The following is a 57671-nucleotide window of genomic DNA, read 5'->3' as shown; positions in this document are numbered from 1 at the left end:
GCGGTTCAATCAGGTGTAATTGGAAACCGGTATTTGCACACAGGCGGATGATGTTGCCAGTATTTGGCGGGATTTCAGGTTCAAATAAGACAATGTTCAGCATAAATCGGCCCCCGGAAAACAGGGGCCGAAGCATACCAAATTATTGGCGAGCGGAGTACAGCGGCAACCACAACGTCAGGCGCAAACCGCCCAACGGGCTGTCATCGGCTTTCACCCAACCGCGATGTTGCTGAATGGCGGTTTCAACAATCGCTAAGCCCAAACCGGTTCCGCCAGATTCGCGATCGCGTGCTTCATCGGTGCGGTAGAACGGACGGAAAATCTGCTCACGATCTTCAGGGCTGACGCCTGGGCCATCGTCATCGACATGGATGGTGATACCTTCGATATCTACCGAGAAGCTGACGCTGATGTGTGAATTTGAATAGCGCAGCGCGTTACGCACGATATTCTCCAGCGCACTCTCCAGCGCATGCGGATTACCGTACAGCGGCCAAGGCCCCGGCGGATAAGGCACATCCATCAGTTTACCCATCTGCTCGGCTTCAAACTTGGCGTCTTCCAGCACCCCATTCCACAGCTGATTGGCTTTCATCGCTTCGCTAACCAGCGCGTTGTTGTGCTGCGTTCGTGACAACACCAGCAAATCGTTGATCATGCCATCCAGACGCTGCGCTTCTGTTTCGATGCGCTGTAGCTCTTTGCCTTCACCATTACGACGACGTAGTAAAGCTGTTGCCAGCTGCAAACGGGTTAATGGCGTACGCAATTCATGACTGATATCGGATAGCAGGCGCTGTTGCGCTGTCATCATGCGTTCGAGCGCGCTCACCATTTGGTTGAAACTCGAACCCGCAGCGAGGAATTCCTGCGGACCTGATTCCAGTTCTGGATGTTGGCGCAAGTTGCCGCTCGCCACTTCATCCGCCGCATGTTTTAGTTTGCGAGCGGGGCGCGCCAGGCTCCACGCCAGCCACAACAGTAGGGGAGAACTGATCAACATGGTGACAATCAGCAACAACAAAGGCCGATCGAACAGCAAATTGACGAAGTCGAGCTGCGAACTGGTTGCGGGTCGAATCAGGTAGAGTTGATAGTTATCTTCACCATCGCGTACCGCGAAAGGGCCAACCATTTCAACGCGACCATACTTTTTCTTCTGCGGATGATCAGCATTATCAGACTGGCCGATAAAATTGCGGATGATCTGCATTTCATTGTGCTGTGCGCCAATCACGCGGCCTTCGCTAGTCACCAGTAACAAGCGTTGACCCGGCGGCGCCCATTTGTCGATGGAGCGGAACAAACGGCGCCACCACATCAGGTCGTTCGGCGGATCCTGCGATAATTCCGCTTCAACATGCTGTTCAATCATGGTGCCTTGACGCTGTTCACTTTCCAGCAACGCGGTCATCTGGCGTGAATCGAGTTTCGGCACCATTAAAACAAGCATCAACACCAACGCTAGCGTAAGCCAGAAGATGGCGAAGATGCGGGTGGTTAAACTTCCAATCATGATGCCGAAACCATCAGATAGCCGCGTCCGCGCAGGGTTTTAAACCACGGATGACCATCACGACGTTCCGGCAATTTACGACGCAGGTTAGAAATGTGCATATCAATAGCGCGGTCAAACGGCGTTAAACGCTTGCCCAACACTTCCTGGCTGAGATGCTCACGCGAAACCACCTGACCGAGATGCTGAGCCAGCAAATAGAGCAGGGTGAATTCGGTGCCGGTGAGATCCAGCGTTTCACTGTCAAAACTGGCTTCCTGACGACCTGGATTCAGGCGCAGGCAATCCACTTCCAGCGTTGGTGAGCTATTGTCGTGCTGTTGTTGCTGCTCGCTCCAGTTGGAACGGCGCAAAATGGCACGAATACGCGCCACCAGTTCGCGATCGTTAAAAGGTTTAGGCAGATAGTCGTCCGCGCCCAGTTCAAGGCCCAAAACGCGATCCAGTTCGCTGCCGCGCGCGGTTAGCATAATGACCGGAGTTTGATGCTGTTGGCGTAGTTCTTTCAAAGTATCGATACCGTTCTTCTTCGGCATCATCACATCAAGCAATAACAAGTCTACGGTGTTGTCCAGCAGGTTAAGCGCTTGCTCACCATCGCTTGCCACAATCACCTCAAAACCTTCCATCTCAAGCAGTTCTTTAAGCAGCGAAGTTAATTCGCGGTCGTCATCAACCAACAGGATTTTATTCATTTTTTATTGCCCTCCGCAGGCAAAATACCGTGTTCCTTGACTTGCAATCCAACGCTTTACGTAGTTTTACACCCCCTGACGGATGTTTGCAGCCACCGCCGTACACTGGCTCTCGTTGAATCGCAAACGGAACGAACTGGGAGTTAACGATGCGCTACTTAACCGCCGTCGTCATTGCCTCAGCGATGGTTCTCAGTCAGGCCAACGCCGAAGCAGCTGACAAGACGACGATTGACGAGATGCATCCGAACAGCGGATTGACGACAGGCAGTATGACGCAAAATCCGCAAAGCTACATGTTCGATGGTATTGAGCTCACTGAGCAACAGCGGCAACAGATGCGAGACCTGATGCAGCAAGCGCGACACGAGCGTCCAACCATCAGCGTTCAAGATATAGAAACTATGCATGACCTTGTCATTGCAGACAAATTTAACGAATCGGCTATTCGACAGCAGGCAGAAAAGCAAGCCCGCGCAGCGATAGAACAGCAAGTCGAAATGGCTCGGGTTCGTAACCAGATGTACCACCTGCTAACGCCTGCACAGCAAGCGACATTGCAGAAGAATTATGAGCGCCGAATCGCTGAAGTTCGTCGCCTCTCAGGATTGCAGCCATCATCACCGCTGCAAGCAGTGAGTAGTACCAGCAGTAACCAGTAACATAGTATCCCTGTTTTCCTTGCCATAGACACCATCCCTGTCTTCCCCCGCATGATGCGGGGGTTTTTTTTGCCTGTCATTTCTCTCTCACATCATTACCTTAGAATTCAATCACGCAGCGCACATTAGCCGGTGATAAACTTTAGCCATTCTGCAAATCATAAGGCCGCATCTAAGAGGTGCGAGAGCCGACGAGGCAAGGCATGGATTCTTCCTATGCAAAATTAGTTAACCGGGCGGCATTGTCGGCCACCACGCTGGCGACTTCATTGTTAATCGTCAAGATTTTCGCTTGGTGGCATACCGGATCGGTTAGTATGTTGGCGGCGTTAGTGGATTCTTTGGTGGATATCGCCGCATCGCTCACTAACTTGTTAGTGGTGCGTTATTCGCTGCAGCCAGCCGATGACGATCACACCTTTGGACATGGCAAAGCCGAGTCGCTAGCGGCGCTGGCGCAGAGCATGTTTATCTCGGGTTCGGCGCTGTTTCTGTTTCTCACCGGTTTTCAACATCTGGCCTCACCCAACACGCTGCATGCGCCATTGGTCGGCATCGTCGTCACGGTGATTGCCTTGTTTTCAACGCTGATTTTGGTGGCATTCCAGCGCTGGGTGGTGCGTCGCACGCGTAGCCAGGCGATTCGTGCCGACATGCTGCACTATCAATCCGATGTGGTGATGAACGGGGCAATATTAGTCGCGCTGGGCTTAAGCAGCTATGGTTTTGTACGAGCGGATGCGTTATTCGCGTTGGGCATTGGCGTGTACATCCTCTACAACGCGTTGCGCATGGGTTATGAGGCGGTACAGTCGCTGCTGGATCGCGCGTTACCGGAAGCGGAAAAGCAGGCGATTATCGATGTGGTAACCCATTGGCCCGGCGTACGCGGTGCACATGCGTTACGCACGCGTCAATCTGGCCCAACGCGCTTTATCCAATTGCATTTAGAGATGGACGATCACTTGCCGTTGGTGCAGGCGCATCAGGTGGCCGATCAAATAGAACAGGCGATCCTGCAAAAGTTTCCCGGCTCGGACGTGATCATCCATCAGGATCCCTGTTCTGTTGTACCAGGAAATCAACAAGGTTTTTCCAGTTTTAGCGTATAAAAATCATGTTGTTGCACATAAAAAATGACGGAACGCTAACAACTCTGTAAAAAAATAGCGAAAACTTGTCTGACCTGAATCAATTCAGCAGCATGCCTTTGATATACTATTCTGCAACTATTAAGCCATGCGATCGCGAGCGGGTCCCTAGCCGGGCACATGGCAGGAATAATCCTTAGTTTTGAACAATCCAGAGGTTGTCATGATCAAAAAAATCGGAGTACTGACCAGCGGCGGCGACGCCCCAGGCATGAACGCAGCCATTCGCGGAGTTGTACGTTCCGCGCTGAGTGAAGGACTTGAAGTTTTTGGTATCTACGACGGCTATCTGGGCTTGTACGAAGATCGCATGATCAACCTCGACCGCTACAGCGTGTCAGACATGATCAACCGTGGCGGCACCTTCCTCGGTTCCGCGCGTTTCCCAGAATTCCGTAACGATGAGGTGCGTCAAACCGCGATTGATAACATGAAAAAGCGCGGCATTGATGCGCTGGTGGTCATCGGCGGTGACGGTTCTTACATGGGTGCCAAGCGCCTGACTGAAATGGGTTTCCCGTGCATCGGCTTACCGGGCACCATCGATAACGACGTGGCGGGCACCGATTACACCATCGGTTATTTCACCGCGCTGGAAACTGTGGTTGAAGCGATTGACCGCCTGCGTGACACCTCATCTTCCCACCAACGTATCTCCATTGTTGAAGTGATGGGCCGTTACTGCGGCGATTTAACCCTGGCGGCGGCGATTGCTGGTGGATGTGAGTTCATCGTATTGCCAGAGATTCCATATACCCGCGAAGAGCTGGTGGCTGAAATCAAAGCGGGCATCGCCAAAGGTAAAAAGCACGCTATCGTGGCGATCACTGAGCACATCTGTGATATCGACGATCTGGCGCACTTTATCGAAGCCGAAACCAAACGCGAAACACGCGCGACCGTACTTGGCCATATTCAGCGTGGCGGCGCGCCTTGCGCTTATGACCGTATTCTGGCGTCACGCATGGGTTCTTACTCAATCGAGCTGCTGCTGCAAGGTTACGGCGGTCGTTGCGTCGGTATTCAGAATGAGAAGATGGTGCATCACGACATCATCGATGCGATTGAAAACATGAAGCGTCCATTCAAACGCGATTGGTTGGATACCGCGAAAAAACTCTACTAATCCTGCCACATCAAGGCGCGACGCAAATCGCGCCTTTTTCATCTCTGTATATATTCCACCAAGTTATAACAGCTTATTTTTAATTCTTTAATTCATGGATAAGTTTGTGTCAGTCTTGTTCTATAACGACCTCGGGAGAGCAAGCAATGAACAAGTGGAGTATTGGTGTCACCCTGTTACTGGCTTCAACCAGTGTTCTGGCAAAGGATATTCAGCTGCTAAACGTCTCTTACGATCCTACTCGTGAGCTGTACGAGCAGTACAACAAAGCGTTTAGCGCCCACTACAAACAAGAAACCGGCGACAACGTGGTGATTCGCCAGTCGCACGGCGGTTCAGGTAAACAAGCGACCTCAGTGATCAATGGCATTCGTGCTGATGTGGTTACGCTGGCGCTGCAATCCGATGTGGATGCTATTGCTGACCGAGGTCGTATCAATAAAGATTGGATCAAACGCCTGCCGGATAACTCTGCGCCGTACACGTCGACCATCGTATTCCTGGTGCGCAAAGGCAACCCGAAAGGCATTCATGATTGGCCGGATCTGATTAAACCGGGCGTTTCTGTTATCACGCCAAACCCAAAAACCTCAGGCGGAGCACGCTGGAACTATCTGGCGGCATGGGGTTGGGCGCTGGATCAAAACGGTGGCGATCAGGCCAAAGCGCAGGCTTACGTCAAATCGCTGTTTAAAAACGTCGAAGTGCAGGATTCCGGTGCACGCGGCGCCACCAATACTTTCGTTGAACGCGGCATTGGCGACGTGCTGATTGCGTGGGAAAACGAAGCCTATCTGGCGGTTGATAAGCTGGGTAAAGACAAGTTTGAAATCGTCACGCCAAGCGAGTCGATTTTGGCGGAGCCAACGGTTTCCGTGGTGGATAAAGTGGTGGATGAGCAGGGCACGCGGAAAGTGGCCGAAGATTATCTCAAGTACCTTTATTCACCTGAAGGTCAAACCATCGCCGCCGAGAACTTCTACCGTCCGCGTGACGAAGCGGTAGCGAAGAAATTCGCCAGCACCTTCGCGCCAGTGAAGCTGTTCACCATCGACAGCAAGTTTGGTGGCTGGACGCAAGCGCAGAAAACCCACTTCGCTGATGGCGGCAGCTATGACCAGGTGATGAAGCCGTAATCACTTTAATGCTGGCGGTCCCTTTGGACCGCCTCTAGAACCGTAGGGTCGCCATTCATGGTGACCTTTTTTATTCCTGCGTTGCCAACCGTCGCCCTGCGCGCTGTGCCACCAATGGCAGCAGCGCTTGCCGCACCAGATAACCATCCGGATCGAGTCCCCAACCTAACTCCGCGGCAGCATCGACAATCGCTTTATCCCACTCAATTCTTTTGCGTCCGTCGCCAGCCGTGGTGATCACCACTTCGCATTCACCATTCTGCGCCTGATAACGCCGCCAGCTATTTGCAGGTACGGAAACCACCGAGCGTTCCGGCGCGTTAATCGTCACTTCCTCGCCATCACGATTAAACGTCACTTGCAGCGAGCCTTTGAACACCATCAATACCTGAACCTGCTCGCAGCGATGCGCGCCCATTTCGCCGTTGGCGGGCAGCGCCAGCCATTCCACTGAGAAGCCATGGGGTACAATGATCGGCGGATTGACCTGGCGATCCTGACTGATGCCATAGCCAATCACCGGCGCCATACGCGCGCCGTGTCCCGGCAACATCCCATCCAGCAAAGCATGATCGCACCACGCACGCTGCTCGCCGGTTACGGCAAATTGCGCCATTTGCTCTGGCGTGTAATGTGCCAGTTTCGCCATTTCTGCTTGCGGCAACGGCAGCATGCGCTCCGCAACTGGCGGAATCGCGGCACCGGCTGAGGTATCGATCAGCATGTTATTCGGGCTGAGATAGAGTCCATACTCTGCTGCCGCCGCCATCACTTCTGGATGCCAGATAATGCCGCCGGTGTTATCGCCGCCGAGCACGGTAAATACCCAGCCATCGGTATTGGTAGCGGAGACATTGGTGAAGCCACGGAAAATCCACGTTGGCAGGCTGACAATCGCGGGTGCTTCCAGCTCCAGCGCATTTTCGCCTTGGTTGCCCCAACGAAAACGCCAGCGACCTTCGTGGATCAGGAACACTTCGGCAGTGAAATGCAGATGCAGATTGTTGGTCACGCCTTTCGGCATCGCCGCCGCGCCAATATTGAAGCCGTGCGCTTCAGGAATGTTGATCACCTGCTCAGACGATTGCGTCACACCCGGCCCGATAAACGAGTAGTTTTGCTTGAGATGCGATCCCGGCAGTTTGCAGTCGATAAACGCCAGATTGCACGAAACCATATCTTCTGGCGCGATCAGGCGGGTGCGTGCCGCAGCGGCAGTTAACGTTTGCTGTTTCATTTTCTTCTCCTTAATAACCCGAACCGGAACGCGCAGGCAGCGCTTCGCCGCGCGCGCTGGCAACGGCGTGGCGTGCGGCATGAGTTAATTGCATGACATCATTGGCGGGTGTGACCAATTGGAAACCTTGCGCCACACGTTGCGCGGCGGCTTCTCCGCTGGTGCAGAAAATCCCCGCCAGCTTGTGGCAGGCGCGCGTGCGGCTCAGCACGCGTTCAATGGCATTGAGCATTTCAGGATGCTGCGATTCGGCGCTGGCCTGGCCGGTCAGCGTTAAAGACAGATCATTGGGGCCGATAAATACGCCGTCCAGGCCATCGACATCAAGAATCGCATCCAGATTGGCTAACCCGGCGCGGGTTTCAATCATCGCCAGCGTCAAGATTTGTTGATTGGCATGCTGCGGATAATCTTTGCCGCCATACAACAAGGCGCGCGCCGGGCCGAACGATCGCGAACCTTGCGGCGCATAGCGACAAGCATCCACAAAACGCTGCGCTTCTTCGGCGTCGTTGATCATCGGGCAGATAATGCCGTACGCCCCGGCATCCAGCATGCGCATGATCTGTGCCGGTTCATTGTGCGAGACACGCACCAGCGGCGTAGCGGGTGTTGATGATAGCGCCTGCAACATGCTCAACGCGGCAGCAAAATCAATCAGGCCGTGTTGCAAATCTACGGTTACTGCGTCGTAACCTTGGTGACCGGCAATCTCAGCGCTGTAGCTGCTGGGAATCGCCAGCCAGCCGTTAATGATCGGTTCACGGCGTTGTTTCAGTGGGTTGATACGCATTGTTCGCTCTCCTTTATCCAGGTTTGCAGCGCGCTGGCGCAGGCTTGCGGCTGTTCCAGCGGCAGAAAGTGTCCGCATTGCTCAAGCGTGATGTGGCGTGCAGTCGGCGCTGCTTTCGCCAGCAGGTGATGATGTTCGGGGGTACAAATGACGTCGCTGTCGCCGTTGAGAATCAGCAGCGGCGCATGCAGCGCGGGTAAGGTGTGGCGCAGATCGCGACGTTGAATGGCGATGGCGGTTTGCTGACGAAAGCGTTCAAGGCTGTTGCGCATCGCCATCGCGCACAACGTATGAAACAGGTCGCTGTCCGCCAGCCGCGATGCATGCACATAGCGCGGCCACAGCTGCTCAATGACGGGCGTCATGCCGTGTTCTTCGGCTTGTGCCAGCAACGCAATGCGTCCGGCGGCATTGGTCGGCGCATCGGCCAGAGGATTGACCGCCATCAGCGTCAATCCCGCTATACGCTGCGGCGCTTGGGCTTGCATCTCCAGCGTCACCAAGGCGCCGAGCGAAAATCCAGCCAGTAAAAAGCGCGGAGGCAGCTTGTTTAGCAACTGCGCCGCCAGCTGCTCAGCGCTCTCCGCACCGCCGATTTCTGGAATGATGACGGGTTGCTGCGGCAGCAAACGACAAATCGGTTGCCACAGCGCGGCATCACACAGCGTGCCGCCGAGCAGGACTAATGGAATCGACATACTTAGCCCTCCGCCGCCGGACGCGCATTGACCATCTGCATCACATGCCGCACCAGCAGCAGCGACAGCAGCGAAATCACGCCAATCACCATGAAACCTTGCTGCATCGCGAAGTAATACTTGATGTAGCCAACCAGCACCGGGCCAAAGAAAATCCCGGCAGAGTAGATGCTTTGATACAAGCCAACGCGGGTGGATTGTTGCCAGGCGGGTGTGCGGGTCACGATTAGCGAATTGAGCACCGTGGAGATCATGCCGAAGGCGCAGCCCGCTAGCGCTTGCAAGCCGTACAATAGCCAGATGTTCGGCGCGTAAGGCATGGCAATTGCCACCGCACCTTGCAGCAAGCCGCCAATAATCGCGGTATTACGCAAGCCGAGTACGCGATAGAAGAAGGGCGCACACAGCGCGGTGGCTAGCGCATAAAAAAACAGATGAATGCCGCTCAAGGTCGCCAATGATGCCGCCGCCATGCCGAAACCTTCCGCCAGCAGCGGCGTTAAGGTATCGCGGGTGGCAAACGGCACCATCATCACCAACGCGCACAGCCCGCCGAGATACCACACCGACGGATCGCGCAGTTGCACGCGCACCGCCGAAAGCCGCTGTTCGGTTGGCATCGCTTGCGGACGTTCTTCGCGGATGAAAAAGGTCAGCAGCAGCGCCAACAGTGCGGCGCTGGAGGCGACTAAAAAGCTCGATTCCGCCCCAAAATGACGGGCGATAAATCCCGCCACTGAAATGCCAATAAAGGTGCCAACCGGCGAAGTGACACTCAGCATCGCCACCGCAGCGGCGGCTTCCAGTGGTGGGAAATAGGCCACGAACATCACGTTGTAAACCACCCACGTCGCGCTGGTCACGCCATCGGCCAGTTTGGCGATAAACAGCGTTTCCGGCGTCGGCCATACATACACCACCGGCCAGGCCAGCAGGGTAAACAGCAAACCAATCTGGATAATGCGTTTCCGGCTGCGAAAGCGATCCGACAAGATGCCGGTGGGAAAACGCAGCAACATGGAGGCCAAACCGGTGGCACCGATGATGATACCCATCACGCGCGCTTCCACATTCAGCGAAGTAATGTAGGGCGCAAGAAACGGATCAAAGGCGTGAATGCTGATAAAAAACAGCAGGCTAATAATGAAAAACAACAGCACATCGCGACGCAGTAATGCTTTCATGGTTATTCCTCAATAAGCCGTCCAACCGCCATCGACTTTCAGCGCGCTGCCGGTAATTAACGCGGCGGCGGGCGACGCCAGAAACACCACTGGCCCCATCACATCCTCCAACGTGCCAAGGCGGCCAAGCTGAATGCGGCGCAGCGTTTGCTGGCGGAAGGCTTCATCCGCCAGCGAAGCTTGCGACAGTTCGGTTTCGATAAATGTCGGACATAGCGTGTTAACGCGGATGCCATCGCGCCCCAGTTCCAGCGCCATGGCACGCGTTAACCCTTCCAGTGCCGCTTTTGATGCGCAATAGACGCTGCGCTGCGGGCCACCGACGTGTGCCATCTGCGAGGAGAGATGAATGATGCTGCCGCCGTGCTGCGCGGCTTGCATGCCCGCCACAACCAGCTGCGACAGAAAGAAGGTGGCACGCAGATTCACCTCCATCACCGCATCGAAATTGGCTTCACTCACTTGCGAAAACGGCTGGTGGCGCGCCAATCCCGCGCTGTTAACCAGCACATGAAAGCTCGGCAACTCGTCTAAGGTTTGACGCACCAGCGCGGTGTTACACACGTCGAGCGGCAGTGGATGCAGCGTTAATCCAGCTTCGGCGGCTTGCTGCACCGCGCTGGCGAGGCGATCGCCATCGCGCGCGGCAATCCACACTTGCGCACCGGCTTGTGCCAGCGCGACAGCGGCAGCAAAGCCGATGCCGCGCGAACCGCCGGTCACCAGCGCGCGATGTCCATCCAGGCGGAAAGAGGGCGTATTCGGCACCATATGCACCTCCTTATTTCGCACCAACTGGCGCGGGCGCGGCGTACGGCACCGTTTGCTGCCCGTAGCGACGCACGCGAATGTTGGCTTGTTCGGCATGACCGGCAAAGCCTTCCAACAGCGCGAGGCGTGAACAGTAGGCACCGATTTCCGCTGAGGCGACGTCGCTGGTCACGCGTTGGAAGGTGCAGGTTTTCATGAATTTCCCCACCCACAAACCGCCGGTATAGCGTGATGCGCCCAGCGTCGGCAGCGTGTGATTGGTGCCGATCACCTTGTCGCCAAACGCCACATTGGTACGCGGGCCGAGGAACAGCGCGCCGTAATTACGCATGTTTTGCTGATACCAATCATCACGATCGGTCATCACCTGCACATGCTCAGAGGCGATACGGTTGGCTTCCGCCAGCATTTCTTCGTGATTGGCACACAGAATGATTTCGCCGTAATCGTGCCAGGCTTTTTGCGCCACGTCGGCGGTTGGCAGTTGCAGCAGAAGCTGGTGGATAAAGCGTTCGGTATCGGCGGCAAGCTGGCGCGAACAGGTGAGTAAAATCGCCGGAGATGTTGGGCCATGTTCCGCCTGGCCGAGCAGATCGGTGGCGCACAGTTCGCCATCCACGCTGTCATCGGCGATCACCAGCGTTTCAGTTGGGCCAGCAAACAGGTCAATGCCAACGCGGCCAAACAGCTGGCGTTTCGCTTCGGCCACCCACGCGTTGCCCGGCCCAACCAGCATATCGACCGGTGCAATGCGTTCGGTACCCATCGCCATCGCACCGACCGCTTGAATGCCGCCCAACGCATAGATCTCGTGCGCACCCGCCATGGATTGTGCTGCGACAATCGCCGCCGCCGGTTGGCCGTGGAACGGCGGTGCGCAGCTGACGATACGATCGCAACCGGCCACTTTGGCGGTGATGATCGACATATGCGCCGACGCCAGCAGCGGATATTTGCCGCCCGGCACATAGCAACCGACGTTGCTGATGGGAATGTTGCGATGGCCGAGAATCACGCCTGGGCGGGTTTCGATTTCCAGATCGCTAAGGCAGCTTTTCTGTGCTTGCGCAAAGTTATAAACCTGCTCTTGCGCGAACTCGATGTCGCGAACGTCCTGCTTGCTCAGCTGCTGCAAACAGGCGTTGATCTCCTGCGGCGATAAGCGGAAATCATCGCGGGCGAAGCCATCGAATTTGATTGAGAGTTCGCGTACGGCTTCGTCACCACGCGCTTCGATCTGTGCCAGCACCGCTTCCACATCGCTGCGTACGCGCTGTTGCTGCTGTTGACGTTCGGCTTTTGCTGCCGCCTGTTTTAACCAGATTGCCATGTTCTTTTCCTCGTAATTGCATCCCGAGAAATAGGTTTGCATACGTATGCAAAAGACGTAAAGCGGCAAAAAAAGAAAAGGTGAAAAGTGAGAAATTACGCAGTTTTTTCAAGTGACAGGCAGCAAAAAGCCCCCGTGAAACGGGGGTTTAGGACTTCGTCGGGTCGCCATTTAAGGTGACCGTTATTAACTCACGCGTTCAGCAACTTCTTCATGGTTTTCAGTGGCACGACGCATATGACGCATCTGCACCCGCTTCGCGGCCAGCGGCGTCAGCAATCCGGCGATCAGACACAATCCGCCAATCACCCAATATCCGGCCGACAAATTCACGTGCTGCAACAGCACGCCCATCAGCACCGGGCCGAAAAACATGCCGCATGAGTAAATGGTTTGGAACAGCCCCATGCGCGTGGTTTGTTCGTTCTCCGTGGTATTCACCACGCTGAGTGACATAAACACCGCGAACGCCATGCCGAAGGAAAATCCAGCTAGACCTTGCCACAGATAAATCAGCCACAGGTTGCTGGTGAACGGCATGAAAACCGACGAGATGATTTGCAGACCAATGCCAACCAGCGCGGTGTTCACTAAGCCAAGTCGCTTATAAAACACCGAACTGCACATCGCCACGGCTATGCCATAAAACAACAAATGGATATTGCTCAGCACCGCCAGCGTGCCCGCTTTGGCACCCAACTGCTGCGCGTAAATCGGTGTGAGCGTGTCGCGCGTGGCGAACGGCACCAGAATCACTACCGTCGCCAGCAAACCAATAAACCAGATGGTGCTGTCGCCAAGCTGACGTTTGGCACTTTCCACGCAGGCTTTGAGATGGGGCGCACGGTGAATATCTTCCCCTTCACGAATGCGCAGGCTGAGCAGCAACGCCAGACAACCGGCGGCCGCAGGGACAAAAAACGCATGCGTATCGCCGAACCACAGCGCGACTGCGCCGCAAATCGCGTTACTGATAAACACGCCAATCGGCCCAGCCAGCGCCAGCAAGGCCACGGCGGCAGGTGCTTCATCACGACGAAAATAGCGAATGAAAATAATGTTGTAGAGCACCCAACTGGCGGCAGCGATGCCACATGCCAGCTTGGCCAGCCAGAACGTCAGCGCAGCGGGGAACATCCACGCCAGCGGCCAGGCGATCACCGGCAACAACAACGCGAACTGCATAAACACTTTGCGATTTTTCATCACGTCGGAGATGACGCTGAGTGGAAAACGGATGCATAACGAGGCCAAACCAGAAGCGCCCATGATCATGCCGATGGTTTGCGGTTCAATGCCCAAGCGCACCATGTACGGTGCCATGAACGCATCGAAGCCGTGAATACAGATAAAAAACATCACGCTCATTAAAAAAAACGCCAACAACTCGGGACGGCTAAACAGTGCTCGAAACATAGTGTTGAACCTCTTTTCAAGCCAGATATGTGACTAAAAACGCGGGTTTCTTCCTGAGTCCGGGTCGATTATTTGGTTTTCTTTGAATACGTATTCAACGGCCGAAGTTACGAAATGATTTCAGGTTTGTAAAGTGCGTGCTTGGCATTGTGAAAAAAAAGTTATTGTCTGTTGCATACGCATGCAAAACTGGTGTAAGAGTAAAAAACACACACCGAAGCAGGTGAGTCTGGCCGGTGAAATTGGCTACAATGCCCGGCAGTCACCCGCGCATCAGTGTGCTAAACAGGAAGATAACGCCATGAAACGTAAGACCTTCGGTCCAGTGACCTCACAACAAGTTGCGCAGCACGCTGGCGTTTCGCAGTCGGCGGTGTCGCGCACCTTCACGCCCGGAGCCAGCATTGCCCCGGCAACGCGTGAAAAGGTGCTGCAATCTGCCCGCGAGTTAGGTTATCGCCCCAACGCGCTGGCACGTTCGCTGAACACCGCACGCTCACGCATTGTCGGCGTGGTGATCTCCTGTTTCGATAACCCGTTCTATCCGCATGTGCTGGAAGCGCTGGGACGTGAGTTGGATGCGCTTAACTACCATTTGCTGCTGTTCGTCAGCGATCGCGACAGCAATGTTGATCGCATCTTCGACCAGATCATGCAGTACCGTGTCGATGGCATTGTGTTGGCATCCGGCGCGTTATCCGATGAATTGTCGGAAGAGTGCCACGGCGCAGGCATCCCAGTGGTGCTGTTCAATCGCACCGCCGAAAGCGGCATGGCATCCAGCGTCAATACCGACAACCGTGCCGCCGCACGACAAATCGCCGAGTTTTTATTGGCAGGCGAACATCAACGTTTTGCCTGTGTAACCGGCGCCGATAACGCTTCGGTGAATCAGTTGCGCTTAGAGGGTTTCCGCGATGCGCTTCAGTCGTGCCAGCATGAGGTTATTGTTGTGTCTGGCGAGAACAGCAGCGAACACACCGCGCAGGTGGCGCGCCAATTGTTCAGTAGTGCTGCGCCACCGGATGCAGTATTTGCGGTTAACGATCACATGGCGCTGACGGTGATGGATGTGGCGCGTTACGAATTCGGCCTGCGCATCCCCCAGGATGTTTCCGTGGTGGGCTATGACGATGTCGGCCCGGCGGGTTGGCCTTCGTATGCGCTGACTTCAATCAGCCAGCCGGTTGAAGTAATGGTACAGCGCACCATTGGATTGCTGATGCAACAAATCGACAGCGCGGTGATGGCGCCGGAGCAAATTGTGATTCCCGGCACCTTGGTGGTGCGGCACTCCGCGCGACGTCCGCGTCATGGCGTAGTGGAAGAGAACGGCCAACTGCTATTTCGTTCTGAGGAGGTTGAGTAATGCGATTGCCGGGTTTCAGTCCCCAGTTTGATTCTATTCAGCAGTTCATCCTGACGCTCACGCATGTGGTGTGGGAGCAAAAGGATATCGGACAACTGGCCGATTTCTACGCCACGCCGGTAGTGTTTCATACACCGGAAAAGCGCCTGACCGAACTGAATGATTTCATGCGTTTAACGCTGGAAGCGTTGCATTGCTTCCCGCAGCGACAAGTGCTGACCGAAGATATTCTCACCGCGCGTGAAGGCGATACCTGTTGGTATGCGTCGCAACGTACGCAAGCGCGCATCCAGCATCTGGGCGACGGCTTCTTTGGCGTGCCGAGCGGTAAAACCGTGTGGGTGCGCACCTTCGCGGATCGCATCTGTCGTGATGGGCTGGTTGAACAAGAGTGGTTGTTGCAGGATCGTGCCGGGATTTTGGCGCAGATTGGCACCAACGTGGCGGATTTTGCGCAACATTTGACGCAAATGCGCCAGCAGCAAAATTTGGAGATGCCTACGCCGGAAGAATTGGAAGCGCGTTGGGCTGGCGGCCCGGATGGCGATGATGCCGAAGGCGCGCTCGCCGGATTAATTGAGCGCTATCTCAGCATGTGGGCGGGCGGCAACAGCGGCGTGGTGCCGGGCGTTTATCATCCCGCCGCTACCTTGCACGGGCCGGGCCACAGCAGCTTTACTGGCGAACAGGAAATTGGCAGCTTCCTGTCGGGTTATCGTGCGTCGTTTGCTGACAGCGAAACTCAATTGCATCACTTAGTGGTGCGCCGCGATGCCAACGAACCGGTGCGCATCAGCCTGCGCTGGTCGTTATTAAGCTGGCACGACGGCTACGGCAAATTTGGTCCGCCATCGCGTAAGCCGGTGTGTATTTCGGGAATTACCCATTTGGAATTACGCGATGGTGTGATTATTCGCGAATATCTTGGTATCGATGAACTCTCTATTCGGCTTCAGCTACTGAGCTGATTAATCAGCACTTTTAAATAACGCATTACGTCACGGTTATTAATTCCCTTAATAACCGACGGCGTTTTGCACCCTAAATTCAGCCGGGTGAATCGGCAGCGCTTCATTGCGGGGACCGCGCTCACCCTAAATTCGTCAAAAGCAGGAGTGTTTATGTCTACAACCGACACGGCTAATAAAGCCACCGCCAGTGAAAAGAGCGCAGAAAAAACCTCAGCCCGCAGCCACGCCGAACCGGTTTTACAGGTTGAGCGTCGTGATTTTGTCGATCTGGTGCCGGAGAATCGGGCGCGGGTGCAGCCAATGCGCGGTTTCGATCCTTGCTATACCGATATCGTCGATTACATCGTGCGTTGTACCCACAAAATTTGGGACGAGCGCGATGTCGGGCTGATCTACAGCCATTACACCCACAACTGCGTGCTGTATAACGCGCTCGGCACCATATACACCCGCGAGCAAGTGGTGCTGGATACGCTGCAACGTTTGGTGGCGTTCCCGGAACGTCGTGGCATGGCGACGCAAGTAATCTGGAACGGTAATGACGTGGACGGTTTCTATACCTCGCATCTGGTCACCGGCAGCGGCCGCCACACACAATCAAGCCAATATGGCAAACCGACCAATCGCACTTTCACCACGCGCACCGTGGCGGACTGCATGATTTTGGAAAACAAGATTTACCGCGAATGGGTGGTGAGCGACAACATGTCGCTGATGCGCCAGTTGGGGCTGGATACCGACCAAATCGCCTACAACATGGCGAAAGAGCAATTTGATAAAGGTTTCCGCCTGACCGAGATTGGCGAAAACCGTCGTCTGCTGGGGCAATATCCACCGGAAAGCGATCCGGATTACACGCTGGCGCACAGCGATACCGAAGCACAGGTGTTGGGCTGGCTGCATGAGATCTACAACAAGCGCATGCTGGGCAAAGTGAAAGAGGTGTACGCCAGCAACGTGCAGTGGCATGGCCCGCTGATGAAAGAGTTGTACGGCCAGGCTTCGGTGATCCATCAAACCCTGGCGCTGATCGGCATGATCCCCGATGGTGCGTGGATGCCGCAGCATATCTGCTCCAACCCGTGTGAAGAGGGCGGCACCAAAGTGGCGGTGCGCTGGGTGATGGAAGGACATCATCTTGGTTATGGCGAGTTGGGCAAACCGACCGGCCAGCGTTTGTTGGTGATGGGCATGAGCCACTATCACGTGGTGAACGGCAAAATCGTTGATGAGTGGGTGGTTTACGATCATCTGGCGATGCTGGCGCAAATCAAGCTGGGCCAGTTGGCGGAGAGCGAAGCATGAGCAAGCAACGCGTGCAGTTTATCAAGCAAGCAGCAGGGGAAGATGCGCAGGCCGATGCCAGTTTGATCGCCACGGTAAGTGAGATTATCAGCAATGTGCGCCAGCACGGTGATGCGGCGTTACGCGATTACTCGAGCAAATTTGATGGCGTGGTGCCGGAACAGTTGGAAGTGTCGGCGGCGGAAATTGAGCAGGCGCTGGCGCAGTTGGCCGATCAAACCCGGCGCGATAGCGAGTTTGCTATTGAGCAGGTGCGTCGCTTTGCTGAAGCGCAACGCGCCACCTTGCAACCGCTGGAAATTGAAACGCTGCCGGGCGTGCACCTTGGACATCGCATCATCCCGATTGAAACCGTGGGCTGTTATGTACCGGGCGGACGCTATCCGATTCTCTCCGCGCCGGTGATGTCGATTGTGCCGGCGGTGGTGGCGGGCTGCGACAACATCATCGCTTGCCTGCCGCCGGGCGCACATCCGGCAATGATCGCCATCTGCCATTTGGCCGGCGCACACCGCATCTTCAAAGTCGGCGGCGCGCAGGCGATTGCGGCGATGGCGTACGGTACCGCGTCGTTACCGGCGGTGGATAAGATTGTTGGGCCGGGCAACGCCTTTGTAAATGAAGCCAAACGTCAGGTGTTTGGCAAAGTGGGTATTGATGCGCTGGCCGGACCGAGTGAGATCTTTATCGTCGCCGATGACAGCGCCGATCCGCGCGTGTTGGCGGCTGATTTGCTGGCACAAGCCGAGCATGATGTGCGCACTCGCGTCGGGCTGGCGACCACCAGTGAGCGCGTGGCCCACGCAACGTTGCATGCCATTGAGGCGCAATTGGCGTCCTTGCCAACGGCGAAAACCGCCGGTGAAGCGTGGCTGCGACAAGGCGAGATTGTGCTGTGCGCCGATGAAGATGCGATGGTGGCGTATACCGATGAAATCGCCACTGAGCATTTGCAGATCCATGCGCGTGATGCGCACGCGTTGGCGGCACGCATCCGCAATTATGGCTCGCTGTTTATCGGGCAAAACGCCAGCGTGGTGTTCTCGGATAAGTGCTGCGGCACCAACCACACGCTGCCCACCATGGCGGCGGCGCGTTATACCGGCGGTTTGTGGGTGGGCGCGTATCTAAAAACCTGCACGCATCAATGGATTGACGATCACGGTATTGCGGCGATTGCTGCGCCTGCGGTGCGGCAAAGTCGTACCGAGGGCATGCAAGCGCATCGCCGTGCGGCGCAGATTCGTTTGCAGCCGGAAAAACTCGACGCCATTCTGCGCGGCGCTGAGGATTAGTCCGTGACTTTCATCACCTGCCAGGCGAGGATGCTGGCAGGTGATGAACAGAGGAAGCTGGCTATGCAGGGCAAGCGTCGTACCCTGAAGTTACTGACCGCATTATTGGTGCTGCTGATTGTCGGATTGATCGCTGGCGCTATCCATTTACAAAAGAATTCCAATGCCTTGTGGCAAATCATCAATGAAAAATGCCTGCCGAATATGGCGGCCAATGGCAAACCCGCGCCTTGTCAGCAGGTCAACCGCGCGCAGGGTTTCGTCACGTTGAAAGATCTCAACGGTCCGTTGCAATATCTGTTGATGCCGATCGAAAAAATCACCGGCATGGAAAGTCCGATTATCCTTGAACCCACCACGCCAAATCTGTTTGCCGATGCCTGGCAGCAGCGTGCTTTGTTGGCACAAAAGCGCGGCGCACCGATTGCGGATAGCGCGCTGTCGCTGGCAATTAATGCGCAATATGGCCGCACACAGAATCAGCTGCATATTCATATCTCCTGCTTACGGCCCGATGTGCGGCAACAATTGGATGCGTTGTCGCCCAAGCTGAATGCGCAGTGGCAGAGCGCAACGCTGCGTAAGCATCGTTATCAGGTGCGCACGCTTTCGGTTGCCGAACTGGCGCAGCAAAGCGCGTTTATCCGCTTGGCGGATGAAATACCGCATGCACGTTCGGAAATGGGAAAATACGGTTTGGCGCTGGCGCAGCTGCCCGATGGACGTTTAGCGCTGTTGGCGCTGGAGCGTAATTGGTTGAAATTGAACAGCGGTTCGGCAGAAGAGTTGCAGGATCATAAATGCGCGATTTTGGCGCAATAAACACTGTGCGTTCATCGAATGTTTCGTAGGGTCGCCATTTATGGTGACCAATAAAAAAGGCGGCTAATCAGCCGCCTTTTCTGCATCTAAAACGCTAACTTACGCGTTTTTCGCTGCTGCTGCCGCTTTAACGATCACAGCGAAAGCGTCGGCTTTCAATGATGCACCGCCAACCAGCGCGCCATCGATATCTGGCTGGGTGAACAGCTCAGCGGCGTTTTTGTCGTTCACAGAACCGCCGTACTGAATGATCACTTGCTGCGCGATAGCCGCATCTTTCTTCGCGATGTGGTCACGAATGAATTTGTGCACCGCTTGTGCCTGTGCTGGAGTGGCTGATTTGCCGGTACCGATCGCCCAAACTGGCTCGTAAGCGATTACCGCGCCTTCGAACGCCGCTGCGCCTTGAGTTTCCAGCACGGCGTCGATCTGACGTGCGCACACTTCTTCGGTTTTGCCTGCTTCGTTTTCTGCGTCGGTTTCACCGATGCACAGCACTGGCACCAAGCCCGCTTCTTTCACTACCGCGAATTTCTTCGCGATGAACTCGTCGCTCTCTTTGTGGTAAGTACGACGCTCAGAGTGGCCGATGATGATGTATTTCGCGCCGACGTCTTTCAGCATGTCTGCGGAAGTTTCGCCAGTGAATGCGCCAGACAGATTAACGTCAACGTTCTGAGCACCCAGAATAATGTGGCTACCGGAAATGGCGTGTTTTGCCTGATCAAGATAGATCGCTGGCGGTGCAATCGCGACGCCGCAACCATCAACACCAGACAGCTCTTTGCGCAGGCCTTCAATCAGCTCTTTAGTGAGCTTTTGGCTGCCATTCAGTTTCCAGTTACCCATAACCAGTGGATGTCGCATTCTTTCCTCCGCATAACGCGATTCATGAAATAGCGCTGCCATCGGGCAGCGATGTCTGCGAGACAGTATAGAGATCAAATCTGTTGCTGGCTTTGCTTTTCGTCATTTTTGCCGGTGCGATCAGGGTGTCGCCAGCGCCAGTTTTATCGGCTCAACCGCGAAGGTTAACCCCTTGTCACCGTTGTCGGCGACCACGAAACGCAGGGCACCTTCGGTGCGGGCAAAATAACGTGCGCCTTTGCCAGCGCTGAGCAGTGAATCGAGCTTTTTACGCCCATCTTCGGCGGATAAGCCAGGAATGAAGAAGCGCAGCAAGGCTGTCATATAATCCATGGCGCGCGCCTGTGCGGCTTTCATATCGGGGCCGGGAACCGGCAGCCAGGTGATTTGCAGCGTTTTGATTTTACCGGTGCCTTGCTCCAGCGCGGTGGAGGCGTACAGCGTTTCGCTGATTTTGCTGGCGGCACGCGTCAGATTGCTTTTATCGTCGCGATTATCAATGGCGCGATATTCCTGCAACGGCGCATCGGGATTGGCGGCATTGTACTTTTCACGGAACTGAGCCACGGTCATATCGAAGGTTGGCGCACCGGCCAGCAGATAGGGCGCAGCGGGCAGATGATCGCTACGATCTAATGCAGGTGCATCCTCCGCCCAGGCGGGAAATGTCAGCGCGAGGCCAAGCAGCAGCGCGGCTGGCAGGTTCTTCATTGCTTCGGCCCTAAATCATTCACTTAGCCCACGATTAGAACGGTTTTTACCGGGGAAAGTCAAAACCCGCACTGGGAAAAATCCCACATTGTCGGTTCCACTCGGTTTACCAGTAATGTTCGCTGGTCATGTGGCCGGGTTTACGTTTGAAATGCTTACGCATCTCACGCGTGTCTTTCAGCAGTTGCTGGGTATCGCGCACCATTTGTGGGTTGCCGCACAGCATGACGTGACTGGTTTCCGCCGTCATCGGTAAACCTACCGCGCGCTCCAGCTCACCGCTTTCAATTAATTGTGGCACACGACCATGCAGCGACCCGGCGATCTCTTCGCGGCTCACCACGGTTTGAATGTGCAACTTACCGGCGTAGCGTTGCTGCAACTGCTGCATTAAGGGCAGAAAACTCAGGTCATCGGCGAAACGCGCGGCATGCACCAGCACGATGTTATCGAAACGCTCCAGATCTTTGCCTTGTTGCAGAATCGATAAATATGGCCCGATGGCGGTGCCGGTTGCCAACATCCACAACGTTTTGCAGTCGGGGATTTCGTCGAGCACAAAGAATCCAGCTGCCTCTTTGGTCACCATCACTTGTTCGCCGGGCTGCAACGCCTGCAAGCGTGGGCTGAGTTTGCCTTCCGGTACGGTGACCAGATAAAACTCCAGCAGCGAATCCTGCGGCGCGTTGACGTAGGAGTAAGCGCGCTGCACGCGTTCGCCATCAATTTCCAGCGCCAGCTTGGCAAATTGGCCGGCGGTAAAGGTATCAATTGGCGCTTCCACGCGCAGGCTGAACAGCGCATCGGTCCAGTTTTTGACTTCTTTTACTTCCGCATTGATCCACTCAGCCATGTCAGCTCCTCAAGTTAATAACTCATCTATATCATTATCATTGCGATCGCTTAAACGGATTACCAGCCTTGCGTCCGGTAAAGGGCTCTCAGCGACAAACCCAGCGCACAGATCAGCAACTGTAGCTTGCGGTTTACAATCTGGTGTCACAGCTTGACGGCTAAGCTTTGACAGCTTTCGCACCGCCTCTCGATTTGTCACGCAATCCTGATATTTTTGCCGCCATAAATCCGAGGTGGCCTTTTTTGTGCTGCTTATTCTTTGTTTCTCAGGCAGACATTTTGTTCCATGTTGATAAGTAAAACGCAAAATCGCTTTCTATTATTCATGCTGATCGTGCTGGTGGCGGTCGGGCAGATGGCACAAACCATCTACGTCCCGGCGATGGCCAATATGGCGGAAACGCTCAACGTGCGCAGCGGCGCGATCCAGCAGGTGATGGCTGCATACTTGATGACTTACGGCGGATCGCAGCTGATCTACGGCCCGCTCTCGGACAGCTTTGGCCGTCGTCCGGTGATTCTTATCGGCATGACGATCTTTACTGTTGGCGCGTTGATCGCCATGTTCGCGCCATCGCTGGATATATTGGTGCTCGGCAGCGCGGTTCAAGGTTTAGGCACCGGCGTGGCGGGCGTGATGGCGCGCACCATGCCACGTGATCTCTACTCTGGCATTGCGTTGCGTCAGGCCAACAGTTTGCTCAACATGGGCATTTTAGTCAGCCCGCTGCTGGCGCCGGTGATTGGCGCGCTGCTGACGCATCTGTTTGGCTGGCACGCCTGTTTCGCCTTCTTGCTGCTGCTGTGCGTTGGCGTTACCGCTTCGATGGCGCGCTGGCTGCCAGAAACGCGCCCGACAGATACTCCTGCCACGCCGTTTCTGCGTCGTTACGCCACGTTATTAAGTGATGGCAACTTCGTGCGCTACTTGCTGCTGCTGATTGGTGCGCTGGCGGGCATTGCGGTATTCGAAGCCAGCTGTGGCGTGCTAATGGGCGGCGTGTTGGGGTTGGATGGGTTAACCGTCAGCATTCTGTTCATCTTGCCGATTCCGGCGGCGTTCTTTGGCGCGTGGTTTGCCGGACGCGAGCAGAAATCCTGGCACACGCTGATGTGGTATGGCGTGAACAGTTGTTTGCTGGCGGGATTGTTGATGTGGGTTCCGGCGTGGTTTGGCGTGATGAACATCTGGACTTTGCTGGTGCCCGCCGCGCTGTTCTTCTTCGGCGCAGGCATGTTGTTCCCGCTGGCAACGTCTGGCGCGATGGAGCCGTATGCGTGGCTGGCCGGTAGCGCCGGTGCGCTGATTGGTGGTTTGCAGAATCTCGGTTCGGGCGTGGTGGCGTGGCTATCTGCGCTGTTGCCGCAGCATGATCAATCCAGCCTGGGCATGTTGATGTTTGTTACTTCGCTGGTGATGTTGCTGTGCTGGTGGCCGCTCTCACGTCATCCGGAGAGCGGCAAGCAGGCGATTACAGGATAAATTGATGCAACGCCGCGTCTTTGCGATCCAGATAGTGGATTGACTGGATGCGGCGAATGGTGCGCGATTTGCCGCGCACCAGCAGCGTTTCCGTCGTTGCGATATTGCCGTTGCGCGTGATGCCTTTCAGCAAATCACCGGTGGTAATGCCAGTGGCAGCAAAGATCACGTTATCGTTGCGCGCCATTTGTTCCAGCTTCAGCACCTGCCCGGCTTCAATGCCCATTTCAGCGCAGCGTTGCAGTTCATTCTCGCCTAAACGACGATTCTCTTCCGTATCACCTTTAACGTGATGACGTGCCAGTAAACGAGCTTGCATGTCGCCGTCCATTGCACGAATCACCGCCGCTGACACCACGCCTTCCGGCGCGCCGCCAATGCCGTACATCACATCCACTTCGCTATCCGGCATGCAGGTCAGAATCGAGGCCGCGACATCGCCATCCGGGAAGCTGAACACGCGCACGCCGAGCTGTTGCAGTTGCGCAATCACCGCATCGTGACGCGGCTTAGCGAGGATTGAAACCGTCAGCTGGCTGAGCGGTTTGCCCAGCGCCAGCGCGATGTTTTTTAGATTGATGTCGAGCGGCAGATTGAGATCGATAGCACCGCGTGCGCCGGGACCAACAATCAGCTTTTCCATATACATATCAGGTGCGTGCAGGAAACTGCCTTTATCACCAACCGCCAGCACCGCCAGCGCATTGGCCTGGCCCATCGCCGTCATGCGCGTGCCTTCAATCGGATCCACGGCGATATCCACCGCATCGCCTTGGCCGGTTCCGACTTTCTCACCGATATACAGCATCGGCGCTTCGTCGATTTCGCCTTCGCCGATCACAATCTGGCCGTCGATATCGATGGTGTTGAGCATAATGCGCATGGCGTGAACGGCAGCGCCGTCGGCCGCATTTTTATCGCCGCGTCCTAACCAGTGATAGCCCGCTAATGCAGCGGCTTCGGTCACACGGGAAAATTCAATCGCGAGTTCTCGTTTCATGGTGGCACCTGATAAAAAACAGGCAGGCAGTTTAACACAGCGGGGGAGAGTGGCAGGGGAAAAACCCGCGGCAGGGCGCCGCGGGTCAGCAGGATGTTACTCTTCGTCTTCCCACGCTTTGGCGCGAGCAACCGCTTTCTTCCAGCCAGCGTAACGCACGTTACGTTCGGTGGTTTCGATGCTTGGACGGAACTCGCGTTCAATCACTGCTTTGGCGCGCACTTCATCCAAATCGCTCCAGAAACCAACCGCCAGACCCGCCAGATACGCGGCACCCAACGCGGTGACTTCACGCACTTCCGGACGCTCAACGCGCGTGCCGAGAATGTCAGACTGGAACTGCATCAGGAAGTTGTTGGCAACCGCACCGCCATCCACGCGCAGTGATTGCAGGCGCGTACCCGCATCGTTCTGCATCGCTTCCAGCACGTCGCGCGTCTGGTATGCGATTGATTCCAGCGTGGCACGGATGATGTGGTTAGCATTGGCACCGCGCGTCAGGCCGAAGATGGCGCCACGTGCATACGGATCCCAATATGGCGCACCCAAACCGGTGAAGGCTGGCACCATGTAGACGCCGTTGGTGTCTTTCACTTTCAGCGCGAAGTACTCAGAATCAGTGGAATCGCTGATCAGCTTCATCTCATCACGCAGCCACTGAATCGACGCACCACCGATGAATACCGCACCTTCCAGCGCATAGTTCACTTCACCGCGTGGACCGCAAGCGATGGTGGTCAGCAGGCCGTGGGTTGAGGTGACCGCTTCGGTACCGGTGTTCATCAGCATGAAGCAGCCGGTGCCGTAGGTGTTTTTCGCCATGCCAGGTTGTACGCACAGCTGGCCATACAGCGCCGCTTGCTGGTCACCGGCGATACCGGCGATGGGAATACGCGTACCGCCTTTACCACCAATGTTGGTTTGGCCGTACACTTCTGAAGAACCTTTCACTTCCGGCAGCATTTCGCGCGGAATATCCAGGATCTCCAGCATGCGATCGTCCCACTCCAGCTTGTGGATGTTGTACATCATGGTACGTGAGGCGTTGGTGTGATCGGTAACATGTACACGTCCTTGCGTCATTTTCCAAATCAGCCAGGTATCAACAGTACCGAACAGCAGCTCGCCGCGTTTTGCACGCTCACGCGCGCCTTCCACGTTGTCGAGAATCCACTTCACTTTGGTACCGGAGAAGTACGGGTTAATCACCAAACCGGTGGTGTGCTGGATGTACTCTTCCAGACCTTCTTTCTTCAGCTTGTTGCAGTAATCGGCGGTGCGTGGATCTTGCCAAACGATGGCGTTGTAAACCGGCTTGCCGGTCTCTTTATCCCACACGATGGCGGTTTCACGCTGGTTGGTGATACCAATCGCCGCGATTTGATCCGAGTTAATGTCGGCATGGGCCAGCACTTCAACTAACGTTGAGCTTTGTGACGCCCAAATATCCATTGGATCATGTTCAACCCAACCCGCTTTCGGGTAGATCTGGGTAAATTCGCGCTGAGAAACCGCAACGATGTTGGCATCATGATCAAGCACGACGGCGCGTGAGCTGGTGGTACCTTGATCGAGTGCAACTATATATTTTTTATCAGTAGTCATTGTGCTTTCCTGATGTGGTATCGATGAAACTTAGGCTTTACGCTGCTGCTGTGCACGCGCAACCGGTTTTTCTGCTGTGTTGGTTTCCGCTACGACATTAACTGGCAGATGGCGGCCAATCAGTGAACGGTAACCGAAGGCTCCGAGGCAAGCACCGACCAGCGGGCCAAAAATCGGAACCAGGAAGTAAGGAATATCTTTGCCGCCGGTGAAGGCTACGTTGCCCCAACCTGCAAGGAACGCGAACAGTTTTGGACCGAAGTCACGCGCCGGGTTAAGGGCGAAGCCGGTCAGTGGACCCATTGAGCCACCAATAATCGCCACCAGCAGACCAATTAACAGCGGTGCTAACGGACCACGCGGTACGCCGTTGCCGTCGTCGGTCAGCGCCATGATTACTGCCATCAGCACTGCGGTAATCACCATCTCAACCAGGAACGCCTGCGGAACGCTGATGTGTGGGTTCGGGTAGGTAGAGAAGATACCGGCCAGATCGATGCTTTCCACACTGCCGCGCACCATCTGGTGAGCTGCTTCATAATCAAAGAACAAATTGTAGTAGAGACCGTAGACCAGCGCGGCAGCGCAGAACGCGCCGGCAACCTGCGCCAGAATATAAGGAATAACTTTACGACCTTCAAAATTGGCGAACAGGCACAGCGCGACGGTGACTGCTGGGTTAAGATGCGCGCCTGAAACACCGGCACTGAGATAGACAGCCATGGATACTGCTAAACCCCAGATGATACAAATTTCCCACTGACCGAATGCCGCACCGGCCAGTTTCAGTGCAGCCACGCAGCCTGCACCAAAAAAGATGATCAAACCGGTGCCGAGGAATTCGGCGATGCATTGACCTTTAAGTGTGTTCGTTGTCTGACTCATAATGGAATTCCTGAAGCGAGGTTAAATTTTATCAGTTGTTGTTCTCATCCATGAGTCGCCCAGCCTTCATTGTAGGGTTGATGTGAATTTATCGTTAACGAGCATAAACGAGAAATAGCGAAATTGAAAATTGTGTGCTGCGTCATAAAAATGCGCGTTTTCGCGTATTTTGCGTTTCTTTAGCTCCGATTTGTCTCGCTACGACCGCTTCAGTTTCGTGAGCGCAGCCACAAATGCGCGAAGGTGCGCATTTTTTTAGGCATAAGCTGAAAAGTGTTACAGACTGACCGCTCAAGCCTTGTGCCGCTGGACTTGCTGGGTTTGGCTACATACAATCGAGTCATCGTGGCTGAGCGCACCATATTAAGGCAAGCGCTCGCCCTATCAACGCCTTGCAAGATTTAGGAGAGGTCAGAAAGATGTCATTTGAAGTGTTCGAGAAACTGGAAGCGAAAGTACAGCAGGCGATTGATACCATCACGCTGCTGCAGATGGAAATTGAAGAGCTGAAAGAGCAAAACAATACGCTGAAGAACGAAGTCAGCCAGGCTTCCGGCAACCAGGATGCGCTGGTGCGTGAAAATCAGCATCTGAAAGAAGAGCAGCACGTTTGGCAGGATCGTCTGCGTGCACTGCTGGGAAAAATGGAAGAGGTTTAAGCGTAATAGCTTGAACCGACGGGTGCCGCGGCACCCGTTTTTGTTGCGGCTTACTCGATGTCGAGTGCGTCTTCAGACAGGATGATGCCAGTATTATCGGCATACAGATGGTCACCAGAGAAGAAGGTTACGCCGCCAAAGTTAACGCGCACGTCACTTTCGCCAATCCCTTCGCCTGCTGCGCCTACCGGAATCGCCGCAATCGCCTGAATGCCGATTTCCAGTTCTTCAAGGTCGTCAACTTGACGCACCGAACCGTAAATCACCAAACCTTCCCACTCATTTTGCGCTGCCAGACTCGCCAGCTGCGCATCGACTAATGCACGACGTACTGAGCCGCCGCCATCAACCAGCAACACGCGACCGCGACCGTTCTCTTCCAGCAAATCGTAGAGTAAGCCGTTGTCTTCGAAACATTTCACTGTGGTGATTTGACCACCGAATGAGCTGCGCCCACCAAAGTTCGAAAAAAGCGGTTCAACAACGTTCACAGCTTCGTGGTAGATGTCACAGAGTTCAGATGTATCGTATTTCATGAGGGTATCGTCTGTTTGCCACAGGAGCGCTAAGTATATCGCTTTCTGGCGATTGTTGGCAAAATCATCAACCGGCAAAAAAAGCGCTGCATCAATATCCTGCGTAAAAAAAAGCCCAGCACAAAGGCTGGGCAGATATTTTGCAGCAGTGCTTACAGAATGAAGCGGCTGAGATCTTCGTCGGCCACCAACTCATCCAGATGCTTACCAACGTACTCGGCGTCGATGGTGATCGACTCGCCGTTACGATCGCTGGCGTCGTAGGAGATATCTTCCATCAGGCGCTCCAGCACGGTATGCAGACGACGCGCACCGATGTTCTCGGTGGTTTCGTTAACCTGCCACGCGGCTTCCGCGATACGGCGCACCGCATCTTCGGTGAACTCGATATTCACGCCTTCAGTGCCCATCAGCGCCTTGTACTGCACGGTAACCGACGCATTTGGCTCAGTTAGGATGCGCTCGAAATCGTTAACGGTTAGCGCTTGCAGCTCAACGCGGATCGGCAGACGACCTTGCAGTTCTGGAATCAGATCGGAAGGGCTGGCAACCTGGAACGCACCGGAAGCGATAAACAGAATGTGGTCAGTTTTCACCATGCCGTGCTTGGTGGAAACCGTGCAACCTTCAACCAGTGGCAGAAGGTCGCGCTGTACGCCTTCGCGTGACACATCTGGGCCGCCGGCATTTTGGCCGCCGCGCTTACAGATTTTGTCGATCTCATCGATGAACACGATGCCGTGTTGCTCAACCGCATCAATCGCGTCCTGCTTCAGCTCTTCAGGATTCACCAGCTTAGCGGCTTCTTCTTCAATCAGCAGCTTCATAGCTTCTTTGATTTTCAGCTTACGCGGCTTCTGCTTCTGTCCACCGAGGTTCTGGAACATCGATTGCAACTGGCTGGTCATCTCTTCCATGCCCGGAGGCGCCATGATTTCAACGCCCGCCGAGGTTGCCGCCAGATCGATCTCAATTTCTTTATCGTCTAGCTGGCCTTCGCGCAGCTTCTTACGGAATGACTGGCGTGCCGCTGAAGGTTCAGCGTTGTGCTCAGCCTGGCCCCAGTTATTTTTCGCCGGTGGGATCAGCACATCGAGAATGCGCTCTTCCGCCATCTCTTCAGCGCGGTATTTGTTCTTCTCGATTGCCTGGCTGCGAACCATTTTGATCGCAGAATCGGTCAGATCGCGAATGATGGAATCGACCTCTTTACCGACGTAACCGACTTCGGTGAATTTGGTCGCTTCCACTTTGATGAATGGCGCATTTGCCAGCTTCGCCAGACGACGGGCGATTTCGGTTTTACCGACGCCGGTTGGGCCAATCATCAGGATGTTTTTCGGCGTGACTTCGTGACGCAGCTCTTCGTCGAGCTGCATGCGGCGCCAGCGGTTACGCAGAGCGATCGCGACCGCCTTCTTTGCGCCGTCTTGGCCGATAATAAAGCGGTTAAGCTCGCTGACAATCTCGCGGGGAGTCATCTCAGACATGATGTTTAGTCCTTAGCCTTAGACGGTAATGCTTCGAAGTTAATATTGTGGTTGGTGTAGATACAGATATCGCCGGCGATGTTCAGCGCCTTCTCAACGATATCGTGCGCACCAATGTCGGTGTTTTCCAGCAACGCGCGTGCCGCTGCCTGGGCGTAAGGCCCACCAGAACCGATAGCAATCAGGTCATTTTCCGGCTGGATAACATCGCCGTTGCCGCTGATGATTAATGAGGAGTTTTCGTCAGCCACCGCCAACAGCGCTTCAAGGCGACGTAGCATGCGATCGGTACGCCAATCTTTGGCCAGTTCGACCGCCGCTTTCACCAGGTGACCTTGGTGCATTTCCAGCTTGCGCTCGAACAATTCAAACAGGGTGAAGGCATCTGCGGTGCCGCCAGCAAAACCGGCGATCACTTTATCGTTGTAAAGACGACGGACTTTTTTAACGTTGCCTTTCATTACGGTATTGCCGAGCGTAGCCTGGCCATCACCGCCAATCACTACCTGGCCGTTGCGTCGTACACTTACTATTGTTGTCACGGGCAGACCCCTTGTTGCAGTAGAAAAGGAACTCCGCGCACTCGGCGCGGAGTATCATGCAACCAGATATGGGGTGGGATTGAGGAGTTTCAACCCCTAATTATTTAAGGTAAGGCGAGAGGAATGCAGCTGCCGTGGCCGGAGCTGTGCAAACGTTTGACGGTGCTATCCGCGCTGCTGCGATCTTTGAACGGCCCAATCACCACGCGATTCCAGCCTCCGCCGGTGGTAATGCGGCTCTCAAATCCTTCAAATGCCAGACCTGCACGCACAGATTCTGCCTGATCGGTGCCTTTAAACGAACCACACTGCACCATCCAGCGTTGCGAAGCAGCTTTCTCTTCAGGCTTCGCTTTGGCCGTTTCCTGCGGTTTTGGCTGCGGCGTCGGTTCACGGGTGATCGGCGCAGCTTGCTGCTGTTGTTGCTGGCGAGCGGCTTGCTGTTGCTGCAACTGCTGTTGGCGCTGCTGCTGTTGCTGACGTTGCAACTGCTGCTGCTGAAGTTGTTGCTGCTGTTGTTGCACCTGCTGACGCTGCAACGTGACCTGACGCTGCGCCGGCGTTTGTTCGTTCCACGGCACTTCATTCAATTGCGTTGGCTGCTGGCGCATATCGGCCTGCATCTGCTCCAGCAACTGGCGCTGTTCATCGGTCAACTGGGTTTGTGACTGCACGTTACCACCCGCGGAAGGTTCGGTCGGCGACGGCACGGTAATTTGGCGATTTTCCAGCTCTTTGATGTACTTCCAGCGCTCTTCCGGCTTCGGCGGCAAGCCGTTTCCGGTGGCTTTATGATTGGGAACCACTTCAATCTCTTCTTTTTTATGGTGCGAGATGAACCATAAACCACCGGCAAAGGTGACCAGCACGGCGACGGCCAATACCATCATGAGTTTTGAAGTGCCTGAGCCGCCTTTGCTTTTCTTGCTGCGGCTGGCCGGTTTTTTGCGACGCGTCCCTGTTGAACGCCCGCGGCCTACATAATCTTTCTGTGCCACTTTCGTTCTGCTACCCTTCAAAAAAATGCCAATGGGCATGTAAATGTGCTGTTAATCGCCCGGCAATGAGTGCGCCATGTTACGCAAGGGCTGGAACTTTGACCAGCAGAGTCTGCCTTCAGAATCCGCTGAAAAAGATGACAGCGAAGGTTATTTTTCGCGTTTTGCTGCCGGTGCAGTGCTGCCGCGCACGCGTAATTCGGCGTCCAGTAGGCGCGAACCGTTGTTAACGCGTTTGCCCTGCAACTCATCCAGCAGCAACAGCATCGCTTCACGACCAATGGCAAAACGCGGCTGCGCCACGGTGGTCAGCGGCGGATCGTAGTATTGCGCCAGTTCGATATCATCAAAGCCGACAACCGACAAATCCTGCGGAATACGCATGCCGAGTTTGCGCGCCTGATTCATCGCACCCAGCGCCATCAAATCGCTGTGGCAGAAAATCGCTTTCGGCGGCTGCGGCAAACTCATCAACTGTTTCAACGCATTAGCGCCCGCTTCAAAGGTAAAATCGCCGTGCACAATCATTGTAGGATCAATGGCGATATTGCTGCGGCGTAGCGCCTGAATATAGCCCTGCAAGCGATATTGGCTCAGCGGGATGTGTTCCGGCCCGGTGATGCAGGCGATTTGGCGATGGCCGAGTTGCAGCAAATGATTCACGGCTTCAAACGCGGCGGTCAGATTATCGATGTGCACGGTTGGCAACGCCATTTCCGGTGCAAATTCGTTGCCCATCACCATTGGCGGCAGATTGCGTTGATCTTCAATCCCGGCTTCAAACGGCAGTTGCGAACCCAACAGCACCATGCCGTCAATTTGGCGTGTCAGCATTAAATTAAGGAAGGTTTTTTCCTGTTGGTTCTGATGCGCGCAATCGCCAATTAACACCAAATAACCTTCACGCGCCGCGGTAACTTCCACGCCACGAATGATCTCACTGAAGAACGGATCGCAGATGTCCGGCACAATCACCAGAATGGTTTGCGTTTCGCCGCGCTTAGCGTTGCGCGCCAAACCGTGCGGTGCGTAACCGACGTCAATGACCGCTTTTTCTACTTTGAGCCGGGTAGCGGCTGAGACTTTTTCTGGATTCATCAACGCACGTGAAACCGTCGCGGTGGAAACGCCGGCTTGCTCGGCCACATCTTTCATGGTGGCGGTGGTTGAGGGTTGCTTCTGGTCCAACGTATAACTCCTGACGCGGTACAGCGCATTGATTTTCAGACATTGCCGGGCTTCAACCGGGACGGCACTATTGTTAACCCAAGGTAGCGCCGGGTTGTTACTTAATTTGCATAAAAATTGTGACTTGTGCGACTTTTTTCGATCTGCCTCGCAGATGTGGCGCGGCTTAGCTCTCGGTGGGATCGATATCCAGCGTCCATTTCACTTTGCGCGCGGCGGGCAAGGTGGAAATCAGCGGCAGCGATCCGCTCAGCAACTGTTGCAGACGTTTGCGCGACGGATGCTGCAATAACAGTTGCCAACGCCAGCGCCCGCTGCGTTTTGGTGCCAACGCCGGAACCGGCCCCATCAACCACATCGCTTCATCTTTTAATGGGCTCGCTTCCAGCAAATTACGCAGTTGAGTCAGGAACTCGGCGGCTTGCTGATTATCCATATCCTCGGCGCGGAACAGCGCGTGGCTGGTCCACGGCGGCAACTGCACCGATTGGCGCTCTAATAAGGTCTGATCGGCAAAGGCGAAATAGCCGCGATGCAGCAAAGTTTGCAGCAGCGGATGTTCGGGATGATGGGTTTGCAGCAACACCTCACCTTGTTTGCCTGCGCGACCGGCGCGGCCCGCGACTTGCGTATACAACTGCGCAAAACGCTCGGCAGCGCGGAAATCAGCCGAGAACAACGCGCCATCGACATCTAATAGCGAGACCAGCGTGACATCCGGGAAATGGTGGCCTTTCGCCAGCATCTGCGTGCCGACCAAAATGCGCGCGCCGCCGCGATGCACATCAGCCAGATGTGCTTCCAGCGCGCCTTTGCGGCTGGTGGTATCACGATCGATGCGTGAAATCGGCACGCCGGGGAATAGCGTGCCGAGCTGCTGCTCCAACTGCTCGGTGCCGACGCCAACCGGCATCAAATGTGTCGAGCCGCAGCTCGGACATTGATTAGGTAGTGGGCGCTGGCTATCGCAATGGTGGCAGCGCAACTGGCGATGATTCTGGTGCAGCGTGTAATAGCTGTCGCAGCGCTGACACTCCGCCAGCCAGCCGCAATCGTGGCACATCAACGCCGGAGAGAAGCCGCGCCGATTGAGGAACAGCAATACCTGATTATCGGCCTGCAAATGCTGGCGCATTTTGCCGAGTAGTGCGGGTGCTAATCCGCCTTTCAGCTGTTGGCCTTTGAGATCGATCAGCTGCTGCAACGCCGGTTTGGCATTACCGGCGCGTTTGGTGAGATTGAGTTGACGATATTTGCCGACGCGCACGTTGTGCAGGGTTTCCAGCGCAGGCGTTGCAGAACCCATCACAATCGGAATGTCCTCTTCGTGGGCGCGAAACACCGCCAGATCGCGCGCCTGATAGCGCCAGCCTTCCTGCTGTTTATAGGAGCTGTCGTGCTCTTCATCAATAATGATCACGCCCGGACGCGCTAATGGCGTGAATAACGCCGAACGCGTGCCGATGACAATCGCGGTTTCGCCACTGCGCGCGCGCAGCCAAACGGCGAGGCGTTCGCTGTCATTTAAGGCTGAATGCAGCACATCGATCGGTGCATCGAAACGTTCGCGAAAGCGGGCGATGGTTTGTGGCGTTAGGCCGATTTCCGGCACCAACACCAACGCTTGTTTGCCGCGCGCCAGCACATTCTCTAGCACGCTAAGATAGACTTCGGTTTTACCTGAACCGGTAATGCCTGCCAGCAGCCACGCAGCATAATGATCGTCTTCGCTGCGCATCGCGCCAACTGCCATCGCCTGATCGGTATTCAAGCGCAGGCGATCACCTTTCACCGCAAAAGTGCTGCGCCAGTCGTGCATCTGCGGCGCATGTTCACGCAAATCGCACAAGCCTTTGGCACGCAATGCTTGCAGCGCGGCGTCAGTAAAATCGTGCTCGCTGACTTGATGACGATACAACGGCCGCTGACGTAGCATCGCCAGCGCTTGCTGTTGTTTTGGCGCACGCTTTAGGCTTTCCATCGCCACTTCGCGGCCCGCTTCATTAATCACCCATTGCCAAAGCGGGGCTTCCTGCGCCGGTTTACCTTGACGCAACAGCACCGGCAGCGCATGACTCAGCACTTCACCCAACGGTGAATGATAATAGTTGGCCGCCCAATGCAGAATGCGCCACAGCGCAGGTGAGAACAGACTTTGCTCGTCGAGCACACTGTCAATTTGCTTGAGCTGGGTGAGCGGCAGATCGCTGGTTTCGCGCGTGCCAACCACAATGCCAATCATTTTACGATTGCCGAACGGCACATTCACGCGCGCACCCGCCACCGGCTGCGGCCCATCAGCGGGCAACAGATAGTCAAACAGGCGAGGCAGCGGAACGGGCAGGGCAACCTGAACAACGGGCATGTGAATCTCTATCCGGTTCTGAATTAAGGAGAAGTAGTGTACACGCTGCTGCGATGAGCGGGTATACACGCGAGCTATTTGCGGGATCTGGTTAATTTCTGTATACTATGCCGCCTTCGATGAGATCGCTCGTCGGAGCATACACTTAATGTTCAACCGCGTGTGGTGCTGTGCAGGCTGAGCCTGGCACGGAGAGCGACACGGCCTTTTATGAGGTTCTCCCATGAAACAAGGTATTCACCCTAAGTACGAAGCAGTAACCATGACTTGCTCTTGCGGTAACGTGATCAACACCCGTTCAACCATGACTTCTGGTCTGAACCTGGACGTGTGCGGCAAATGCCACCCGTTCTACACTGGTAAGCAACGTGTTGCTGATACCGGTGGCCGTGTAGATCGCTTCAACAAGCGTTTCAGCGTGCCAGCAAGCAAGAAATAAGATTTTTAGCGGCTGGATCACTATGATTCGGTAGCAAAAAAAACCCAGCTTCGGCTGGGTTTTTTTGTTTCTGGCTTCAGTATTCCCAGGTATCGGGATCGATGCCCATTTCACGCATTATCTGTTTCGCTTCTTCCGGAATCTCATCGCTACGTTCTTTACGCAGATCGACATCGTTCGGCAGAGGCTGCCCGGTGAAAGCATGCAAAAAGGCTTCACACAGCAGTTCGCTGTTGGTGGCGTGACGCAGATTATTGACCTGACGGCGGGTGCGCTCATCCGTTAAAATCTTCAGCACTTTCAGCGGGATAGAAACTGTGATTTTCTTAACCTGCTCGCTCTTCTTGCCATGTTCAGCGTAAGGGCTGATATATTCGCCGTTCCATTCAGCCATGGGTTACCTTAATCAATAAAAGTTGAATATGGGGAAATCCGTTGATTATGCCCGATTTTTCGATGCCTGACCCCTGAAACTGTAGGTTTTATGCTTGCGCATCGCTTCTTATTGAAAAGCGCGCTGAACACCAGGCGATGACGGACAATTTTAGCGGTTATTGACAGTTTGCTCAATCTATACGCAAAGACATTTAGATGTCCAGATGTATTGACGTCTATGAACTGAATGCTATTCTGTTGCCTCTTATTTATTCTTCAGGAACAGTAAGCACCATGACGCGCAAACAGGCAACCATCGCAGTACGCAGCGGTTTGAATGATGACGAGCAATATGGCTGCGTTGTCCCGCCGATTCATCTCTCCAGTACCTATAACTTCCTCGACTTCAATGAACCGCGTGCGCATGACTATTCGCGTCGCGGCAATCCGACGCGTGATGTAGTGCAACGCGCGCTGGCTGAGCTGGAAGGCGGTGCTGGCGCGGTATTAACCAATACCGGGATGTCGGCGATTCACCTGGTGACCACCGTGTTCCTGAAGCCGGGCGATTTGCTGGTCGCGCCGCACGATTGTTACGGCGGCAGCTATCGCCTGTTCGACAGCCTGAGCAAGCGCGGCGCGTATCGCGTTAAGTTTGTGGATCAAGGTGATAAAGCGGCGCTGGATGCCGCATTAGCCGAGAAACCGAAACTGGTGCTGGTAGAAAGCCCAAGCAATCCTTTACTGCGTGTGGTGGATATCGCCAGCATTTGTGCCGCCGCACGTGCGGCCGGGGCGATTAGCGTGGTGGACAACACCTTCCTCAGCCCGGCATTGCAAAACCCGCTGGCGCTGGGCGCTGATCTGGTGGTGCACTCCTGCACCAAATACCTCAATGGTCACTCCGATGTGGTGGCAGGCGCGGTGATTTCGAAAGATGCGGCGATGGCGACTGAGATGGCATGGTGGGCGAATAATATTGGTGTAACCGGCGCAGCGTTTGATAGCTACCTGCTGCTGCGCGGTTTACGCACGCTGTCACCGCGTATTGCCGCCGCACAACGCAATGCATTGGCGATTGTTGATTACCTGAAGCAACAACCGCTGGTGAAAAAACTGTATCATCCTTCTCTGCCGGAAAACGCCGGTCATGAGTTTGCGAAACGCCAACAGCGCGGCTTTGGCGCAATGCTGAGTTTCGAGATCGATGCCGATGAAGCGCGTCTGCGCCGCTTCCTGAAAGCATTGCAACTGTTCACGCTGGCCGAATCACTCGGCGGCGTTGAGAGTTTGATTTCGCATACCGCAACCATGACGCATGCCGGCATGTCTGCGGAAGCTCGCGCGGCAGCGGGAATTTCGGAAACACTGCTGCGTATTTCTGTTGGGATTGAAGATCACGAAGATTTAATCGCCGATCTGGATAATGCATTCCGGATCGCAGCCGAGGAGTAAGCATGACGAGTTCAGTGGGCGCGGGAACGCCGATTAAGCAGTTGCATAAATTTGGTGGCAGTAGCCTGGCCGACGCACGTTGCTATCAGCGCGTGGCCAGCATCATGGCGGATTACAGTCAGCCAGGCGACTTAATGGTGGTCTCTGCCGCAGGCAGCACCACTAACCAGTTGATTAGCTGGCTCAAGTTAAGCCAAAGCGATCGCTTATCTGCCCATCAGGTGCAACAAGCTTTACGCCGTTTTCACAGCGAGTTGATCGCTTCGCTGTTGCCTGCTGAATATGCCGAAACGCTGACAGCTTCCTTTATACGTGATCTGGAACGTCTGGCGGCGCTGCTCGACGGCACCATCACCGACGCGGTTTACGCAGAAGTGGTGGGGCACGGTGAGATCTGGTCGGCGCGTTTGATGGCGGCGGTATTGAGCCAGCGCGAAATCGAAGCTGCGTGGCTGGATGCGCGTGACTTCTTGCGTGCTGAGCGCGCAGCGCAACCGCAGGTGGATGAAGGTAAATCCTGGCCACTGTTGCAGGCGCTGCTGGCACAACATCCGCATAAGCGTTTGGTGGTGACCGGATTTATCAGTCGCAGCGAAGCCGGTGAAACCGTGCTGCTGGGGCGTAATGGTTCGGACTACTCGGCGACGCAAATCGGTGCGCTGGCAGGCGTGGGTCGCGTCACCATTTGGAGCGACGTGGCGGGCGTGTACAGCGCCGATCCGCGCAAAGTTTCCGATGCCTGTTTGCTGCCGCTGCTGCGTCTGGATGAAGCCAGCGAATTGGCGCGTCTGGCCGCGCCGGTGCTGCACACGCGCACGTTGCAGCCGGTTTCCAACAGCGACATCGATTTACAACTGCGTTGCAGTTATCAACCGGAGCAAGGTTCAACGCGCATTGAGCGCGTGCTGGCTTCCGGCACCGGCGCTCGTATCGTCACCAGCCACGATGATGTGTGTTTGGTGGAGATCAAAATCCCGGAGAATCACGATTTCAAAACCCAGCAGAAAGAGATCGATCTACTGCTGAAGCGCGCGCAGCTGCGTCCATTGGCGATTGGTGTGCACCCGGATCGCCGCCTGCTGCAACTCTGCTACACCTCCGAAGTGGTGAATAGCGCGTTTAACTTGTTGCAGGACGCCGCTTTGCCGGGGCATTTACAACTGCGCGATGGTTTAGCGCTGGTGGCATTGGTGGGTGCAGGCGTGACGCGCAACCCGCTGCACAGCCATCGCTTCTGGCAGCAAATCAAAGATCAGCCGGTCGAGTTCGTTTGGCAATCTGAAGAACACATCAGCATCGTGGCGGTGCTGCGCGTTGGCCCAACGCAACATTTGATTCAGGGACTGCATCAGTCGCTGTTCCGCGCGGAAAAACGCATCGGTTTGATGCTGTTCGGCAAAGGTAATATCGGTTCGCGCTGGCTGGAGCTGTTTGCGCGCGAACAGGAATCGCTGTCGGCGCGTACCGGTTTTGAGTTTGTGCTGGCGGGCGTAGCGGACAGCAGCCGTAGCTTGCTGAGCTACGAAGGCCTTGAAGCCAGCCGCGCGTTAGCCTTCTTCGACGACGAAGCAGTGGAGCGCGATGAAGAGTCGCTGTTCTTGTGGATGCGAGCGCATCCGTTCGACGATTTAGTGGTGCTGGATGTTACTGCCAGCGAGCAGTTGGCGCAGCAATATCACGATTTCGCCAGTCACGGTTTCCACGTGATCAGCGCCAATAAAGTCGCGGGCGCGGCGAGCGGTCAAAACTGGCGTCAGGTGCGCGATGCATTTGCCAAAACCGGTCGTCACTGGCTGTACAACGCCACCGTTGGCGCGGGTTTGCCGGTCAATCATACGGTGCGCGATCTGCGTGAAAGCGGTGACAGCATTCTGGCGATCAGTGGCATCTTCTCTGGCACGCTTTCCTGGCTGTTCCTGCAATTTGATGGCACCGTGCCGTTCAGCGAATTGGTCGATCAAGCCTGGCAACAAGGCTTAACCGAACCCGATCCGCGTGTGGATTTGTCCGGTCAGGATGTGATGCGCAAGCTGGTGATTTTGGCGCGTGAAGCCGGTTACGACATCGAGCCGGATCAGGTGCGGGTGGAATCGCTGGTGCCGTCAGTGTGCGAAGGGGAATCCATCGATCACTTCTTCGAGAATGCTGACGAGCTGAATGAGCAGATGCTGCAACGTTTGGAAGCCGCGCAGGAGATGGGCTTGGTGCTGCGTTACGTGGCGCGTTTCGACGCCAACGGCAAAGCGCGCGTGGGTGTGGAAGCGGTGCGCCCTGAACATCCGCTGGCGTCGTTGCTGCCGTGCGATAACGTGTTCGCCATCGAAAGCCGCTGGTATCGCGATAATCCGTTGGTGATTCGCGGACCGGGCGCGGGACGTGATGTTACCGCGGGCGCGCTGCAATCTGACATTAATCGCCTCGCACAATTGCTGTAATCTTTAGCGGGCGGCCAGATGGTCGCCCCAACTCCCTAATTCCTTCGTCTCCTTCCATTTATAATGAAACGCTTTCACCTGGTTTGAATATTTGTCACGGCTGTTCATTAATTTTAAGTTGACGCTACGCGGAGAATCGTTCATTTTGTGCATCTGGACGTCTAAACGTATGGATGTTCACGAGCCGCAAAATAATCGATATGTGATGACGAGGTAATTAGGATGAGTTTCTTTCACGCCAATCAGCGCGAAGCGTTGAACCAGAGCCTGGCTGAGCTGAACGGGCAAATTAATGTCTCTTTTGAGTTTTTCCCGCCACGTACCAGCGAAATGGAAGAAACCCTGTGGAGCTCGATTGATCGATTGAGCAGCCTGAAACCGAAATTCGTCTCCGTCACTTACGGCGCTAACTCGGGTGAACGCGATCGCACGCATAGCATCATCAAAGGCATTAAAGATCGCACCGGTTTGGAAGCGGCTCCGCATTTGACCTGTATCGATGCCACGCCAGATGAGTTACGTACCATCGCCAAAGATTATTGGGACAGCGGCATTCGTCATATCGTGGCGCTGCGCGGCGATTTACCGCCAGGCAGCGGCAAGCCAGAAATGTACGGTTCCGATCTGGTTGAATTGCTGAAAGGCGTCGGCGATTTCGATATCTCGGTGGCGGCGTACCCTGAAGTGCATCCTGAAGCCAAAAGTGCCCAGGCCGATCTGATTAACCTGAAGCGCAAAGTGGATGCCGGTGCTAACCGCGCTATCACCCAATTCTTCTTCGACGTTGAAAGCTATCTGCGCTTCCGCGATCGCTGCGTGTCAGCTGGTATCGACGTTGAAATTGTGCCGGGCATTCTGCCAGTCTCAAACTTCAAGCAGTTGCAACGTTTTGCCACCATGACCAACGTGCGTGTGCCGGGCTGGATGAGCGCGATGTTTGAAGGTCTGGATAACGATCCGGAAACGCGCAAAATGGTCGGCGCCAGCGTGGCGATGGATATGGTGAAAATCCTGTCACGCGAAGGGGTGAAAGATTTCCATTTCTATACACTGAACCGCGCCGAGCTGAGCTACGCCATTTGTCATACGCTGGGTGTGCGCCCGGCGGTGATTGGTTAATCTTCATCTCAATGGGTGGTCACCATAAATGGCGACCCTACAAATTCCGACAAAAAAGGAGCCAATCGGCTCCTTTTTCACATCATGACATCCGATTAACCGGTGTTACGCATACCTGCCGCAACGCCTGCAATCGTCACCATCAGCGCTTGCTCAACGCGCGGATCTACCGTTTCACCGCGTGCTTCTTGTGCACGTGAACGATGCAGCAGTTCAGCCTGCAACACGTTGAGCGGATCGGTATACACGTTACGCAGCGCGATGGATTCGGCAATCCACGGTTGGTCCGCCATCAAATGCGCATCATTGGCGATGGTTAACACCGCTTTGATATCGGCATCCAGCTGATCGCGCAGCTGTTTACCCAGCGGCCACAGCGATTTATCCACCAGACGCTGATCGTAGTATTCCGCCAGCCACAGGTCGGCTTTCGAGAACACCATCTCCAGCATGCCAAGGCGCGTGGCGAAGAACGGCCATTCGCGGCACATGGTTTCTAATTCATCGCGATGGCCTTCATCCATGGCTTTTTGCAGCGCAGCACCCGCACCTAACCAGGCTGGCAGCATCAGGCGGTTCTGCGTCCAGGCGAAGATCCACGGAATTGCACGCAGCGACTCAACACCGCCGGTTGGGCGACGTTTTGCCGGACGTGATCCGAGCGGCAATTTGCCCAATTCCTGCTCTGGCGTGGCCGAGCGGAAGTACGGCACGAAATCAGGATTTTCACGCACATAACCGCGATACATCGCGCAAGAGTGTGCTGACAAGCCATTCATGATTTCTTGCCATTGCGGTTTTGGTTCTGGCGGCGGCATCAGGTTAGCTTCCAGAATCGCGCCGGTATACAGCGACAGACTGGCGATGGTGACTTCTGGCAAACCGTATTTGAAGCGAATCATCTCGCCTTGTTCAGTCACGCGCAGACCGCCTTTCAGACTGCCCGGCGGTTGTGACAGCAGCGCCGCATGTGCTGGTGCGCCGCCACGACCAATCGAACCGCCGCGTCCATGGAACAGCGTCAGCGTGATGCCCGCGCTTTCGCAGGTTTTGATCAACGCATCCTGTGCCTGATATTGCGCCCAGCTTGCCGCCATCACACCGGCGTCTTTTGCTGAGTCGGAATAGCCAATCATCACCATCTGCTTGCCATTGATGAAGCCGCGATACCAATCAATGCTCAGCAACTGCGTCATCACGTCGTTGGCGTTGTTCAGGTCATCCAGGGTTTCAAACAGCGGCGCGACTGGCATGGCGTAAGGAATACCGGCTTCTTTCAGTAACAGATGCACGGCCAGCACGTCGGACGGCGTTTTCGCCATCGAAATCACGTACGAAGCAATCGACCCCTGCGGCGCTTCGGCGGCTACTTTGCAGGTATCCAGCACTTCGCGGATGTTGTCGCTCGGTTCCCACTGCTGTGGCAGCAATGGACGTTTGGAGTTCAATTCACGGATCAGGAAGGCTTGCTTATCCGCTTCTGACCAGCTTTCGTAATCACCCAAACCGAGATAACGCGTCACTTCAGCAATCGCTTCGGTGTGACGGGTACTTTCCTGGCGAATGTCGATGCGCACCAGCGGCACGCCAAAACACTTCACGCGGCGCAGCGTGTCCAGCAGCTGGCCATTAGCGATGATGCCCATGCCGCACTGTTGCAGTGATTGATAAATCGCAAACAGCGGTTGCCACAGTTGTTCGTTGGAAACCAGCAGATCGGCAGGGCGCGGTGGGCGCTCGCCTTTCAAACGGCGTCCCAGATAAGCTTGCGTCATCATCAGCTGATCGCGAATGCGCTTGAGAATCATGCGATACGGTTCCAATGCTTCCGGATCGCCGCACAATTCGCGTACTTCATCGCTACATTCGGACATCGACAACTCAGACACCAGCACGCCGACATCGCGCAGGAACAGATCGGCGGCTTTCCAGCGGCTCAACTGCATCGCGTGGCGAGTAATCGGAGCAGTGACGTTCGGGTTGCCGTCGCGGTCGCCGCCCATCCACGAGGTGAATTTGATTGGCACGAAATCAACCGGCAGTTTGATGCCGAACGTCTCTTCAACTTGTTCGTTCAGCTCGCGTAGGAAAGCAGGTACGCCTTGCCACAAACTGTTTTCCACCACCGCAAAGCCCCACTTGGCTTCATCAATTGGCGTTGGGCGATATTTACGGATTTCGTCGGTGTGCCACGCTTGTGCCACCAACTGACGCAGACGACGCATCACCTGGGTGCGTTCGTAATCCGAAATATCGCTGTGATCGAGTTGTTGCAGGCAGCTATTCACTTCGCCCAGCATATGGATCAGCGTGCGACGAGTGATTTCCGTTGGATGTGCCGTCAGCACCAGCTCCAGCGACAGTTCTTCTATCGCATTGCGAATCGCCGCTTCGCTAATATCGCCTTGCTGCTTCAGGCGTTCAAACGTGGTTTTCAGCAGTTCCGGATGATTCGGGCCATCGCCGCTGCGTGAAATGGTCTGATACTGCTCTGCCACGTTGGTCAGGTTAAGGAACTGGCTAAAAGCGCGCGCCACCGGCAATAACTCTTCATTGGAGAGATTTTGCAGCGTGGTCAGCAGTTCCTGACGATGAGTGTCATTTCCCGCACGGGATGACTTAGAGAGTTTACGGATGGTCTCCACCTGGTCGAGGATGTTCTCTCCTAGTGCATCCTTAATCGTATCCCCGAGCAGTTTGCCGAGCATACTGACATTACTTCGCATTGCGGAATATTGTTCGTTCATTGGACCCTGACACCCTTATCGTCTTAATAATCTCTATGCCCAACGGGCATAACATCGTCTTTTATCTAGCCACGTATCTTCCTGCACGTCAATTGCCTTAAATCATCGTAAATGTGCTGCTAAATGACGGAAATTCAAAGAATTTGTTTGCAGTGAAGTGAGATAAGTTATTCTTATTATCAAATCCCGAACAATGACAGGGCAATTTGCTGATTTAACAGTGAAATGCCCCATCTGTTGTTCATCAATGACAAAAATGCTGCACCACTTGCGTGATAAGTGCATGTGTCGGCTTGATAAATGCGGTATCAATAAATTCGTCTGGCTGGTGGGCTTGATTGATAGATCCCGGGCCTAAAACCAGCGTTGGGCACAATTGCTGAATAAATGGCGCTTCAGTGCAATAGTTCACCACTTCGGTCGGCACGCCCAGCAGCTTCTCAACCACTTGCACTAATTCGTGATTAGCCGGACATTCATAGCCTGGAATCGGCGGATGCAACTCGCCAACGGTCAAACGTCCTGGCCAGCGCTCGCTCACCGGCGCTAAAGCTTCATTCAGCAAACCATCCAAATCACTCAGCGTTAAGCCCGGCAGCGGACGAATATCCATGTGCAATTCGCAGCAGGCACAAATACGGTTGGCCGCATCGCCACCATGAATATGACCAAAGTTCATGGTTGGATACGGAATGGCAAAGCCATCGTGGTTATAACGCTCCTTCAAGGTGTTACGCAGTTGCATCAGCTGCGTGATGGATTCATGCATCAGCTCAATTGCGTTTACACCGCGCGCGGGATCGCTGGAGTGGCCCGATTGTCCCTGAATACGGATGAAATTCGACAAATGGCCTTTGTGTGCGCGCACTGGTTTGAGCGAAGTCGGTTCACCGATGATGGCGCAATCCGGGCGTAACTGCGTCGATTCAGAGAAATACTTCGCGCCCGCCATGGTGGTTTCTTCATCGGCAGTGGCGAGGATGTAGAGTGGCTTGCTGAGTTTGGTCACGTCAACGTCACGCAGCGCATCCAGAATAAAAGCAAAGAAGCCTTTCATATCGGCGGTGCCCAAGCCGTACAGCTTGTTGTCGTGCTCGGTCAGCGTGAAGGGATCGCGCGTCCAGCGGCCATCATCAAAGGGAACGGTATCGGTGTGACCAGCCAATAACAGACCGCCAGCACCCGATCCGCTGCGCGCCAGCATGTTGAATTTGTGGCGCGTGCCGGGTACCGGTTGCACTTCAACGCTGAAGCCAATATCACGGAACCAGCCGGCCAATAAATTGATTAAAGTTTCATTACTCTGGTCCAGCGCGCTATCGGTTGCGCTGATTGATGGTGTGGCAATCAACTGGCGGTAGAGTTCGATAAAAGGTGGTAATTTTGTCTTCACTGTTGACGGTCCTTGGGTTAGGATGTATCAATATTCATGCATTAATAGTGAATAAAAATACAATAACGTCGTTTGCATGTGAAGCATCAAATCTTCTGCAAACGGCATCCTGGGCAACGGGGCAAGGCCGCGACCCGATACGTGTGACTGTAATAAGGTATACAGCCTGATGTTGAATACGCTGATCGTTGGTGCCAGTGGTTACGCTGGCGTAGAGCTTGCCACCTACCTGAATCGCCATCCGCATATGAACATAACCGCTTTGGCGGTTTCAGCGCAAAGCCCGGATGCTGGAAAGTTATTGTCGGATTTGCATCCGCAGCTGAAAGGCATTGTCGATTTGCCGTTGCAGCCGCTAAGTGATGCCGCTGAATGGGCTGATAAAGTCGATGTGGTGTTCCTCGCAACTGCCCATGAAGTCAGCCACGATCTGGCACCTGAATTCCTCAAAGCCGGCTGTGTGGTGTTTGATCTCTCTGGCGCTTTCCGCGTAAACGACGACGCTTTCTATACCCAATATTACGGCTTCAGCCATCAGCATCAGGCATGGCTGGATAAAGCCGTTTACGGTCTGGCCGAATGGCAACACGACAAAATTAAAGACGCGCAATTGGTGGCGGTACCGGGTTGCTACCCAACCGCAGCGCAGTTGTCGTTGAAACCGCTGATCGCGGCTAATTTGCTTAACGATGCACAATGGCCGGTGATCAATGCCACCAGTGGTGTGAGCGGTGCCGGACGTAAAGCCAGCGTGACCACCAGCTTCTGTGAAGTGAGCTTGCAGCCTTACGGCTTGTTCAATCATCGTCATCATCCCGAAATCGTGGCGCATCTCGGCACGCCGGTGATCTTCACCCCGCATTTAGGCAGCTTCCCGCGCGGAATTTTGTCGACCACCACTTGCCGCCTGAAAGCGGGCGTGACGCAACAAGATGTGGCTGACGCTTTCCATAACGCCTATCACGACAAACCGCTGGTGCGCGTATATGACAAAGGTGTGCCAGCGTTGAAAGCGGTGGTCGGCTTGCCATTCTGCGATATCGGTTTTGCAATGCAAGGCGAGCACCTGATTGTGGTGGCGGCCGAAGATAACCTGCTGAAAGGCGCTTCCTCGCAGGCCGTTCAGTGTTTGAACATTCGTTTCGGCTTCCCCGAAACGTTGTCTTTGATTTAACCGACGGATAACGCAATGAATCCTTTGATCATTAAACTGGGTGGCGTGCTGCTGGATAGCGAAGAAGCGCTGGCCCGTCTGTTTGATGCGCTGCTGGCGTACCGCAATGAATATCAGCGTCCGCTGATCATTGTGCACGGCGGCGGTTGCCTGGTAGACGAGTTGATGAAGAAACTCGCACTGCCGGTGAAAAAGAAGAACGGTTTGCGCGTGACGCCAGCCGATCAGATTGACATTATTACCGGTGCGTTAGCCGGTACCGCCAACAAAACGCTGCTGGCGTGGGCGAAGAAATATGGCATTGGTGCGGTTGGGCTGTGCCTGGGCGATGCCGGTTTAGTGAATGTAGCGCAGTTCGATGAAGAGTTAGGTCACGTTGGCAACGCGACGCCTGGCAACCCGGCGCTGGTGAATACCTTGCTGGCGGCAGGTTATATGCCGGTGATCAGCTCGATTGGTATCACCGATGGCGGCGAACTGATGAACGTCAACGCTGACCAGGCGGCGACGGCGCTGGCAGCGACGATTGGTGCTGATTTGGTGTTGTTATCGGACGTTAGCGGCATTCTCGACGGCAAAGGCCAGCGCATTGCAGAGATGACCGCAGAGAAAGCGGAACAGCTGATCGCGCAGGGTATCATCACCGATGGCATGATCGTGAAAGTGAACGCCGCACTCGATGCCGCGCGTACGCTGGGTCGCCCGGTGGATATCGCCAGCTGGCGTCATGCTGAACAACTGCCAACCCTTTTCAACGGCGTGTCGATTGGCACCCGGATTCTCGCATAATCAAGGATTAAGACATGAGCACGCAAAACATCAAAAAAATCGTTCTGGCCTACTCCGGCGGTCTGGATACTTCAGCCATCATTCCCTGGTTGAAAGAGAACTACGGCGGTTGTGAAGTGGTGGCGTTTGTCGCCAACATTGGTCAGGATCCGGCTGATTTGGAAGGCGTTGAGAAAAAAGCGCTGCAATCAGGTGCATCTGAATGCCACGTGGTTGATCTGCGTGAAGAGTTCATCAGCGATTACATCTATCCAGTGCTGCAAACTGGCGCGCTGTACGAAGGTACTTACCTGCTGGGCACCTCAATGGCGCGTCCAATCATCGCCAAAGCGCAGGTTGAGCTGGCACTGAAAGTTGGCGCAGATGCGCTGTGCCACGGTGCAACCGGTAAAGGTAACGATCAGGTGCGTTTCGAAACCACCTACACCGCGCTGGCACCACAGCTGAAAGTGGTTGCGCCATGGCGTGAGTGGAATCTGCGTTCACGTGAAGCGCTGCTGGATTACCTGAAAGAGCGCAACATCCCAACCACCGCGTCGCTGGAAAAAATTTACAGCCGCGATGAGAACGCCTGGCACATCTCTACCGAAGGCGGCGTGCTGGAAAGTCCAGCGAATGCACCGAACAAAGATTGCTGGGTGTGGACCGTTGATCCGCTGGAAGCGCCAGATCAGCCAGAGAATGTCACCGTGACCGTTGAGAAAGGTCGCGTTGTGGCTGTTAATGGCGAGAAACTGAGCCCGTTCCAGTGCCTGGAAAAACTCAACGTGCTGGGTGCGAAACACGGCGTGGGTCGTATCGACATCGTGGAAAACCGTCTGGTTGGCATTAAATCACGTGGCTGCTACGAAACCCCGGGCGGCACCATCATGGTGAACGCGCTGCGTGCGGTTGAGCAGTTGGTGTTGGATCGCGATAGCTTCAAATGGCGTGAGCAGTTGGGCCATGAAATGTCTTACGTGGTTTACGATGGCCGCTGGTTCGCGCCGCTGCGTAAATCCATCCAGGCCGCTGCCGAATCACTGGCAGAAGAAGTGAACGGCGAAGTGGTATTACAGCTGTATAAAGGCCACGCCACTGCCACGCAGAAAACGTCAGCCAACAGCCTGTACTCTGAAGAGTTCGCCACCTTCGGCGAAGACGAAGTGTACGATCACCGTCATGCGGGCGGCTTTATCCGCTTGTTCTCACTCTCTTCACGTATTCGTGCGTTGAACGAGCAGAAGAAGTAATACCGCGGTAAGCAACATATTTTGCAAGGGCGGCTTCGGGCCGCCTTTTGTTTAACAGATTCAGGAGTAATTCAGATGGCACTTTGGGGCGGACGTTTTTCCCAGGCAGCAGACCAACGGTTCAAGCAGTTCAACGATTCACTGCGTTTTGACTATCGCCTGGCCGAGCAGGACATCACTGGCTCGATTGCCTGGTCAAAAGCACTGGTGACGGTCAACGTGCTGACCAATGATGAGCAGCAACAGCTGGAAAACGCGCTGAATGAACTGCTGGTGGAAGTGCGCGCCAATCCAGAGCAGATTCTGCAAAGCGATGCGGAAGACATTCATAGCTGGGTGGAAGGCAAGCTGATCGATAAAGTCGGCGCGTTGGGCAAGAAACTGCACACTGGCCGTAGCCGTAACGATCAGGTGGCGACGGATTTGAAGCTGTGGTGCAAAGAGCAGGTTGCTGTGCTGCTGGAAGCGACACGCGAGCTGCAATCGGCGCTGGTGACCACCGCTGCTGCCAATCAGGATGCGGTGATGCCGGGTTATACCCACTTGCAACGCGCACAGCCGGTTACCTTCGCACATTGGTGCCTGGCGTATGTGGAAATGCTGGCGCGTGATGAAAGCCGTTTGCAGGATGCGCTGAAGCGTATGGATGTTAGCCCATTGGGCTGCGGCGCGTTGGCCGGTACCGCATATGAGATTGATCGTCAGCAATTGGCGGGCTGGTTAGGTTTCGCCTCTGCGACACGTAACAGCCTCGATACTGTTTCCGACCGCGATCACGTGCTGGAGCTGTTGTCTGATGCCTCGATTGGTATGGTACATCTGTCGCGCTTTGCCGAAGATTTGATCTTCTTCAACACGGGCGAAGCCGGTTTCCTTGAGCTGTCTGACAAAGTGACTTCCGGTTCTTCACTGATGCCGCAGAAGAAAAACCCAGATGCGCTGGAGCTGATTCGTGGCAAATGTGGCCGTGTGCAAGGCGCACTGACCGGCATGATGATGACGCTGAAAGGCTTGCCGCTGGCGTACAACAAAGACATGCAGGAAGACAAAGAAGGGCTGTTCGATGCGCTCGATACCTGGCTTGATTGCCTGCATATGTCGGTGCTGGTGCTGGACGGCATTCAGGTGAAGCGTCCACGTTGCCAGGAAGCGGCCGAGCAAGGTTATGCCAACTCAACCGAACTGGCTGATTATCTGGTGGCGAAAGGCGTTCCATTCCGCGAAGCGCACCACATTGTCGGTGAAACCGTGGTGGAAGCGATCAAACAAGGTGTGGCGCTGGAAGCGTTGAGCCTGGCGCAGTTGCAGCAGTTCAGCGCGGTGATCGAGGATGATGTGTATCCAATTCTGTCGCTGCAATCTTGCCTGGATAAGCGTAACGCGAAAGGCGGCGTATCACCGCAGCAAGTCGCCTTTGCCATCGGCGAAGCGCAAAAGCGTTTGGGTTAATTCCCGCTGGGTTGTCATTCAGGCCGTTAAGCGTTTTTCGGTCACCATAAATGGCGACCCTACAATGATATTGCGTATTTTCGTAGGGTCGTCATTTATGGTGACCTGAAAATTCGCAAAAAAAAAGCGGGCACCTCTACGGTAGCCCGCCAACCTCTAGCTTCGGAATTACATCTTGTTATAGGCACATCATCAAGGGCAGGCCACTCCCGGCCGGCACAGTGATTTGGTGTGAGCAGTTTGCAGGTGCTGCTCCATATCATGTCGATGCGCGCATTATTCCCGTTCACGCCTTGATAGGGCTAATCGTTCATTGCTATTCTATCTATCGCCACGGTCTATCGTGGTCTGGAGGATTTCAATGAATATTCGTGATCTTGAGTATCTGGTTTCGCTTGCGGAGCATCGCCATTTCCGGCGTGCTGCTGACGCTTGCCATGTCAGCCAACCCACCTTAAGTGGACAGATTCGTAAGCTGGAAGATGAACTCGGTGTGATGCTGCTGGAGCGTACCAGCCGTAAGGTGCTGTTTACCCAAGCGGGATTGCTGCTGGTGGATCAGGCGCGAACCGTGCTGCGTGAAGTTAAAGTGCTGAAAGAGATGGCCAGCCAGCAGGGCGAAGCGATGTCTGGGCCGCTGCACATTGGTTTGATTCCAACCACCGGGCCGTATTTGTTGCCACACATCATCCCGATGCTGCATCAAACCTTCCCCAAACTCGAAATGTACCTGCACGAAGCGCAGACGCATCAACTGTTGGCGCAACTCGACAGCGGCAAGCTGGATTGCGCGATTGTCGCGTTAGTGAAAGAGAGCGAAGCGTTTATCGAAGTGCCGCTGTTTGATGAGCCGATGACGCTGGCGGTGTACGCCGATCATCCGTGGCGCGATCGCGATCGTGTGCCGATGTCGGATCTGGCCGGTGAAAAACTGCTTATGCTGGAAGATGGGCATTGCTTGCGCGATCAGGCTATGGGCTTCTGTTTTGAAGCTGGCGCAGATGAAGACACCCATTTCCGTGCGACCAGCTTAGAAACGCTGCGCAACATGGTGGCTGCCGGCAGTGGCATTACGTTATTGCCTGCGCTTTCGGTACCGAATGAACGTATTCGTGATGGCGTCTGTTATCTGCCGTGCTACAAGCCGGTGCCGCAGCGCACCATCGCGTTGGTGTATCGCCCAGGATCGCCTCTGCGCAACCGCTATGAGCAGTTGGCAGAAGCAATCAAAACCCATATGAAGGGTTATCTGGACACCACGTTAAAACAGGCGGTTTAAGCCATTTAACGCCGCCACGCGATAGGCTTCGGCCATGGTGGGATAGTTAAAGGTGGTATTCACGAAGTACTCAATCGTGTTGCCGCCATTCTTCTGTTCCATGATGGCCTGTCCGATGTGAATGATCTCCGCCGCACGCTCGCCAAAGCAGTGAATCCCTAAAATCTCTTTGGTTTCGCGGTGGAACAGAATCTTCAGGCTGCCGACGTGCATGCCAACAATCTGCGCACGTGCCAGATGTTTAAACTGCGCACGGCCCACTTCATACGGCACTTTCATCGCGGTGAGCTGTTGCTCGGTTTTGCCGACGGAGCTGATCTCTGGAATGGTGTAAATCCCGGTTGGAATATCCTCGATCAGATGCGCGGTGGCTTCGCCTTTGATGATCGCTTGCGCGGCAATGCGGCCCTGATCGTAAGCGGCCGATGCCAGGCTTGGATAACCAATCACGTCGCCGACCGCATAAATGTGCGGTTGCGCGGTTTGGTACATGCTATTTACTTTCAGCAGGCCACGGCCGTCGGCTTCTAATCCAACGTTTTCCAGCGACAGCGAATCGGTGTTACCGGTACGGCCATTGGCGTACAGCAGGCAATCCGCTTTCACTTTCTTGCCTGACTTCAGGTGAATAATCACGCCGTCATCAACGCCTTCAATCTTCTCGAACTCTTCGTTATGACGAATCACCACGCCACTGTTCCAAAAGTGATACGAAAGCGAATCCGACATTTCCTGATCGAGGAACGCCAGCAGGCGATCGCGGGTATTGATCAGATCAACCTTGACGTTAAGGCCGCGGAAAATCGACGCATATTCACAGCCAATCACGCCTGCGCCGTAAATGATGACGTGGCCAGGTTCGTGGTGCAGATTGAGGATGGAGTCGGAGTCGTAAACGCGTGGATGGGTAAAATCAACATCGGTGGGGTGATACGGGCGTGAGCCACAGGCAATCACGAATTTCTCGGCGGTTAAGCGTTCACGCGTGCCGTCGGGCTGTTCCACTTCGATGGTGTTGGCATCGACAAAACGCGCATCACCCTGATAAATCTGGCAGCGATTACGCTCGTAAAAACCCTGACGCATCGCGGTTTGTTGGCTGATGACGTTCTCGGTGTGATTGAGAATATCAGCGAATGAGGAGCGCAGCAGGCGAGTGTGATCGCTATAAAGTGGGTTTTGATTGAACTCGATAATACGGCTGACAGCATGACGAAGGGCTTTGGAGGGGATAGTTCCCCAGTGAGTACAACCGCCGCCGATGTTGTGGTAGCGTTCGATCACTGCAATACGCGCTCCCTGCTTCACCAGCCCCATCGCCGCACCTTCGCCGCCCGGACCGGAGCCAATCACAATGGCATCGTAATCGTAAGACTTTTGCATACCAGTACGTCCTATTTTTTTATCACATTTTTACAACGAGATTCTAACATCTCGCCGCGCACATCTGAATTCTAACAGCGTAAATTGCTGAAGTTTGACAAAGCGTGAGGTACATAGACGCTCACAAACTTTGCGCCGCTGTACGCTGAAAATTTTGTTATAGTGCCTGCCAAATCACCTAAAAGGCCGGGAAAATGGGCGTTAGAGCGCAGCAAAAAGAACGTACACGACGTTCACTGATTGAAGCAGCCTTTAGTCAGTTAAGTGCAGAAAGGAGTTTTGCCAGCCTGAGTTTGCGTGAAGTTGCACGTGAAGCAGGCATTGCGCCGACCTCGTTTTACCGTCATTTTCGCGATGTCGATGAACTGGGTTTAACCATGGTTGACGAAAGTGGCTTGATGTTGCGCCAGCTCATGCGCCAGGCGCGCCAGCGGATTGCCAAAGGCGGCAGCATCATCAAAACCTCTGTAGCAACTTTTATGGAGTTCATCGGGAACAATCCCAACGCTTTTCGGCTCTTACTACGCGAGCGTTCAGGAACATCGGCGGCGTTTCGTGCCGCCGTCGCGCGGGAAATTCAGCACTTTATTGCTGAGCTAGCCGATTACCTTGAGCTGGAAAACCGCATGCCGCGCAGTTTTACCGAAGCGCAGGCTGAAGCCATGGTGACCATTGTGTTCAGTGCCGGTGCCGAAGCATTGGATGTCGATATCGAACAGCGACGTAAGCTGGAAGATCGCCTGGTGCTGCAACTGCGGATGATCGCCAAAGGTGCTTATTACTGGTATCGCCGGGAGCAAGAGCGTCTGGCGGTTACCCTGGAAAAACCCGAAGAGTAATGTGATAAGGATAATGAAATGATTGAGCAAAATCCGCGCGATAAAGGAACGCTATTACTGGCTTTTATCACCGGCTTAGCCATCAATGGCTCTTTTTCGGTCTTGTTTAGTACGTTTGTTCCCTTTTCGATCTTTCCGCTGATTGCGCTCGGCCTCGCGGCCTGGTGTTTGCATCAGCGTTATCTCAACCGCAATATGCCGGATGGCATGCCATCGCTGGCTGCGGCGTTCTTCTTGCTGGGGATTCTGGTGTATAGCGCGCTGGTGCGTGCTGAATATCCGGATATCGGTTCCAACTTCATCCCAACCATTCTCATGGTGGCGCTGGTGTTCTGGATTGGCATGCGTTTCCGCCGTGCGAAGAACAAGAGCTAAAAACAACAACGGGAACCGCAGGGTTCCCGTTTTGTTTTAGGCTTTGCGCGTGAGCAACACGCCGCATTCCATATGATGGGTGTACGGGAACTGATCAAACAGTGCCAGCCGCGTAATGTTATGCGTTTCACCCAATACTGCCAGATTGTCGCACAGCGTTTGCGGGTTGCAGGAGATATAAAGGATGCGCGGATAGGCTTGCACCATCTTCACCGTTTCGTCATCCAGCCCGCTACGTGGTGGATCGACGAAAATGGTTTCGCATTGATAGCTCTTCAGGTCGATACCTTCTAAACGGTTGAAACTGCGCACGCCGTTCATCGCCTGAGTAAACTCTTCCGCCGCCATGCGGATAATCTGCACGTTATCAATTTCATTGGCCGCAATGTTGTATTGCGCCGACGCCACTGATGGCTTAGCAATTTCCGTTGCCAATACGCGGCGGAAGTTACGCGCCAGTGCCAGCGAGAAGTTGCCGTTACCGCAATAGAGTTCCAGCAGATCGCCACGCGAATCCTGCGTGACATCCAGCGCCCACTCCAGCATTTGAATGTTCATCGCCGCATTGGGTTGGGTGAAACTGTTTTCTACCTGACGATAGATCATCTCTTTGCCCGCTACCGGCAAACGTTCATCAACGTAATCACGATCAAGGCAGATTTTGGTTTTGGTGGCGCGGCCAATCAGCTGCACATCGAAACCTTGTGCGCGCAAATCGTCACGCAAAGTGCTAGCCGCAGCGGTCCACTCATCTTCCAGCTTGCGGTGATAGAGCAGTGAGATAACGATCTGATTGCTCATCGTCGACAGGTAATCGATTTGGAACAGCTTAAAACGCAGCGCGCGGTTATCGCGGATCGCATCGATCAATTTTGGCATCAATTGGTTGATCAACTCGCTGGCAGCCGGGAATTGATCCACGCGGATACGCTGCTTGGTCTGTTGATCAAAGATGATGTGATAAAGATCGTCGCCTTCATGCCAGATGCGGAATTCGGCACGCATACGATAGTGGCTGACCGGCGAACGGAACACCTCCACGTCGGGCGCGGCAAAAGGCACCATCATCGCTTGCAAGCGGCTGACTTTTTCCGCCAGTTGCGCGTCGTATTGTTCAATCGGGAGCTGTTCGGGTGTCATGGTTAATCCTGGTAATAAGCTAGCTTGCCGGGCGATTGTAGGCATTCACCTGCTGTTGTCCAGCCCCGCGCATACAAGAAGGCTGGAAGTCTGGCCTTCTTGACCGTAGACTGCGTCGGCCGGCCTCCTTGAGTTAAAAGGGAATCCAGTGTGAATCTGGAGCTGACGCGCAGCGGTAAATGAATGTCGTGGTGATTGCATCTACAAACACTGTCCTGCCGGATGGGAAGTTTTTTCACCATTTATGATTCTCAGCCCGAAGACCTGCCGGTGTGACGTCGCAATTTCTGGGACCATCGCGTGCTATCGGTCGCAGGCCTGCGGCATCCTGCTTCATCTTTTGGATGCTAAAACAATGAAAACAAAACATGCTTCGCTGTTTGCCTTTAGTGCAACGGCGTTGTCGCTCTGGGCGCAATTGGGTTATGCCCAGCAGAATGATGATACGCAAATCGTAACCGCCAACCGTTTCGCGCAGCCGGTTTCATCGGTGTTGGCGCCAACTTCCGTGGTGACACGCGAAGATATTGATCGCTGGCAGTCAAAAACGCTGACCGATGTGATGCGCCGTTTACCGGGCGTGGATATCGCGCAGAATGGTGGTATGGGTCAGAGCAGTTCGCTGTTTATTCGTGGCACCAATTCCAGTCATGTGCTGGTGCTGATTGACGGTATTCGTCTCAATCAGGCCGGCGTTTCCGGTTCATCCGATCTCAGCCAGATTCCGCTTTCGCTGGTGCAACGCATCGAATATGTGCGTGGTGCGCGTTCAGCGGTGTATGGTTCGGATGCGATTGGTGGAGTCATCAACATTATTACTGGCCGCGATAAACCGGGTACAACGTTGACCGCTGGTGTGGGTTCGAACGGTTATCAGAGTTATGAAGGCTCAACGCAGCAACAGTTGGGTGATGCTACCAGGCTGACCATGGCGGGTAATTACACCTATACCCGAGGCTACGATGTGGTGGCCAACTTGCCAGATGTGTATGGCGACCCGGCGCAGAAAGATCGTGACGGCTTCATGAGCAAGTCGCTGTATGGATCGCTGGAACATCAATTTAGCGACGAGCTAAGTGGCTTCTTCCGCGGTTACGGTTTTGATAACCGTACGGCCTATGACGGCACTTACAGTTATGACAGCAGCTTCAATATCACCGGATTAGCTGATACTCGTCAGCTATATAGCCAGACTTGGGATACCGGCCTGCGCTACAACCATGACATCTATTCCACTCAGCTGATTGCCAGCTACAGCCGCAGCAAAGATTACAACTATGATCCGCGCACTGGCCGTTATGGTCCGGCGACCACATTGGATGACAGTAAGCAATATAACCTGCAATGGGGCAATACCTTCCAGGTTGGGCAAGGCACCGTCAGCGGTGGCGTAGACTGGCAGAAACAGACTACCGAGCCGGGCACCGCGTATGTCACCAATAGCACTGAACTGCGCGATACCGGCATTTACGCCACTGCGCAGCAAAAGTTTGGCGATGTAACACTTGAAGGTGCGCTGCGTGGAGATGACAACAGTCAGTTTGGCTGGCACAGCACCTGGCAGAGTGGCGCATCCTGGGAGTTTGTTGACGGCTACAGCGTCTTTGCGAACTATGCCACCGCCTATAAAGCGCCGCGTCTTGGTCAGCTGTATGGCTCTTACGGCAACAGCGATTTGAAACCGGAAGAGAGCAAGCAGTGGGAAGGTGGCTTTGAGGGTTTAACCGGGCCGGTCAATTGGCGCGTGTCGGGTTATCGCAATGACATCGAAAATCTGATTGATAGCGATCCAAGTACTTACATCTACTACAACATCGACAAAGTACGTATTAAAGGTGTTGAGGCTACGGCATCGTTCGATACCGGCCCGCTTAGCCATCAGATTTCTTACGATTATGTCGATGCGCGTGATGCTGAGACCAATCAGCAATTGGTGCGCCGTGCGAAGCAGCAGGTGAAGTATCAACTCGACTGGACGGTGTATGACTTCGACTGGTCTGTCACTTATCACTATCTCGGCGATCGTTTCGATACCGATTACAACCACTCTTATACCGCTGAACGCGTGAAATTAGGCGGCGTGAGTTTGTGGGATCTGGCAGTTTCGTATCCGGTCACATCACAGCTCACCGTTCGTGGTAGAATTGCCAACCTGTTCGATAAAGATTACGAGACAGTGTATGGCTATCCAACTCCAGGAACGGAGTATTACCTCAGCGCCAGCTACAGCTTCTGATCTACAACCCACCGTGCTGGTGTTTGACTCCGGCGTCGGTGGGCTTTCTGTTTATGATGAAGTCCGGCATTTACTGCCGGATCTTCATTATCTCTACGCCTTCGATAATGAAGGCTTCCCGTATGGCGAAAAATCCGAAGACTTTATTGTCGAGCGCGTGGTGGCGGTGGTGACAGCCATTACTCAGCGTTTTCCGCTCGCCTTAGTGATCATTGCCTGTAATTCGGCCAGTACCGTTTCTTTACCTGCGTTGCGCGCGCGCTTCGAATTCCCAGTTGTCGGTGTGGTGCCGGCGATTAAGCCCGCCGCACGGCTGACGCGTAATGGTGTGGTGGGATTGCTGGCGACGCGCGGTACGGTGAAGCGTCCTTATACGCATGAGCTGGTGGCGCAATTCGCGCGGGAATGCAAAATCGAAATGCTCGGTTCTGCTGAGCTGGTGGAGCTGGCTGAAGCCAAGCTGCATGGCGAAGATGTTGAGCTGGCGGATGTGCGCCGCGCGGTGCAGCAGTGGCTACGCATGAAAGAGCCGCCGGATACCGTAGTGTTGGGATGCACGCATTTCCCATTATTACGTGATGAGCTGCAAGTCGTGCTGCCGGAAGGTACGCGCCTGGTGGATTCAGGCGCGGCGATTGCGCGTCGTACCGTTTGGTTATTAGAGCATGAAGCACCGCATGCGGTTTCATCAGGACAGAATTTAGCGTTCTGTACGCGTATGGATGATGAAGTGATGAAATTGTCTCCGGTTTTGCAGCGTTACGGCTTCCCATTGCTGGAAAAATTGGCAGTTTAAAGGCGTTTCGCTGAAAAAATCAGCACTCAGAAATTAATTTGAATTTAGCGCTTGTCAGCTTCCAAGAAATCCCTATACTGCGCCTCCACTGACACGGAACAACGGCTTACGAAGCGATGTGTTCAGGAGGTGGCTTTAACGGCAACCTTCAGAAAAGCAAAAATAAATGCTTGACTGAGAATGCGGAAAGCGTAATATACGCATCCCGCGCCGCTAGAGAAATCGCGGCATGCTCTTTAACAATTTATCAGACAATCTGTGTGGGCACTCGCAGGATTGATATCAACGTCTCCGGACGTAAAAAATATCAAGTCTCACGAGTGAACACATAATGAAATTCATTATGACGTTT

The 57671-nt window shown here is 54.6% G+C and carries 51 protein-coding genes and 1 riboswitch (1 of these 52 running past the window's edge); of the genes, 24 read left to right on the top strand and 27 right to left on the bottom strand.

Translation table 11 applies throughout. From position 1 onward, the window contains the following. The 3 genes in view from trmL to cpxR are tightly spaced (at most 39 nt apart) and all read right to left on the bottom strand, a layout consistent with a single transcriptional unit that may run on beyond the window. Positions 1–103: the 5' portion of a tRNA (uridine(34)/cytosine(34)/5-carboxymethylaminomethyluridine(34)-2'-O)-methyltransferase TrmL gene (gene trmL, locus ACPUC7_RS18640; protein WP_494924013.1), read on the bottom strand. It extends 371 nt beyond the left edge of the window; only the first 103 of its 474 coding nucleotides appear in the window; the start codon lies at positions 101–103; its stop codon lies beyond the left edge, outside the window. Between the two features lie 39 nt (positions 104–142). Further along, entirely contained in the window at positions 143–1519 is a 1377-nt protein-coding gene (cpxA, locus tag ACPUC7_RS18635) for an envelope stress sensor histidine kinase CpxA (RefSeq protein WP_343554841.1), read from the bottom strand. Beyond that, positions 1516–2214 (bottom strand): envelope stress response regulator transcription factor CpxR, encoded by a 699-nt coding sequence (cpxR, locus tag ACPUC7_RS18630; RefSeq protein ID WP_007885339.1) that lies wholly within the window; start codon positions 2212–2214, stop codon positions 1516–1518. The genes cpxA and cpxR overlap by 4 nt, the downstream gene beginning before the upstream one ends. A 149-nt stretch (positions 2215–2363) precedes the next feature. On the opposite strand from cpxR, the gene cpxP reads away from it, so the two are divergent. From cpxP to ACPUC7_RS18610, 4 genes are all read left to right on the top strand, one after another. Continuing rightward, positions 2364–2876 carry a cell-envelope stress modulator CpxP gene (gene cpxP / locus ACPUC7_RS18625; protein ID WP_494924012.1) on the top strand — a complete coding sequence of 171 codons (513 nt, stop codon included), beginning with the start codon at positions 2364–2366 and terminating at the stop codon, positions 2874–2876. 203 nt (positions 2877–3079) lie between these two features. Further along, a complete protein-coding gene (fieF, locus tag ACPUC7_RS18620; protein WP_494924011.1) occupies positions 3080–3988 on the top strand; it encodes a CDF family cation-efflux transporter FieF in 909 nt (302 codons plus the stop codon). A gap of 202 nt (positions 3989–4190) precedes the next feature. Further along, positions 4191–5153, top strand: coding sequence for a 6-phosphofructokinase (gene pfkA, locus ACPUC7_RS18615; RefSeq protein ID WP_101760662.1), 963 nt, complete (start codon positions 4191–4193; stop codon positions 5151–5153). Between the two features lie 146 nt (positions 5154–5299). Beyond that, positions 5300–6289: a sulfate ABC transporter substrate-binding protein gene (locus tag ACPUC7_RS18610; RefSeq protein WP_343554549.1), complete on the top strand. Its 990-nt coding sequence runs from the start codon at positions 5300–5302 to the stop codon at positions 6287–6289. 70 nt (positions 6290–6359) lie between these two features. Here the strand turns inward: ACPUC7_RS18610 and ACPUC7_RS18605 are convergent, their stop codons facing one another. The 7 genes from ACPUC7_RS18605 to ACPUC7_RS18575 all read right to left on the bottom strand — a co-directional run bounded on the left by ACPUC7_RS18605 (position 6360) and on the right by ACPUC7_RS18575 (position 13718). Beyond that, complete coding sequence (locus tag ACPUC7_RS18605) at positions 6360–7526, bottom strand: cupin domain-containing protein (RefSeq protein WP_494924010.1); 1167 nt, start codon at positions 7524–7526, stop codon at positions 6360–6362. A gap of 10 nt (positions 7527–7536) precedes the next feature. Further along, positions 7537–8319, bottom strand: coding sequence for an HpcH/HpaI aldolase family protein (locus ACPUC7_RS18600; protein ID WP_494924009.1), 783 nt, complete (start codon positions 8317–8319; stop codon positions 7537–7539). After that, positions 8301–9017, bottom strand: coding sequence for an alpha/beta fold hydrolase (locus tag ACPUC7_RS18595; RefSeq protein ID WP_494924008.1), 717 nt, complete (start codon positions 9015–9017; stop codon positions 8301–8303). The genes ACPUC7_RS18600 and ACPUC7_RS18595 overlap by 19 nt, the downstream gene beginning before the upstream one ends. Positions 9018–9019: 2 nt before the next feature. Beyond that, a complete protein-coding gene (locus ACPUC7_RS18590; RefSeq protein WP_494924007.1) occupies positions 9020–10201 on the bottom strand; it encodes an MFS transporter in 1182 nt (393 codons plus the stop codon). Positions 10202–10210: 9 nt separating this feature from the next. Continuing rightward, positions 10211–10972 (bottom strand): SDR family NAD(P)-dependent oxidoreductase, encoded by a 762-nt coding sequence (locus tag ACPUC7_RS18585; RefSeq protein ID WP_494924006.1) that lies wholly within the window; start codon positions 10970–10972, stop codon positions 10211–10213. 10 nt (positions 10973–10982) lie between these two features. Beyond that, positions 10983–12302 (bottom strand): histidinol dehydrogenase, encoded by a 1320-nt coding sequence (hisD, locus tag ACPUC7_RS18580; protein WP_494924005.1) that lies wholly within the window; start codon positions 12300–12302, stop codon positions 10983–10985. A 186-nt stretch (positions 12303–12488) separates the two neighbouring features. Next, positions 12489–13718 (bottom strand): MFS transporter, encoded by a 1230-nt coding sequence (locus ACPUC7_RS18575; RefSeq protein ID WP_494924004.1) that lies wholly within the window; start codon positions 13716–13718, stop codon positions 12489–12491. Between the two features lie 301 nt (positions 13719–14019). On the opposite strand from ACPUC7_RS18575, the gene ACPUC7_RS18570 reads away from it, so the two are divergent. From ACPUC7_RS18570 to ACPUC7_RS18550, 5 genes are all read left to right on the top strand, one after another. Further along, entirely contained in the window at positions 14020–15087 is a 1068-nt protein-coding gene (locus ACPUC7_RS18570; protein WP_494924003.1) for a LacI family DNA-binding transcriptional regulator, read from the top strand. Then, positions 15087–16055 carry a nuclear transport factor 2 family protein gene (locus tag ACPUC7_RS18565; RefSeq protein ID WP_494924002.1) on the top strand — a complete coding sequence of 323 codons (969 nt, stop codon included), beginning with the start codon at positions 15087–15089 and terminating at the stop codon, positions 16053–16055. Before ACPUC7_RS18570 ends, ACPUC7_RS18565 begins: the two co-directional genes overlap by 1 nt. A gap of 153 nt (positions 16056–16208) precedes the next feature. After that, on the top strand, positions 16209–17363 hold the full coding sequence (locus tag ACPUC7_RS18560) for a nuclear transport factor 2 family protein (RefSeq protein ID WP_343554539.1): 1155 nt from the start codon (positions 16209–16211) through the stop codon (positions 17361–17363). Beyond that, a complete protein-coding gene (gene hisD, locus ACPUC7_RS18555; RefSeq protein WP_494924001.1) occupies positions 17360–18658 on the top strand; it encodes a histidinol dehydrogenase in 1299 nt (432 codons plus the stop codon). Before ACPUC7_RS18560 ends, hisD (ACPUC7_RS18555) begins: the two co-directional genes overlap by 4 nt. A gap of 63 nt (positions 18659–18721) precedes the next feature. Beyond that, a complete protein-coding gene (locus ACPUC7_RS18550; RefSeq protein ID WP_494924061.1) occupies positions 18722–19480 on the top strand; it encodes a CDP-diacylglycerol diphosphatase in 759 nt (252 codons plus the stop codon). A 99-nt stretch (positions 19481–19579) separates the two neighbouring features. Here the strand turns inward: ACPUC7_RS18550 and tpiA are convergent, their stop codons facing one another. The 3 genes from tpiA to fpr all read right to left on the bottom strand — a co-directional run bounded on the left by tpiA (position 19580) and on the right by fpr (position 21911). After that, positions 19580–20347: a triose-phosphate isomerase gene (gene tpiA, locus ACPUC7_RS18545; protein ID WP_343554537.1), complete on the bottom strand. Its 768-nt coding sequence runs from the start codon at positions 20345–20347 to the stop codon at positions 19580–19582. A gap of 120 nt (positions 20348–20467) precedes the next feature. Then, positions 20468–21058, bottom strand: a complete 591-nt coding sequence (locus tag ACPUC7_RS18540) for a YiiQ family protein (protein WP_494924000.1) — start codon at positions 21056–21058, stop codon at positions 20468–20470. A 106-nt stretch (positions 21059–21164) separates the two neighbouring features. After that, a complete protein-coding gene (gene fpr, locus ACPUC7_RS18535; RefSeq protein ID WP_343554535.1) occupies positions 21165–21911 on the bottom strand; it encodes a ferredoxin--NADP(+) reductase in 747 nt (248 codons plus the stop codon). Positions 21912–22199: 288 nt separating this feature from the next. On the opposite strand from fpr, the gene emrD reads away from it, so the two are divergent. Next, on the top strand, positions 22200–23396 hold the full coding sequence (gene emrD, locus ACPUC7_RS18530; RefSeq protein WP_494923999.1) for a multidrug efflux MFS transporter EmrD: 1197 nt from the start codon (positions 22200–22202) through the stop codon (positions 23394–23396). Here the strand turns inward: emrD and glpX are convergent. The 3 genes from glpX to ACPUC7_RS18515 form a co-directional block, all read right to left on the bottom strand. Beyond that, a complete protein-coding gene (glpX, locus tag ACPUC7_RS18525; RefSeq protein ID WP_494923998.1) occupies positions 23386–24396 on the bottom strand; it encodes a class II fructose-bisphosphatase in 1011 nt (336 codons plus the stop codon). The two genes, emrD and glpX, sit on opposite strands and share 11 nt — an antisense overlap. Positions 24397–24492: 96 nt before the next feature. Next, on the bottom strand, positions 24493–26001 hold the full coding sequence (glpK, locus tag ACPUC7_RS18520) for a glycerol kinase GlpK (RefSeq protein ID WP_343554717.1): 1509 nt from the start codon (positions 25999–26001) through the stop codon (positions 24493–24495). Between the two features lie 30 nt (positions 26002–26031). After that, on the bottom strand, positions 26032–26886 hold the full coding sequence (locus ACPUC7_RS18515) for an MIP/aquaporin family protein (RefSeq protein WP_494923997.1): 855 nt from the start codon (positions 26884–26886) through the stop codon (positions 26032–26034). 419 nt (positions 26887–27305) lie between these two features. Between ACPUC7_RS18515 and zapB the strand changes: the two genes are divergently transcribed. Beyond that, positions 27306–27545 carry a cell division protein ZapB gene (zapB, locus tag ACPUC7_RS18510; RefSeq protein ID WP_007885384.1) on the top strand — a complete coding sequence of 80 codons (240 nt, stop codon included), beginning with the start codon at positions 27306–27308 and terminating at the stop codon, positions 27543–27545. A 50-nt stretch (positions 27546–27595) separates the two neighbouring features. Here zapB and rraA read toward each other — a convergent pair whose 3' ends face one another. From rraA to priA, 6 genes are all read right to left on the bottom strand, one after another. Beyond that, the gene (gene rraA, locus ACPUC7_RS18505; protein WP_343554715.1) at positions 27596–28081 is read right to left on the bottom strand and encodes a ribonuclease E activity regulator RraA; all 486 of its coding nucleotides are present in this window, start codon (positions 28079–28081) and stop codon (positions 27596–27598) included. 152 nt (positions 28082–28233) lie between these two features. Beyond that, positions 28234–29571 (bottom strand): ATP-dependent protease ATPase subunit HslU, encoded by a 1338-nt coding sequence (gene hslU, locus ACPUC7_RS18500; RefSeq protein ID WP_343554714.1) that lies wholly within the window; start codon positions 29569–29571, stop codon positions 28234–28236. A gap of 5 nt (positions 29572–29576) precedes the next feature. Then, on the bottom strand, positions 29577–30113 hold the full coding sequence (gene hslV, locus ACPUC7_RS18495) for an ATP-dependent protease subunit HslV (RefSeq protein WP_008109674.1): 537 nt from the start codon (positions 30111–30113) through the stop codon (positions 29577–29579). A gap of 104 nt (positions 30114–30217) precedes the next feature. Then, positions 30218–31111, bottom strand: a complete 894-nt coding sequence (gene ftsN / locus ACPUC7_RS18490; protein WP_494923996.1) for a cell division protein FtsN — start codon at positions 31109–31111, stop codon at positions 30218–30220. Positions 31112–31261: 150 nt separating this feature from the next. Then, complete coding sequence (cytR, locus tag ACPUC7_RS18485) at positions 31262–32299, bottom strand: DNA-binding transcriptional regulator CytR (RefSeq protein WP_343554712.1); 1038 nt, start codon at positions 32297–32299, stop codon at positions 31262–31264. A 166-nt stretch (positions 32300–32465) separates the two neighbouring features. Continuing rightward, on the bottom strand, positions 32466–34664 hold the full coding sequence (priA, locus tag ACPUC7_RS18480) for a primosomal protein N' (protein WP_494923995.1): 2199 nt from the start codon (positions 34662–34664) through the stop codon (positions 32466–32468). Between the two features lie 223 nt (positions 34665–34887). Between priA and rpmE the strand changes: the two genes are divergently transcribed. Next, entirely contained in the window at positions 34888–35103 is a 216-nt protein-coding gene (rpmE, locus tag ACPUC7_RS18475) for a 50S ribosomal protein L31 (RefSeq protein ID WP_343554710.1), read from the top strand. 76 nt (positions 35104–35179) lie between these two features. On the opposite strand, the gene metJ is transcribed toward rpmE, so the two are convergent. After that, positions 35180–35497, bottom strand: a complete 318-nt coding sequence (gene metJ / locus ACPUC7_RS18470; protein WP_034823729.1) for a met regulon transcriptional regulator MetJ — start codon at positions 35495–35497, stop codon at positions 35180–35182. Positions 35498–35772: 275 nt separating this feature from the next. Between metJ and metB the strand changes: the two genes are divergently transcribed. The 3 genes from metB to metF all read left to right on the top strand — a co-directional run bounded on the left by metB (position 35773) and on the right by metF (position 40487). Continuing rightward, complete coding sequence (metB, locus tag ACPUC7_RS18465; RefSeq protein ID WP_494923994.1) at positions 35773–36933, top strand: cystathionine gamma-synthase; 1161 nt, start codon at positions 35773–35775, stop codon at positions 36931–36933. A 2-nt stretch (positions 36934–36935) separates the two neighbouring features. Next, positions 36936–39368, top strand: a complete 2433-nt coding sequence (locus ACPUC7_RS18460; RefSeq protein WP_494923993.1) for a bifunctional aspartate kinase/homoserine dehydrogenase II — start codon at positions 36936–36938, stop codon at positions 39366–39368. A gap of 222 nt (positions 39369–39590) precedes the next feature. Next, positions 39591–40487: a methylenetetrahydrofolate reductase gene (gene metF / locus ACPUC7_RS18455; protein ID WP_343554784.1), complete on the top strand. Its 897-nt coding sequence runs from the start codon at positions 39591–39593 to the stop codon at positions 40485–40487. Positions 40488–40582: 95 nt separating this feature from the next. On the opposite strand, the gene ppc is transcribed toward metF, so the two are convergent. Together ppc and argE are read right to left on the bottom strand one after the other, a co-directional pair. Then, positions 40583–43234, bottom strand: a complete 2652-nt coding sequence (ppc, locus tag ACPUC7_RS18450; RefSeq protein ID WP_494923992.1) for a phosphoenolpyruvate carboxylase — start codon at positions 43232–43234, stop codon at positions 40583–40585. A gap of 244 nt (positions 43235–43478) precedes the next feature. Beyond that, a complete protein-coding gene (argE, locus tag ACPUC7_RS18445; protein WP_494923991.1) occupies positions 43479–44627 on the bottom strand; it encodes an acetylornithine deacetylase in 1149 nt (382 codons plus the stop codon). Positions 44628–44796: 169 nt separating this feature from the next. On the opposite strand from argE, the gene argC reads away from it, so the two are divergent. The 5 genes from argC to oxyR all read left to right on the top strand — a co-directional run bounded on the left by argC (position 44797) and on the right by oxyR (position 50550). Further along, positions 44797–45801: an N-acetyl-gamma-glutamyl-phosphate reductase gene (argC, locus tag ACPUC7_RS18440; protein ID WP_494923990.1), complete on the top strand. Its 1005-nt coding sequence runs from the start codon at positions 44797–44799 to the stop codon at positions 45799–45801. Between the two features lie 15 nt (positions 45802–45816). Further along, the gene (gene argB / locus ACPUC7_RS18435; protein WP_494923989.1) at positions 45817–46590 is read left to right on the top strand and encodes an acetylglutamate kinase; all 774 of its coding nucleotides are present in this window, start codon (positions 45817–45819) and stop codon (positions 46588–46590) included. Positions 46591–46604: 14 nt separating this feature from the next. Further along, positions 46605–47822, top strand: a complete 1218-nt coding sequence (locus ACPUC7_RS18430; protein ID WP_343554855.1) for an argininosuccinate synthase — start codon at positions 46605–46607, stop codon at positions 47820–47822. A 75-nt stretch (positions 47823–47897) separates the two neighbouring features. Beyond that, complete coding sequence (gene argH, locus ACPUC7_RS18425; RefSeq protein ID WP_494923988.1) at positions 47898–49271, top strand: argininosuccinate lyase; 1374 nt, start codon at positions 47898–47900, stop codon at positions 49269–49271. A 361-nt stretch (positions 49272–49632) separates the two neighbouring features. After that, positions 49633–50550, top strand: coding sequence for a DNA-binding transcriptional regulator OxyR (gene oxyR / locus ACPUC7_RS18420; RefSeq protein WP_343554853.1), 918 nt, complete (start codon positions 49633–49635; stop codon positions 50548–50550). On the opposite strand, the gene sthA is transcribed toward oxyR, so the two are convergent. After that, complete coding sequence (gene sthA, locus ACPUC7_RS18415) at positions 50533–51933, bottom strand: Si-specific NAD(P)(+) transhydrogenase (RefSeq protein ID WP_494923987.1); 1401 nt, start codon at positions 51931–51933, stop codon at positions 50533–50535. The two genes, oxyR and sthA, sit on opposite strands and share 18 nt — an antisense overlap. A gap of 194 nt (positions 51934–52127) precedes the next feature. Between sthA and fabR the strand changes: the two genes are divergently transcribed. Both fabR and ACPUC7_RS18405 read left to right on the top strand, forming a co-directional pair. Beyond that, a complete protein-coding gene (fabR, locus tag ACPUC7_RS18410; protein ID WP_013510972.1) occupies positions 52128–52772 on the top strand; it encodes an HTH-type transcriptional repressor FabR in 645 nt (214 codons plus the stop codon). A gap of 18 nt (positions 52773–52790) precedes the next feature. Further along, the gene (locus tag ACPUC7_RS18405) at positions 52791–53147 is read left to right on the top strand and encodes a YijD family membrane protein (protein WP_494923986.1); all 357 of its coding nucleotides are present in this window, start codon (positions 52791–52793) and stop codon (positions 53145–53147) included. 36 nt (positions 53148–53183) lie between these two features. Here ACPUC7_RS18405 and trmA read toward each other — a convergent pair whose 3' ends face one another. Continuing rightward, positions 53184–54287 carry a tRNA (uridine(54)-C5)-methyltransferase TrmA gene (gene trmA, locus ACPUC7_RS18400; protein ID WP_494923985.1) on the bottom strand — a complete coding sequence of 368 codons (1104 nt, stop codon included), beginning with the start codon at positions 54285–54287 and terminating at the stop codon, positions 53184–53186. 104 nt (positions 54288–54391) lie between these two features. Beyond that, positions 54392–54573, top strand: a riboswitch (cobalamin riboswitch). Between the two features lie 69 nt (positions 54574–54642). Between trmA and btuB the strand changes: the two genes are divergently transcribed. Then, entirely contained in the window at positions 54643–56523 is a 1881-nt protein-coding gene (gene btuB / locus ACPUC7_RS18395; RefSeq protein ID WP_494923984.1) for a TonB-dependent vitamin B12 receptor BtuB, read from the top strand. Next, positions 56468–57319, top strand: a complete 852-nt coding sequence (murI, locus tag ACPUC7_RS18390; RefSeq protein WP_494923983.1) for a glutamate racemase — start codon at positions 56468–56470, stop codon at positions 57317–57319. The genes btuB and murI overlap by 56 nt, the downstream gene beginning before the upstream one ends. The last annotated feature ends 352 nt before the right edge of the window (positions 57320–57671 follow it).

Source organism: Pantoea sp. CFCC18179 (genome assembly GCF_059412405.1).
This window is presented reverse-complemented; position numbering and strand designations above follow the sequence as displayed.

Coding starts and splice junctions, on each gene's coding strand:
- metB (WP_494923994.1), top strand. CDS start 35,773: ATGACGCGCAAACAGGCAACCATCGCAGTACGCAGCGGTTTGAATGAT.
- cpxA (WP_343554841.1), bottom strand. CDS start 1,519: ATGATTGGAAGTTTAACCACCCGCATCTTCGCCATCTTCTGGCTTACG.
- ACPUC7_RS18600 (WP_494924009.1), bottom strand. CDS start 8,319: ATGCGTATCAACCCACTGAAACAACGCCGTGAACCGATCATTAACGGC.
- oxyR (WP_343554853.1), top strand. CDS start 49,633: ATGAATATTCGTGATCTTGAGTATCTGGTTTCGCTTGCGGAGCATCGC.
- ACPUC7_RS18565 (WP_494924002.1), top strand. CDS start 15,087: ATGCGATTGCCGGGTTTCAGTCCCCAGTTTGATTCTATTCAGCAGTTC.
- ACPUC7_RS18575 (WP_494924004.1), bottom strand. CDS start 13,718: ATGTTTCGAGCACTGTTTAGCCGTCCCGAGTTGTTGGCGTTTTTTTTA.
- fabR (WP_013510972.1), top strand. CDS start 52,128: ATGGGCGTTAGAGCGCAGCAAAAAGAACGTACACGACGTTCACTGATT.
- hisD (WP_494924001.1), top strand. CDS start 17,360: ATGAGCAAGCAACGCGTGCAGTTTATCAAGCAAGCAGCAGGGGAAGAT.
- cpxR (WP_007885339.1), bottom strand. CDS start 2,214: ATGAATAAAATCCTGTTGGTTGATGACGACCGCGAATTAACTTCGCTG.
- metJ (WP_034823729.1), bottom strand. CDS start 35,497: ATGGCTGAATGGAACGGCGAATATATCAGCCCTTACGCTGAACATGGC.
- ACPUC7_RS18605 (WP_494924010.1), bottom strand. CDS start 7,526: ATGAAACAGCAAACGTTAACTGCCGCTGCGGCACGCACCCGCCTGATC.
- glpX (WP_494923998.1), bottom strand. CDS start 24,396: ATGAAACGAGAACTCGCGATTGAATTTTCCCGTGTGACCGAAGCCGCT.
- ppc (WP_494923992.1), bottom strand. CDS start 43,234: ATGAACGAACAATATTCCGCAATGCGAAGTAATGTCAGTATGCTCGGC.
- btuB (WP_494923984.1), top strand. CDS start 54,643: ATGAAAACAAAACATGCTTCGCTGTTTGCCTTTAGTGCAACGGCGTTG.
- murI (WP_494923983.1), top strand. CDS start 56,468: ATGGCTATCCAACTCCAGGAACGGAGTATTACCTCAGCGCCAGCTACA.
- ACPUC7_RS18570 (WP_494924003.1), top strand. CDS start 14,020: ATGAAACGTAAGACCTTCGGTCCAGTGACCTCACAACAAGTTGCGCAG.
- cpxP (WP_494924012.1), top strand. CDS start 2,364: ATGCGCTACTTAACCGCCGTCGTCATTGCCTCAGCGATGGTTCTCAGT.
- glpK (WP_343554717.1), bottom strand. CDS start 26,001: ATGACTACTGATAAAAAATATATAGTTGCACTCGATCAAGGTACCACC.
- rpmE (WP_343554710.1), top strand. CDS start 34,888: ATGAAACAAGGTATTCACCCTAAGTACGAAGCAGTAACCATGACTTGC.
- hisD (WP_494924005.1), bottom strand. CDS start 12,302: ATGGCAATCTGGTTAAAACAGGCGGCAGCAAAAGCCGAACGTCAACAG.
- priA (WP_494923995.1), bottom strand. CDS start 34,664: ATGCCCGTTGTTCAGGTTGCCCTGCCCGTTCCGCTGCCTCGCCTGTTT.
- ACPUC7_RS18590 (WP_494924007.1), bottom strand. CDS start 10,201: ATGAAAGCATTACTGCGTCGCGATGTGCTGTTGTTTTTCATTATTAGC.
- zapB (WP_007885384.1), top strand. CDS start 27,306: ATGTCATTTGAAGTGTTCGAGAAACTGGAAGCGAAAGTACAGCAGGCG.
- argB (WP_494923989.1), top strand. CDS start 45,817: ATGAATCCTTTGATCATTAAACTGGGTGGCGTGCTGCTGGATAGCGAA.
- argC (WP_494923990.1), top strand. CDS start 44,797: ATGTTGAATACGCTGATCGTTGGTGCCAGTGGTTACGCTGGCGTAGAG.
- pfkA (WP_101760662.1), top strand. CDS start 4,191: ATGATCAAAAAAATCGGAGTACTGACCAGCGGCGGCGACGCCCCAGGC.
- sthA (WP_494923987.1), bottom strand. CDS start 51,933: ATGCAAAAGTCTTACGATTACGATGCCATTGTGATTGGCTCCGGTCCG.
- fpr (WP_343554535.1), bottom strand. CDS start 21,911: ATGGCTGAGTGGATCAATGCGGAAGTAAAAGAAGTCAAAAACTGGACC.
- rraA (WP_343554715.1), bottom strand. CDS start 28,081: ATGAAATACGATACATCTGAACTCTGTGACATCTACCACGAAGCTGTG.
- ACPUC7_RS18585 (WP_494924006.1), bottom strand. CDS start 10,972: ATGGTGCCGAATACGCCCTCTTTCCGCCTGGATGGACATCGCGCGCTG.
- ACPUC7_RS18595 (WP_494924008.1), bottom strand. CDS start 9,017: ATGTCGATTCCATTAGTCCTGCTCGGCGGCACGCTGTGTGATGCCGCG.
- metF (WP_343554784.1), top strand. CDS start 39,591: ATGAGTTTCTTTCACGCCAATCAGCGCGAAGCGTTGAACCAGAGCCTG.
- ACPUC7_RS18550 (WP_494924061.1), top strand. CDS start 18,722: ATGCAGGGCAAGCGTCGTACCCTGAAGTTACTGACCGCATTATTGGTG.
- hslU (WP_343554714.1), bottom strand. CDS start 29,571: ATGTCTGAGATGACTCCCCGCGAGATTGTCAGCGAGCTTAACCGCTTT.
- argH (WP_494923988.1), top strand. CDS start 47,898: ATGGCACTTTGGGGCGGACGTTTTTCCCAGGCAGCAGACCAACGGTTC.
- ACPUC7_RS18610 (WP_343554549.1), top strand. CDS start 5,300: ATGAACAAGTGGAGTATTGGTGTCACCCTGTTACTGGCTTCAACCAGT.
- emrD (WP_494923999.1), top strand. CDS start 22,200: ATGTTGATAAGTAAAACGCAAAATCGCTTTCTATTATTCATGCTGATC.
- ACPUC7_RS18460 (WP_494923993.1), top strand. CDS start 36,936: ATGACGAGTTCAGTGGGCGCGGGAACGCCGATTAAGCAGTTGCATAAA.
- tpiA (WP_343554537.1), bottom strand. CDS start 20,347: ATGCGACATCCACTGGTTATGGGTAACTGGAAACTGAATGGCAGCCAA.
- fieF (WP_494924011.1), top strand. CDS start 3,080: ATGGATTCTTCCTATGCAAAATTAGTTAACCGGGCGGCATTGTCGGCC.
- trmA (WP_494923985.1), bottom strand. CDS start 54,287: ATGACACCCGAACAGCTCCCGATTGAACAATACGACGCGCAACTGGCG.
- ACPUC7_RS18540 (WP_494924000.1), bottom strand. CDS start 21,058: ATGAAGAACCTGCCAGCCGCGCTGCTGCTTGGCCTCGCGCTGACATTT.
- ACPUC7_RS18560 (WP_343554539.1), top strand. CDS start 16,209: ATGTCTACAACCGACACGGCTAATAAAGCCACCGCCAGTGAAAAGAGC.
- ACPUC7_RS18430 (WP_343554855.1), top strand. CDS start 46,605: ATGAGCACGCAAAACATCAAAAAAATCGTTCTGGCCTACTCCGGCGGT.
- ACPUC7_RS18405 (WP_494923986.1), top strand. CDS start 52,791: ATGATTGAGCAAAATCCGCGCGATAAAGGAACGCTATTACTGGCTTTT.
- ACPUC7_RS18515 (WP_494923997.1), bottom strand. CDS start 26,886: ATGAGTCAGACAACGAACACACTTAAAGGTCAATGCATCGCCGAATTC.